Below are 57,671 nucleotides of genomic sequence, written 5' to 3'. Positions count from 1 at the left end.
ACGACTGACACATTCGGTGTTGGAACGCGGATAGAGACGCCATCCAATTTGCCGTTGAGCTCTGGCAACACAAGGCCCACAGCTTTCGCGGCGCCGGTAGATGTCGGGATCATGGACAAAGCTGCCGCACGCGCGCGGTAAAGGTCTTTGTGCATGGTATCAAGCGTTGGCTGATCACCTGTGTAAGAGTGGATCGTGGTCATAAAGCCTTTAACGATACCGATGCTATCGTTGAGAACCTTCGCCACAGGAGACAGACAGTTGGTCGTGCAAGAGGCGTTGGACACGACGATGTCGTCGGCTGTCAGTTGGTCGTCATTCACACCAAACACGATGGTTTTGTCGGCGTCTTTGCCCGGCGCGGAAATCAACACGCGGCTGGAGCCGTTGTCGAGGTGCGCTTGGCAAGCTTCTTTAGATGTAAAGATGCCGGTACATTCCATTACAATGTCGACGTCAGCCCAAGGCAGGTCCGCAGGGTTGCGGATCGCTGTGACTTTGATCGGGCCACGACCCACATCGATTGTGTCTTCTGTGTGGGTCACTGGGAACGGGAAGCGACCGTGTACAGAATCGTACTGCAACAGGTGCGCGTTAGTGGCCACTGGGCCAAGATCGTTGATTGCGATCACTTCGATGTCTGTGCGACCAGATTCGATGATAGCACGCAGAATATTACGACCGATCCGACCAAATCCGTTGATTGCGACTTTTACCGCCATTTCAGCAACTCCTTGACGCTAGAATGTGAGCAGAAAGTCTGCCCGTTATGGGCGCAAAGGAGGCAATTCTCCCTCGCGTCGTTAACGCTAACATCGCCATCTTTGCCAAAAGGTCAACCGTCAAAGGCGAAAATTATCGCCAAAAGGCCACCAGAGCGATGAGGTCCATGAATTTACGGGCCAAGAACAGCGATGCAGCGCTGTGATTGAGTGTGATGTCTAATGCGATCGCCACAGCGATCAGCACGGCAAAGGCGATGGAGAAGCGATCCATACTCGACATTTATTCCTTGAGCTGCGTCGATATTGGCGCAGGGTCGGGGAAAATCATAGAGGGATTGTACAAAAAGAAAACCGCCCAAAGACCGGATAGATCTTTGAGCGGTGAATTTTCATAAAATCTGGGAGCAATCTTAGTGCATCAAGCGGCCCATAGCGCCGGCGACATCCGCCATGCGCGAGGAAAAACCCCACTCATTATCGTACCACGCCAAAACCCGCACTGTGCGACCAACCACTTTTGTTTGGTCTGGTGCAAAGATTGAGCTTTCAGAGGTGTGGTTGAAGTCGATGGATACCTTGGCTTCCGCATCGTAGCTCATCACCATGCCCATGTAGCCGTTTGCCGCATCGCGCACGATTTCATTGATGTCGTCAACCGTGACGTCTTTGCCAGCTTGGAAGGTCAGATCCACGGCGGATACATTCGGCGTTGGCACGCGTATAGACGATCCGTCAAGTTTGCCTGCAAGTTCTGGTAAAACCAAACCCAAGGCCTTGGCTGCGCCTGTAGAGGTCGGGATCATCGCCATAGCGGCGGCGCGTGCGCGGTATAGATCAGAGTGACGACGGTCCAGCGTGGGTTGGTCGCCTGTGTAGGAATGGATCGTGGTCATGATGCCGCTTTCAATGCCCACTGCGTCATTCAACACTTTGGCCAAAGGCGCAAGACAGTTGGTGGTGCAAGACCCGTTGGAAATCATCCGTTCGTCCGCCAGCATATCGCGGTGGTTCACGCCGTAAACAACCGTGCGGTCAACGTTTGTAGCGGGCGCAGAGATAAGCACTTTTTTTGCACCGCGTTCCAAGTGTACAGCAGATTTCAAACCGTCGTTGAATTTACCTGTGCATTCCAAAACGACGTCAACACCTTCCCAATCCAATTCTTGTGGATCGTAGGTCGACATCACTTTGATCGGGCCGCGGCCCAAATCCAATGTGTCGCCTTCCACTTTGATGTTGCCCCCAAAGCGGCCGTGGACTGAATCGTATTTCAGCAAATGCGCGTTGGTTGCAATCGGACCAGTCGCGTTGATCTTAACGACCTCCACATCATTGCGCGCGGCTTCCGCGATATGCGCCAATGTGCAGCGTCCGATACGGCCAAAACCGTTGATCCCTAGGCGAATGGTCATATGCGTCTCTCCTGGTGCTCTCTTGACGCAAAAGCAACTTTTGCATCCTCTCAGATTTATGCGGTCTCGTGAGGCGCAGCGGGGGGCCACCCAAAGCGCGTCTGAGGTTCGTATAGGGGAGATGGGGCTTTGAAAAAAGACGTTTAGCGCCAACATGTTAGCGTAAACATGTCGTGGTTGCGCTAACAGAAGGGCAGGGATGCGGAAATATATGTTGTAAAGCGACGATTCGAAGTCCTTGGCGCGCTTAATCGCTTATGCCAAAAAGCCCGCGCATCGTTGCACGGGCTTTTCAAGTGTTTCACGCTGGGCGGATTTGGCCCAAAAGCGTTTTTGGACTTAACCCAAAAGCATTTTGACCTGCTCAACGATGTTTTCAGCGGTGATGCCAAATTTTTCGTAAAGCTCGTCGATAGGCGCAGAGGCCCCAAAACGGTCCAAGCCCACAAAGGCTTGTTTTTGCTCACGTCCACGTTCACCCAACAGCAGTTTGTCCCAGCCACCAGCACGTGCGCCGGCTTCAACACCCACACGGACAGGGCCAGCAGGCAGAACTTTGCGGCGGTAGGCCAAGTCTTGCTCGGCGAACAGCTCCATACACGGCATGGAAACGACGCGTGTGCCGATACCAGCCTCTTGCAAAATGTCGCGCGCTGCCATGGCGATGGCAACTTCAGACCCTGAGGCGATCAAGATCGCTTGGCGTTTGCCGTCGGAATCCGCCAAAACATAACCACCCTGTGAGACCAAGTTTTTGACTTTGTGATCTTTACGCAAAGTTGGCAAACCTTGGCGGGTCAACGCCAAAACAGTTGGCGTTTTTTGCGATGTCAGGGCGATTTCCCACGCTTCAGCCGTTTCCACAGTATCACAAGGACGGATGGTCAATGTGTTCGGTGTGGCGCGGCAAATGGCTAAGTGCTCAACAGGCTGGTGTGTTGGGCCGTCTTCGCCAAGACCGATGGAATCGTGGGTCATCACGTATGTGACAGGCACTTGCATCAAAGCAGACAAGCGCATCGCAGGGCGGGCGTAGTCGGTGAAGCAGAAGAATGTTCCGCCGTAAGGGCGCACACCACCGTGCAGCGCCATGCCGTTCATCGCAGCCGCCATACCGTGCTCGCGAATGCCGTAGTAGACATAGCGACCTTTGCGGTTTTCTTCGTCAAAGACGCCCATATCCGCTGTCAGGGTGTTGTTGGACCCTGTCAAATCGGCAGAACCGCCAATGGTTTCTGGCAACACAGGATTCACAACGCCAAGCACCATTTCAGATGATTTGCGTGTCGCCACTTTGGGCTGATCTTCAGAAATCTGCTTTTTAAGCGCGCGGATGACTGAACCCAACTTGTTGGGGGCGTCCCCTGCAAATGTGCGGGCGAATTCGGCTTGGCGGCGCTCTGATTGCTCGTCAAGACGGGCTTCCCACGCGGCGCGAGCCTCGCGGCCGCGTGATCCGATGGCTTCCCATTGTGCTTTGATATCGCTCGGAATCTCGAATGGAGCAGCTGTCCAACCGTAGGCTTCTTTTGCGGCTTTCATTTGATCTGCATCCGTCAAAGCGCCGTGGCCTTTGGATGTGTCTTGTTGTGCGTGGCCCAAAGCGATGTGGGTTTTGCAGGCAATCATAGAGGGCTTGCCTGCGTTTTTCGCGGCTGTGATCGCCGCATCAATAGCCTCTGGATCGTGACCATCGATTTCTTGCACGTGCCAACCGGCCGCTTTGAAACGCATCGGCTGATCTGTGCGATCAGACAGATCAACAGTACCATCAATAGTGATGTTGTTGTTGTCCCAGAACACGATCAACTTGCTGAGCTTTTGACGTCCCGCAAGCGCAATCGCCTCATGGGACACACCTTCCATCAAACAGCCGTCGCCTGCGATACAGTATGTGTAGTGATCTTGCAGTTTTTTACCAAAGCGCGCGCGCAGGTGTTCTTCTGCCATGGCAAAGCCAACAGCGTTGGAAATGCCCTGACCCAATGGGCCAGTTGTGGTTTCAACCGCTTCCAACAAGAAGTTTTCAGGGTGACCAGCTGTTTTGGCGTTCATTTGGCGGAAATTCTTCACCTGCTCCAAAGGCATCTCTTCGTAGCCAGTGAGGTAAAGCAATGAATAGACCAGCATAGAACCGTGGCCCGCAGACAAGATAAAGCGATCGCGATCGGCCCAAAGCGGGGCAGAGGCGTCAAATTTCAGGTGCTTTTCGAACAAAACAGTTGCCACATCGGCCATGCCCATTGGCATGCCTGAGTGTCCTGAGTTCGCAGCAGCGACCGCATCGAGTGTCAAGGTGCGGATGGCAGCAGCACGCATCCAGTGATCAGGGTGCGCTGCGCGCAGTTTTGCGATGTCCACGTGTGGATCTCCTAGCTGTCTCAAAGGCAGCCGCAAAATCCAACATGTTAAGCCAGACTTCGCAGCCATTCGCGTTTGGTGATAACGATGTTGTGCAAAAGTGCAAGCCAGAGGGACCAATTTGCTCCCATATGAAGTTATATAGTCACTTTAGGTCAAGCCGTTGGTAATGCCTTTGCCATGGGCTAACCTCTCGAATCGAACGGTCTTATATATCTTGAACTTGTGCTTTATTGGTTTTGGGGTAGTTTTATACCTGTCAGGTATAGGCCTGTTTTGCAGGGTTTGTGACATCCGCCAAGGATGTGTTATAGAGTGAGAGATATTTGTGCGGTTTACGTTAGAAGATGACTGACACAAAACAGGTATAAGCAAGAACAGTAACAGGTATGGCGATGAGCGAAATTTCAGACTTTGAGACACGGATCACGGCAGCGCTTGAGCGTATCGGCCGTGCAGTGGCTGCCGCCGAAGAACAAAATGCCTCAGGTGGCGGAATCGCCTCTGATGAAATGATGGCCGAAATGGGCCGGTTGCAAGAGGCCTTGGATGGTGAACGCGCCACCAACTTGCAGCTTGAAGAACGTGTACGCGCGATCCATGAAAAACAGCAAAGTCATGTCGCATCTTTGGAAGAAGAAGTCGAAACACTACGTCATCAATTGATGAACCATGATGCCGAAACGCAAAAACTGCGGCGTGTCAACACGCAGCTGCGCGCCAACAACACCGCATTGCGCGAGGCGAATGCGACTGCCATTGGGGATCCGACTTTGGTGAACACAGCTTTGATGACTGAACTCGAAGCGATCAAAGTTGGACGTGATGCCGATCTGGTCGAACTTGATGCGATTTTGAATGAATTGCGCCCGTTCACAGATGCTGCTCAAAAAGAAGAGGCTTGATCCATGCCAGAGATTAAAATTTCCATCGGTGGACGTGAGTTCGAAGTGGCTTGCCAGTCAGGTGAAGAGCATTTCTTGAAATCTGCAGCACAGCTTTTGGACAATGAGGCCACGGTTTTGTCTAGCCAAATTGGTCGTTTGCCCGAAGCCCGCATGTTGTTGATGTCTGGTTTGATGTTGGCAGATAAAACCGCAGGCATGGAAGAACAGATGCGGGCGCTTGAGGCCAAACTTGGCGCACAAGAAGCCCTGTTGGAAGAGTTGCGATCCGCACCTGCACCAGCGCCTGAACGCATTGAGGTGCCTGTGGTGCCAGCCGAGGTGAGTGACACCTTCGCCGAATTGGCGGCACGTACCGAGGCTATGGCCTCTGCACTTGAAGATCGCTTGGGTGTGTCAGCTTAGGTGTTTCGTTAACCTATTGAATTGTTGATGAACTATAAAAAAGGGCGGCGAAGAGATGATCTTCGCCGCCCTTTTTTATCTAGACGCAGACAGTTTTACGCGTTTGCTGCGCGCACTTGGTCGGCTTTTTCTTTGTCGAATGCGACGCCGTTTGCTTCGAACAATGTGTCCAATTCACCAGAAAGCGTCATCTCTGTGATGATGTCACAACCGCCAACAAATTCGCCTTTGACGTAGAGCTGTGGAATGGTTGGCCAATCGGAAAAGTCTTTGATGCCTTGGCGAATTTCGGGGTCAGCAAGAACGTTTTCGTCGTGAAAATCCACGCCCATAAAGTTCAAAACGCCAGCCACGCGGGATGAGAACCCACATTGCGGCATCAATTTGTTGCCCTTCATGAACAAAACAACATCGTTGTCATCAATGGTTTTTTGGATCGTGGCTTTTGCGTCGGACATGGAATCGACCTTTCGAATGTTTGAGCCGCATTAGGCGCGGCAGATGTGTATCTTTTATTCAGGCGCGCGTGTGGACAGGGCCAATGCGTGCAATTTACCGCTGTCGATCTCGGCTTTCAGCGCAGCGTTTACAGCACGTTGCTGCTGTACGCGGTTTTTGCCACGAAAGCTTTCATCGACCACTTCGGCGGCAAAGTGCTGCCCGTCGTCACCTTGAACGACGATGCGGGCCTCGGGAAAGGCTGTGCGGATCAGAGTTTCGATTTCAGCGGCAGTGATGGCCATGTAAGGCGCTCCTTAGTGTCGTCTGTGAGGGTCGTCTTGTGGGTGTGGTTCTTGCTTTGATGTAAATGTAAGGCCCGCGCGGCAGCGCTGCAAGACGTTGATGAGATTAAGACGCAGTGCTTTGCGCCAGTGCCGTCAAAAAAGCGTCATATCGGCGCTTTAGTGTGTCTGTATCAGCCCAAACGCGGGCGCTGCGTTTTAAAATCTCAGTGCGTTCGGTTTCCAGAACCTCAGGCAAATCGCTTTTGCTCGCCTCGGTCAGTTGCACCATTCGCTCATGCAGGGGGCGCAGGTTTTCAAAGTCGCGCATCATCGCGAACATGAGTTCTGGATGATCTTGCCAGCTTTCGCCGTTGAACCGCATCTGCGTCACACGTTGACCTGCGCCCGCGCAATCAAATTTGATGCAACCTTCAAACCCGTCCTCTTTCAGCGAGCTATGGATTTTGCAACTATGATCACGATCTAAATTGGGGCAGGGCGTGCCTGACGCCTTATCGATGGCAAAGTCATCACTCTTTTGAAAGGACATACCCAGGCAGCACAACCCAACACAATTGGCGCAATCGGATGTGAGATCTGGCAGGTCCATGTGGGGCATCCTTGGCTTGGGCTAAACTTGATTTGGGTTAAGATCGGGGGGGTATAAAATCAAAGACCCGCGCGAAGTGGCGGGCCTTTGATCTATTTTATATGGGGCGGCCTGCGCTTTATGCAAAAGTCTCGGCAAAGGCACCGTTGAACACGGCGCTCAAGCTGGCCAATGAAGCCTGTGAGCCGCCAAGTTTCACGGTGTCGCCGCCAAACTTACCAACTGTGACAATCTCTACACCCGCTTGGGATGCTGCTGCCATCAGCGCTTCGGCTTGATCAAAGGTACAAGACACAAGGTAGCGCGCTTGGTCTTCGCCAAACAGTTCAGCTGTATCGCCGCTGTCCAATGTCAGGCCAAGGCCCGCTTTATCCGCCAATTCGAACGCCGCCAAAGCAAGTCCGCCGTCAGACAAGTCGGTCGCAGCGTTGATCAGTTTGCGGTTGGCTTTGAGGAACTCACCATTGGTTTGCTCAAGCGCAAGGTCAACATGTGGTGCATCGCCATCCTCGCGGTTGAACACTTCGGCGAGCAGTGCAGATTGACCAAGATGCGAGCCAACAGCGCCAATCACAACCGCGACATCACCGTCTTGGGCAAGGCCTGCGATCAATTCGTCTTCGTTTGCGATCAGTCCAACAGCGCCGATGGTCGGTGTCGGCAAAATGCCCTCGCCATCGGTTTCATTGTACAAAGATACGTTGCCCGACACGATTGGCATGTCGAGGAATTTCACGGCCTCACCGATGCCCTGCAATGCGCCAACAAACTGCCCCATGATTTCGGGCTTTTCTGGGTTGCCGAAGTTCAGGTTGTCAGTTGTCGCCAAGGGTTTCGCGCCGACTGCCGTCAAGTTGCGATAGGCTTCGGCCACGGCTTGTTTGCCGCCCTCAACAGGGTTAGCTTTGACATAGCGCGGCGTCACGTCTGAGGTAAAGGCCAGCATCTTAGGTGTGCCGTGAACGCGGATCACGCCAGAACCCATGCCCGGTGCGCGGACCGTGTCAGCCATAACTTGACTGTCGTATTGTTCATAGACCCAAGATTTCGCAGCATAGTTTGGCGAGGATAGGAGCGCTTTAAGGCCATCAATCGGATCGATGCTTGGCACGTCATCCATAGGTTCCGCTGCAGGGGTTGGTACCCAAGGACGGTCGTATTCTGGCGCAGATGAGGCCAGCGTGGACAGCGGCAAGTCGCCTTTGACTTCGCCGTTGTGCATGATCAAGAACCGGTCTTCTTCGAGCGTTTCACCAACGATGGCAAAGTCGAGATCCCATTTTTCGAACACGGCGCGGGCTTCTGCTTCAAGCTCTGGCTTGAGCACCATCAACATGCGCTCTTGGGATTCCGACAGCATCATTTCATAGGCGGTCATGTTCAATTCGCGCTGTGGCACGTTTTCAAGATCAAGACGCACGCCCAATTTACCTTTGTCGCCCATTTCAACGGCAGAACAAGTGAGGCCAGCGGCCCCCATGTCTTGGATCGAAATCACTGCACCTGTGGCCATAAGTTCAAGCGTGGCTTCCATCAGGCGCTTTTCAGTGAAGGGGTCACCTACTTGAACGGTGGGGCGTTTGTCTTCGATTGTGTCATCAAACTCAGCCGAAGCCATCGTCGCACCACCAACGCCATCACGGCCGGTTTTGGCGCCGAGATAAACCACAGGCATCCCAACACCAGAGGCGGCGGAATAGAAAATTTTGTCTGTGTCTGCGAGGCCCGCTGCAAAAGCGTTCACAAGGCAGTTGCCGTTATAGGCCGAGTGGAACCGCACCTCGCCGCCAACAGTTGGCACGCCAAAACAGTTGCCATAGCCGCCAACGCCCTCAACAACGCCGTGCACAAGTTGTTTGGTCTTGTGATGCTCTTTGACGCCAAAGGACAATGAATTCATTGCCGCAATAGGTCGCGCGCCCATGGTAAAGACATCACGCAAAATGCCACCTACACCGGTGGCCGCGCCTTGGTAGGGTTCGATGTAGGACGGGTGATTGTGGCTTTCCATTTTGAACACAACGCACTGACCATCGCCGATATCAACGATGCCGGCATTTTCACCGGGGCCGCAAATCACTTGTGGGCCATCAACGGGCAGGCCGCGCAGATGTTTCTTGGAGGATTTATATGAGCAATGCTCATTCCACATGGCCGAGAAAATGCCGAGCTCAGTGTAGGTCGGCTCGCGCCCCATGATCTCGAGGATGCGCGCGTATTCTTCGCCATTCAGGCCGTGCGCGGCAATAAGATCATCGGTAATTTTCGGATCGGTCATGGAAATCCCCCAAAAGGTCATCAGAGCGCCCTGCGCTATGCTTGAAGGCACCCGCGGACGCGTATCTCGGTCAGGCGTTCTCTTAGGCTATAGCGGCGCTTTGGGAAAGAGGGCAGTTGACGTCAAACGGCCTCTAACTGTGGTTTTTACCCTTGAAGCTGTGATCTGCGGCCAAAAGACGAGACGATCTAGGGCTGTGCGCGACTCACTCGAAGGCGTCCGCATACCAAAAACCAAAAAAAAGGCCGAGCATTAGCTCGGCCCAAGTCCAACAGGGAGGTGAAGTTGCTAAGAGTTTCCTCTATCAGCAGCTTCGATGGTTGATTTATGTGCGGTTTGTGAATCGTTCAAGGGGGAATGGGGTAAAATTGCGCATGTCCGCTATGCGCTCAGCGCATAGCTTGGGTGGGGCTTGCTTGTAACGGCCTGAAATAATGGAATATAGGATGAAATTGATAGCACTCACTTCGAGCAGGCCTACAGGCCACGCCCTCAGCTTGGGGTGTCGCGAAGGCGGCGGCGGTACTCATTGATTTCACTGGTGATGAAATCGCGGAACACTTCGATGCGCTTCGAGTGACGCAGTTCTTCAGGGTAGGCCAAGAATACGGGCACTTCATTGCTTTCAACCGTATCCAAAACGCGCACAAGATTTGGCGCGCTGTCGAATAGGTAATCTGGCAAAAGACCGATTCCGAGATCGTTGAGAACAGCTTGCAGCACGCCAAAATAGTTGTTCACGTAGAGTTTGGATTTCACTTCATGCAGGCTTAGCTCATGAGACAGGCTTGCCCCAGCCGCAACCTGCGCCGATTTCGGGTTTTGAGAAATCAGGCGGTGGTTGTCAAAATCGTCCAAATCCTTGGGCGTGCCATGTTCGTCGAGATACTTTTGTGTCGCAAACAATCGCATGCGGATGTTCATCAAGCGTTTGCGGATCAAATCTGCCTGTGATGGCTCTTTCATACGAATGGCCACGTCAGCCTCGCGCATCGGCAAATCCAGTACCCGTTCCTCAAGCATCAGGTCGATCGTCAGGTCTGGGTATTTTTTATAGAGTTTCGACAGGCGGGGGGCTAGCCAAAGTGTGCCAAAGCCCGTGGCTGTGGTGACGCGCAGCTCGCCGTAGACTTCTTCTTCGCTGTCTTTGATGCGCGCGGCGGCCGCATCAAGGCGTTTGGCCATGGCACGGGTGGCGTCAAACAACAATTCGCCTTGTTCGGTTAAGATCAAGCCTCGGGCGTGACGGTGAAACAGCGTTGTACTGAGCGATTCTTCGAGCGCACGAATTTGGCGCGACACAGCCGATTGGCTTAGATGCAATGTATCACCCGCGTGAGTCAGTGATCCTGCATCTGCAACCGCGTGAAAAATCCGTAGTTTATCCCAGTCCATACCTATAACCTTTTTAGTCTCATTACCTGTAACATAGTTGTCTGTCCGGACAAAGTGCGGTTTGGGGGCTCTCATTTGCGTTTTTTGATCAGGCTGCAAGAGGAGATTGCCACTTGTTTGGCTTAGCTTCGCTTTTTCACGAATTTTTTACGTTTACGATAAAAATATAGCTGCCTTAAAACCTGCCTGCGCAGGCTTTAGGCATATATGTCGTTTCAATTCACTGGTTTTGTGTAAAAAATCATGAACCGAGACTCATTTTTTGAGAAAAACAATGGAGGCGGATCGTTTGGCACGCTAAAGTGTCTGAACATTTATGAATGGAATAGCCCCAAGTGATTGTGCATCCAAAACCTAAAAATGGTGCTTGTAAAGAAAGTGCCCGCAAAGATCGCCAAGTCGCGCGAGATATCACCTATGCCAGTTCGGCGCAGACGCGGCCTGGGCGTGCACTTATTCGTGTGATGGAAAATGTCACGGGGCGTTTGTCTTTGATCAAGCGGGCCGAGGGCTATAGCAAAGATCTTGAAGACGGACAGACGATTTGGCAGGTCATGGTGCGCCGTTACGGGCTTGAACTTGATGTGCTTGTGGGCGCGCTGGAAAATATCCCGCGCGAGGGGCCTTTGATTGTTGTCTCGAACCATCCTTATGGGATTTTGGATGGGTTGATGATGGGGCATATCCTTTCGGTTACGCGCGGTGATTTTCGAATTTTGGCAAATACGGTCTTCAAACAGGCCGAGGATATTGATCGCGTAATTTTGCCCGTATCGTTCGATGCAAGCAAAGAAGCGGTGCAGCTTAATCTTGAGACTCGCAAAGTGGCGTTAAAATATCTCGCAGATGGCGGCTGTATCGGGATTTTTCCGGGCGGCACTGTGTCGACCTCTGCCACGCCGATGGGCAAGCCTCTGGACCCATCTTGGCGCGCGTTTACAGCCAAGATGGTCGCCAAATCTGGCGCGCAGGTCGTGCCGATTTTCTTTGAGGGCAGCAATTCACGCCTGTTCCAATTGGCCAGCCATCTGCATTCTAGTCTGCGCACAGGCCTTTTGATCCGTGAGTTTAAAAACCGTATCGATGAACCCGTGCGCGTGGTCATTGGCGAACCGATCGCGCCAGAAGAGCTGGAACCCTACCGCAAAGACCCGAAACAGATGATGGATTTTCTGCGTAGGCGGACCTACGCTTTATCTCCTAATCCCATTGACAATCTGACGCTTGGGTTCGAGTTTGAGGCAAAGCATGGGGCGACTCCGCGTACATTGTTCGGCGCTCCGCTGAAACGATTTCGGGTGTCCACAAAAGGTCAAAAGGACCGGTATTAAGCATGGCAGTAGGTATTTTTGACAGCGGGCTTGGCGGGCTGACGGTTTATGACGCGGTTAGTAAGCGTATGCCTGATCTGCCATTGGTTTATTTCGGTGACAGCGCACATGCGCCTTACGGCGTGCGCGATGCAGATGATATTTACAACTTGACCACGGCGGCTGTTGAGCGTCTTTGGGATGCAGGCTGTGATCTGGTAATCTTGGCATGTAATACCGCCTCAGCTGCGGCTTTGCGCCGGATGCAAGAAAGCTGGATTCCCACTGATAAACGCGTCTTGGGCGTCTTTGTGCCCTTGATCGAGGCGCTGACGGAACGTCAATGGGGGGATAATTCTCCGCCCAAAGAGGTCGCGGTGAAATCCGTGGCCTTGTTTGCCACACCTGCCACTGTGTCGTCGCGCGCGTTTCAGCGCGAACTGGCGTTTCGCGCCATTGGCGTCGATGTCGAAGCCCAAGCCTGCGGTGGTGTGGTTGATGCGATTGAAGACGGCGATATGATTTTGGCTGATGCTTTGGTGCGCTCTCATGTGGATGCGTTGAAACGCAAACTGCCCAAACCAGATGCGGCGATCTTGGGCTGTACGCACTACCCAATGATGGAAAAGGAATTCCAAGACGCATTGGGCGCAGATGTAAAAGTGTTTTCGCAAGCCAACTTAGTGGCCGAAAGCTTGGAAAACTATCTGGAGCGCCGTCCTGAAATGATCGGGGCAGGGACAGAGAGCCAGTTTTTGACAACCGGCGACCCCGCCAAAGTCAGCCGCGGAGCCACGCAATTTTTAAAGCGCCAAGTGACGTTTCAAAAGGCCTGACGCATTCGATGTTTGGTCTGTCCCGTGTTCCTGTCAGTGGTTCGTGGACGCGATCTGACAGGATAATTTCGATGATAGCCTTGCGCCTTTCGGTCTCCTGCCATTTTGCCGCAATTGCGCTTTGCCACCTGCATCAGTACATTAACGCTAATTCCCGCTGCGGGCTTTGCCTGTCAGATCAGCCCTGAGATCAAAGAGAGAGTTATGACCTATAAAATCGCCATTTTGGGCGCCTCTGGTTACACTGGTGCCGAACTCGTGCGCTTGATTGCGACACATCCCAAGATGGACATCGTGGCCCTGTCTGGCGATCGCAAAGCGGGGATGGCGATGGCGGATGTGTATCCGCATCTGCGTCATTTGGACCTGCCTGCGTTGTGCAAGATTGATGACATCGATTTCGCTGGCGTTGATCTGGCTTTTTGTGCGCTGCCCCATGCGACCTCTCAGGCGGTGATTTCGAAATTGCCCAAGACGTTGAAAGTGGTGGATCTGTCCGCTGATTTCCGTCTGCGCGATCCCGAAGCCTATGCAAAATGGTACGGCCAACCTCATTCTGCCATCGAGATGCAATCCGAAGCTGTCTACGGCCTGACCGAATTTTACCGAGACGAGATCAAAGCAGCACGCCTTGTGGCGGGCACGGGGTGTAATGCCGCGACGGGCCAATTCATTTTGCGTCCTCTAGTGGCCTCTGGTGTGATCGATTTGGATGACATCATTCTGGACCTTAAAGTTGGTGTGTCTGGGGCAGGGCGTTCGCTCAAAGAACCGTTTTTGTTCGGCGAATTGCACGACAATGCCTTTGGCTATTCTGTCGGTGGCAAACACCGTCACTTGGGCGAATTCGATCAGGAATTTTCCTTGATCGCAGGGCGTCCGGTTGAGATTCAATTCACTCCGCATTTGATCCCTGCCACCCACGGTATTTTGGCCACGGCCTATGTCAAAGGTGACGCGCAAGCCGTCTATGACGCTTTGGTCAAGCAATACACAGATGAGCCATTCATCCAAGTGTTGCCTATGGGCGAAGTGCCAGCACTTAAACATGTGCGGGCGTCAAATTACTGCCATATCGGTGTCGTCGCCGACCGCCGTGCGGGCCGCGTGATCGTTATCGCCGCACTGGATAACCTGACCAAAGGCTCAAGCGGGCAGGCAATCCAAAATGCCAATTTGATGCTGGGACTTGATGAGGTGACAGGGCTGACCTTGGCACCTGTCTATCCTTAGAGCGGCGAAAACGATGAAGGATGTGCAATGAAGAACCTTAAAAAACAACGCCGTATTCAAATCATTGCGGTGGCCGCCGTTGCACTTACTGTGTCCACGGCTTTGATTGGTTTTGCGATGAAAGACGGCATCAATCTGTTTCGATCACCAACTCAAGTGGTCGAAGAACCACCGCGCCCAAATGAAGTCTTTCGCATTGGCGGGCTGGTTCTTGAGGGCAGCTTGATACGCGGCGAAGGCACGGCTGTGACCTTTGAGGTGACTGACACCAACGCCACAGTGCCTGTCAGCTACACAGGCGTTCTGCCGGATTTGTTCGGCGAAAATCAGGGTATGGTGGGCACAGGTACGTTGCAAGATGGCGTCTTTGTCGCCTCGGAGATTTTGGCCAAACATGACGAAACCTATATGCCCAAAGAAGTTGTCGACGCTTTGAAAGAACAGGGCGTTTATCAATCCAGCGCTGAGTGACCCGCACGCACTAGTCCGTCTGCGTTAACCTTTTTACGGCAGCCTTAATCCATCAAATTGGTGGGTTTGGGCATATGAAAACAGTACAGCAAATAGCAAATGACATTATCGCTCGTGAGGGCGGTTATGTGGATGATCCCGATGATTTGGGAGGCGCGACCAACTTTGGCGTCACCATCGGCACGCTGCGCAGACTTGGGATCGATAATGACGGTGACGGGCGGGTGACGTCGTCAGATGTGCGCATGTTGACGCGAGCGCAGGCCCGCGACATTTTCGTTGAACACTACTTTAGCGGGCCACGCATCGACGAACTGCCGCCGGTGCTGCACGCCACTGTGTTTGACATGTATGTCAACGCAGGCACGAACGCGGTGCGTATTTTGCAACGGCTTTTGGTCGATATGGGGCAAAATATTGTCGTTGATGGTCAAATCGGCCCGCAAACGATCGAAGCCTGCTTGATCGCGCAAAGCTTGGCCCCGCATCATCTGGCGGATGCCTTTGGAATTGCGCGGCGCAACTATTACTACGCTTTGGCCGACAGACGCCCCAAGAGCCGTAAATACGCGAAACGGCGCGACGGTGGCAAAGGTGGTTGGATCACACGGGCTGAAGAGTTCATTTCCCCAAGATATCATCTGACTGAGGCAGAACATGCCGCACGGGTGGCGTCATGGGAATAGTTCAGATTCTAGGTCAATTGCTGTTTGGTAATGGGCAGAATGTGATCAAAGAGACGGCTGAGGTGTTCATGGAAAACACCGAAAACGGTTCGATTCGTGACGCAAACCTGCGCGCTGCGGCTATGGATCAATTTGCCAAAGAGTTCGCCGTGGCGCGCACTGGTCGGTTTGACCGGTTTATGGATGGGCTCAATCGCGTGCCGCGTCCCCTGATGGCTTTTGGTTCTATCGGGTTATGTGTGGCTGCAATGGTCAATCCGATTTGGTTCGCCGAGCGGATGCAGGGGGTCGCGCTGATCCCTGAGCCGTTGTGGTGGCTCATGGGGGCGATTGTCAGCTTTTATTTTGGCGCGCGTTATCAGGCAACGGGGCAAAACTTTCAACGCTCCATCGCTGCAACCGTGGCCCAAGCGCCGATTGTGACGGCTAATATTCGCGCGCTAGATGCGCTCAGAGCGCTGGAAGCCGGGGCGAAGGGCGAAACCGTTCCATTGGTGCAAACAGCCTATGCAGCTGGCCCTTTACCTGAGCAAAACCTGCCGGAAGTGCCAGGGTTTGATGCCGAAAATCCGGCCTTGGCGGCTTGGAGGGCGGACAATGATGAGTGATGCGCTGATCAATGCTCTGTCCGATCACGGGCCATGGGCGATTATGGTTTTTTTCCTTTTATATCGGGACTTACAGAAAGACCAAGCCACCCGCGCCGTGCTCGATAAAAACTCGCAAATCTTAATTGAGATGACGACGATGATCCGAGAACGACTGCCAAGAGGGGGGGCGCATTGATGAGGCCGCATCTAAATGAAATCTCGATTTGGCTCTTGGGCTTGGTTGCAGGCACGCCGCTTGCAAAGGCCGTCAAACGCAATCACGACGCCGCAAGTGCTTTGGATGCGGCGGTGAAGGAGATGTTGAAGCAATGAAACAAGCACTCACATTATATGGCGTGATCTTGGGCTTGGCGCTTATGGGTATGTCTTTGATCGGCACCACACAAATGGTTCTGATCGGGTATGGCGCGATCTGCGTGATGGCACTGGTCATTTCGGGCACGTTCTTTTGGCTTTGGCAAGTGCGTGCTACGCCACTGGCCTTGGGTATGTCGTTCAGTTGGGCAGGGCTTGGTTCGACCTTGGGCTGGTGGTGGGCGTCACAAGTGCGCTTGAGCTCTGTCTGGGGCGTGGAAGCTGCGGTTCTGTTCGCCTTTTTGTCTTTGCTGATGACGGGCGCCGTGCTGCATTTTGCGGTCATTCAAGGGTCATTTGGTTACCATGGTTTTAGTTTTTTGGTACCAGTTCTTGGCGCCTTGCTTTTGTCTCTGGGGGTTTTATGGGTGATTTGAAGTCTCATCATCCATAGGATACGTGGGTGAGATAGAGGGAAGAGGGGGCTTTGATCCCCCCTTTTTCGCGTGTTGTTGATCTCACTTATTTGCGACATCGCAGCGCATCCCATTGGCGGCGGGGGACAAGCAAGCTACAACAGCTCTCATTGGAGTGTTACAGCTCTCAGGGAGAGACACTATGCTTGTTGAACTTGGACATTTTGCCTTGGTATTGGCCTTCTTTGTGGCCATTGCCCAGACTGTTTTGCCTCTTATAGGGGCTCAGTTTGGCAGGCGTGCCTTTATGGATTTGGCGGCCCCTGCGGCGCTTGTACATCTGGTTTTGATCGCCTTTTCATTTGGCGCGCTGATGTATGCCTTTGTCACTTCCGACTTTTCTCTAAAAATTGTGGTTGAGAATTCCCACACGCTCAAACCGATGCTGTATAAAATTTCAGGCGTTTGGGGCAATCACGAAGGATCGATGCTGTTGTGGGTATTAATCCTTGCCTTGTTTGGGGCGGCCGCAGCCTTATTCGGTGAAAACCTGCCGACATCGCTCAAGGCGCGGGTGATCGGGGTGCAAGGCTCCATTGGCGTTGCCTTTTTGGCCTTTATCCTGTTCACATCGAACCCGTTTGTGCGTCTGGCAAATCCGCCGATGAACGGCCAAGACCTCAATCCGCTGTTGCAAGATCCCGGCCTCGCGTTCCACCCTCCGTTTTTGTATTTGGGCTACGTGGGCCTTTCCATGACCTTTTCTTTCGCCGTTGCCGCCCTTTTGGAGGGCCGTGTTGACGCCGCTTGGGGCCGTTGGGTGCGCCCTTGGACCTTGGCCGCATGGGTGTTCTTGACCATCGGTATCGGGCTTGGCTCTTGGTGGGCTTATTACGAGTTGGGCTGGGGCGGATTTTGGTTTTGGGATCCTGTTGAAAACGCGTCTTTCATGCCTTGGTTGTTCGCTGCCGCTTTGCTGCATTCGGCTATCGTGGTGGAAAAACGCGAAAGTTTGAAGGCATGGACGATTTTGTTGGCCATCCTTGCGTTTGGATTTTCCCTCATCGGCACTTTCCTTGTGCGCTCTGGGGTGATCACCTCTGTTCATGCTTTTGCCAATGATCCTGAGCGAGGTATTTTTATCCTGCTGATTCTTGGCATCTTTATGGGCGGTGCTTTGATCCTATTTTCCTTGCGTGCCGCCGCGATGGAAGCCCGTGGCGTGTTTGCCTTGGCCTCGCGTGAAACGGCTTTGATCATCAACAATATCCTGCTGGCTGTGGCCGCATTTGTTGTGTTCATCGGCACCATTTGGCCCCTTGTGGCCGAAGCCTTTTGGGACCGTAAACTGTCTGTTGGCGCACCGTTTTTTGATGCGGCGTTTACACCGTTTTTCACCGTGCTTGCCATCGTCTTGCCCATTGGTGCGATGATGCCGTGGAAACGCGCCAAGCTTGGAACCGCCATGCGCAAATTGGTCCCTTCTATGGTCTTGGCATTTGCTGTGGTGACGCTGGTCGCTGTGATACAAACAGGAAAATCCCTTCTGGGCCCAATTGGTCTAGGTCTTGGCGTCTGGCTTGTATCCGGCGCGGTTCAAGACATTGCCTCTAAGTTGGGCAAAAAACGCGACCTGTCGCGCTTGTTACGTTTGCCACGTGCCGATTGGGGGCGTTTGTTGGCTCATGGCGGTTTGGGCGTCACCATCGCCGGAGTTGCGGGGCTTACGGCGTGGACGATTGAGGACATTCGCGTGGTTCAGATCGGCGAAACCTTTGACGTTGCAGGCTTTACGATCACCTTGAACGACGTTGAACGTAAGCAAGGTCCGAATTACATCACCACCATGGCGGATTTGACCCTGTTCAAAGAAGACCGTAAAATTGCCTCACTGCACCCTGAAAAGCGCAATTATCCCGTCGCACAAATGCCCACAACCGAAGCAGGGATCGATTCAGGACTGTGGCGCGATGTCTATGTGGTGATTGGCGATGTGCAATCTAATGGCGGCTGGGCTGTGCGGACTTATGTGAAACCACTGGCCAATTGGATTTGGGGCGGTACTATTATTATGGCGCTTGGGGGCTTCATGTCCTTGACGGATCGGCGGTATCGCGTGGCCGCAGGGGCGCGCAAAACGCGTGTCGAGCCCAAGGGAGTACCTGCCGAATGAGATCGTTTTTCCTGATCCTGTGTCTGCTATTTGCGATGCCGCTTTACGCGGTAGAACCCAGCGAAGTCTTGGACGATCCCGTGTTGGAAAGTCGCGCACGCGAGATTTCCAAAGAGCTGCGCTGTTTGGTGTGCCGCAACGAAAATATCGATGAATCCCATGCGGATCTGGCAAAGGATTTACGACTTTTGGTGCGTGAGCGATTGGTCGAAGGTGACAGTAATGTCCAAGTGATCAACTACATTGTTGAACGTTACGGCGAATATGTTTTGCTCAACCCCACTTTGTCGGGGGCCAACAAACTACTGTGGGTCGCAGGACCTGTCATGTTGTTTCTAGCGCTTGGCGTCGGCTTTGCCTTTGTGCGTCGCCGTCAAACGGAAACAGCCATCGAAGAGCTCTCACAGGATGAGGCTGCGCGCATTGCGGAGATGTTGAAAGACTAAGGCGCGGTATCTGCGCAAACCGTATCTCTGCAGGCGCAAACCTGCGAAAACGACAAGAAATTTGGATTTTACGGAGCGTCTCTCTTTCTTTCGGGGGCGCTATGCCTAAGTTAGATGCGAGCCCCTGCAAAGAGAGATGCACATGCACTATGACACCATCCGTTACACCCTTCGTGACGATATCGCCGTTCTGACGCTCAACCGTCCTGAGGTCAAAAATGCTTTAAACACGCAGATGCGTGCCGAGATCACCCACGCGGTGCGCGCCGCTGGTAAGCAAGCGCGGGTCTTGGTGATCACAGGGGCGCAAGATGCCTTTTGTTCAGGTCAAGATTTGGGCGATGGCATCAACGCAGGCAACGCCGATTTGGAACGCACTCTGCGCGATGAATATGAACCGATGTTGCACGCCATTCACAACAGCACTATCCCGACGATCGCCGCAGTCAATGGCGTGGCCGCAGGGGCTGGCGCCTCATTGGCGCTGGCCGCTGATGTGGTGATCGCCACCGAGAGTGCGATTTTCATTCAAGCTTTTACCCGCATCGGCTTGATGCCTGATGCAGGCGGAACCTATGCTTTGCCACGCCAAATTGGCTTGGCGCGCGCGATGGGAGCGTCTTTGTTTGGTGACCCTATTTCAGCAGATAAAGCAGCACTTTGGGGCATGATTTATGAAAGCGTCGAAGACGACCTGTTTGCGGCTCATTGGCAGGCACGGGCGCAGCATTTGGCTGCAGGCCCGACCGTGGCTTACAGCGGCATCAAAGAGGCACTGCACGCCTCTGCAAGCAATACATTCACCGAGCAATTGACGCTTGAAGCCAAGTTGCAAGGGCGTTGCGGCATGACGCGCGATTTCCGCGAAGGCGTAGTGGCTTTCCTTGAAAAGCGCCCTGCCAAATTCGAAGGGCGATAGCCTCGGTCATAGCGTTAAAAGACCTATCGGCCCTACCTGCGCAGACATGAAACGAAAAAGACCGCCCTTTCGGGGCGGTCTTTGAATTTTTATCGCACTTTTTTATCGCGTTGTGGCTAAGACTTAGCTTAAGCGCGGTCTTCTACGTTTGTGTAAGGGCGTTGCGTCGCACCTGTGTAGAGCTGACGTGGACGGCCAATTTTCAGCGCTGGATCTTCGATCATCTCTTTCCACTGTGAAATCCAACCCACTGTCCGTGATAGGGCAAAGATCGGTGTGAACATAGATGTTGGGAAGCCCATAGCTTCAAGAATGATGCCTGAGTAGAAATCCACATTCGGGAAGAGTTTCTTCTCTGCGAAATATGGATCAGCCAAGGCCTGCGCTTCGAGTTCTTTGGCGACCTGAAGGATCGGGTTGTTTTCAACGCCCAAAAGGTCAAGCACTTCGTCAGCGGACTGCTTCATAACCGTCGCGCGTGGGTCGAAGTTTTTGTAAACGCGGTGACCAAAGCCCATGAGGCGGAACGGATCGTTCTTGTCTTTGGCGCGGGCAATGAATTCAGGAATGCGGTCAACAGTGCCGATTTCTTGCAACATTTCCAAACACGCTTGGTTGGCGCCGCCATGTGCTGGACCCCAAAGACAGGCGATACCCGCCGCGATACAAGCGAATGGGTTGGCACCAGACGAAGACGCAAGGCGCACAGTCGATGTGGACGCGTTTTGTTCGTGATCTGCGTGCAGCGTGAAAATACGGTCCATTGCGCGCGCAAGGATCGGGTTCACTTCGTAGTCTTCGGCAGGAACCGCGAAACACATGCGCAAGAAGTTGGACGCGTAGTCCAGATCGTTGCGTGGGTACACAAATGGCTGACCGACAGAGTATTTGTATGCCATCGCTGCGATTGTCGGCATTTTCGCGATCAGGCGAATTGTTGCAACTTCGCGCTGCCACGGGTCAGAAATGTCAGTGGAATCGTGGTAGAATGCAGACATCGCGCCCACAACACCAACCATAGAGGCCATCGGGTGCGCATCACGACGGAAGCCACGGAAAAAGTTGTGCATTTGCTCGTGCAACATCGTGTGATTGGTCACGCGACCTTCAAAATCTTCGAGCTGAGTTGCATTTGGCAATTCGCCATTCAGCAAAAGGTAGCAAACTTCAAGGTAATGAGAGTTCGCAGCCAATTCACCAATTGGGTAGCCGCGGTGCAACAACACGCCAGCATCGCCGTCAATGTAAGTGATCGCACTGTCACAAGCCGCAGTGGACGTAAAGCCTGGATCGTAAGTGAACACGCCTGCTTGGCTGTAGAGCTTGCGGATGTCGACAACGTCAGGGCCTTCTGTCGGTGTGTGAACCGGAAGCTCATAAGACTTGCCGTCGAGCGTCAAAGTCGCTGTTTTTTGTGTGTCTGCCATGGTCGTTCCTTCGGTTGGCAACGGGCCAAGTCTGGCACCGCTGGAGGTCGGGGAGGGCGCGCAAAGGAATATCCGCGCGCCTTCTGTGGCTAAAGAGGGCCGGTGCCGCTCTTTTGGAATGGGCTTTGCCGCTATTTACGGCGTGCCATGTTACCGGACTGTGAAAGTCGCGGAAAATTTATCAATCGGCCTAAAATACGCTGGCCGTAGACCCAAAATATGCCGTTCATGTGCGGCTGGGCCTTAAGTGTTACTCTTGTACTGCATCTGACAGCCGAGCCAGTGTTTCGTCTCGTCCAAGTACAAACATCATATCGAGAACGCTCGGGGTTTGGGCGCGTCCTGCAAGCGCCGCTCTAAGCGGGCCTGCAACTTTACCAAAGCCGATCTCTTGCGTTTCCATGACGCGGCCAACAGCCGCTTCCAATGCATCGCGGTTCCAGCTAGCACTTTGCAGATGCGGCGTCAATTCGTTCAGTATACCGTTGGATACTGTCCCGAGGTGCTTTTGCGCTTTCTCGTCGACGTCGACAGGGCGCGCGTTCAGGGCGAATCGTGCTTTTTCAATGAGTTGAGGGTAATTCTTAGCGGAGCCTTTGAGGCAATACATTGCGGACAAAAGACGTGATTTTTGTGCATCTGTCAGTTCAGGTTGTGCAGATGCAGCAAGGTAACCTTCGATTTCGCTTACGATTTGAGCATCTTCCATCACCGCCAAATGCTGTCCGCAGATGTTATCAAGCTTTTTGGTGTCAAAGCGCGCAGGCGATTTGTTGATTCCATCCAAATCGAACCAGTCCATCGCTTGGGCGTCAGAGAAAAATTCATCATCGCCATGGGACCACCCTAGCCGCGCTAGGTAATTGCGCATGCCTTGGGCGGGATACCCCAGCGCTTGATATTCTTTCACGCCGGTCGCCCCATGGCGTTTCGACATCTTCTTGCCATCTGCGCCAAAGATCAGCGGAATATGCGCATATACCGGCAGATCCCATCCCATCGCATCATACACCATCATCTGACGTGCAGAGTTGGCGAGGTGATCATCGCCACGAATAACATGGGTCACGCCCATATCATGGTCATCCACCACAACCGCCAACATATAGGTCGGCGAGCCATCCGATCGCAGCACAATCATGTCATCGATCTGGTCGTTTTTGATCGTCACATCGCCTTGCACTTGGTCTTTGATCACAGTGACCCCCGTCCTAGGCGCTTTCATGCGGATCACGAAAGGCGCATCAGGATAGGTGCTTGGGTCTGCATCACGCCAAGGCGATTGAAACAGGGTGCTGGTCTTGTTGGCGCGGGCCTCTTCGCGAAAGGCCTCGATTTCGTCTTGGGTCGCAAAACATTTATAGGCTGTTCCAGCCTCTAACATTTGGTTGGCCACTTCCGCATGACGTGCGGCTTGTTCGAACTGGCTCACTGCCTCGCCGTCGTAATCCAAGCCCAGCCACGCCATACCGTCCAAGATGCCTTGGGTCGCCTCAGGGGTCGAGCGCGCGCGATCTGTGTCTTCGATCCGCAGCAAGAATTTGCCGCCACGGGCGCGTGCGTAGAGCCAGCTAAAGAGCGCCGTGCGCGCGGTGCCGATGTGCATATCACCGGTTGGCGAAGGCGCGATGCGGGTGACGACTGGTTTGGCTGCAACGTTGGAAGCGGAAGAGGCGTTTGACATGCGGAAATTAACCCTTTGGTAACCATGGTGGCGGTAGCGTTCAGACTGTGGTGCTTGCGTGCAGGTCTAGACCATTTCTGCGCCAAGTGGAAATGAGTTTTGCGCATGCGCAGCGTGACGGAGCGACAGTGTGCATGACGCCCATATAGACATGGATCGACATGAGGATAAGGACCCCAAGGTGACAATTTTTTTGAACCCTTTGGAATGGATCCTTGATGTCTTTGACGGGCAGCGCGGACGGCTGTTTCTGTGGCTGCCTGTGTTGCTTGGGGTGGGTGTCGCGCTGTACTTTGCCGCGCCCTATGAACCAAGTCAGATGTGCTATATGGTCTTGGGCGTAACTGCTTTGCTCAGCGGATTGATTTTGATATTGATTCCAGCCTATTACGCGCCACCTTTCACAGGTGCCCTGATGGTGTCCGTTGGCTTCCTATGCGCAGGATTTCGTGCGCATGACGTTGCGGCCCCCGTGCTCAACTATCGTTATTACGGACCCATTGAGGGGCGCGTGATTAAGATCGATCGATCAGCCTCTGAGGCGGTGCGCCTGACCTTGGATCAAGTGATCTTGAAAAACACCAATCCCAGCCGCACGCCTGTCCGTGTGAGGGTGTCCTTGCACGGGGCGCAAGAGTACATCACGCCAGAGCCAGGACTGCGGGTCGCCTTGACGGGGCATTTGTCGCCGCCTCCTAGCGCCGCTGATCCCACAGGGTTTAATTTTCAGCGCATGGCATGGTTCGACAGGCTGGGGGCTGTGGGCTGTGGGCTATACGCGCATCCCTGTTTTGCGTGCTGGGCCGACAGATAAGGGGATGTCTTTGGCCATCCATCGATTGCGACAAACGCTATCCTTGGTGTTGCAAAATCGTATTCCGGGGCAAGCTGGTGCTTTTGCCGCCGCCATTTTGACCGGCGATAGATCCGGCATTTCAGCGCAAACGGCCGAAAATCTGCGCGCTAGCAACCTGTCGCATCTTTTGGCCATTTCTGGTCTGCATATGGGGCTGCTCACAGGGGCCGTGTTCGCAGCTCTGCGCGGCTTTTTGGCTTTGATCCCGTTTGCATTTTTCTATCTGCCAAACAAAAAAATCGCGGCGGTCTGCGCCCTGATCGCGGGGGGGCTGTATTTGGCCTTGTCTGGCTGGAACGTCGCCACCGAGCGGGCTTATATCATGGTGTCTATGATGTTCGTCGCGGTTTTGTTTGACCGCCAAGCGATCTCTTTGCGCGCTGTGGCGATGGCAGCCTTGTTGATCTTGTTGGTCCGGCCAGAGGTTTTGCCTGAACCCGGATTTCAGATGTCCTTTGCCGCGACAACAGCGCTTGTGGCTGTGTTCACCATTGTACGGCGTCTCAATCTGATGGCGCGTTGGCCGCATTGGGTAAGCGGCGCTTTGACGGTTGTGTTATCCTCTGCCGTGGCGGGCGTTGCGACGGCACCGGTGGCGGCAGCGCATTTTAATCGCATCGCCGATTTAGGTCTGATCGCCAATGTTATTTCTGTGCCGGTCATGGGCGCGGTTGTTATGCCTGCAGCCGTCTTGGCCGCCGTTTTAACACCCGTCGGGTTGCAGTGGATTCCGTTGATGATCATGGAGCCTGCGATTCGCTGGCTGCTATATGTGGCAGGGCGTGTTGCGCAGATCGAGGGGGCGGTGACATGGATTATATCACCGCCGCCGCAAACCTTACCTTTGATTGCTTTGGGCGGCCTGTTTGTGGTGCTGTGGCGCGGGCGTATGCAATTGTTTGGCTTGTTGCCTGTGCTGTTGGGATTCGTTCTTTGGGCCAATGCCGAGCGACCCAATGTTTTGGTGTCCTCTGATGGGGGGCTTGTGGGGCGCATGACGGCAGAGGGGCGCGCGTTGAATAAATCTTCCGGCGGCAGTTTTGCGGCTTTGTCATGGCTTGAAAACGATGGGGACCTACCAGATCAACAGGCTGCCGCCGCGCGCCCAATGCCGCCGCTTGATCTGACTGGCATCCGCATCGCCCATGTAACAGGGCGCGGATGGCAGCGCCGCGCAGCTGAGGCCTGTGTCTCTCATGATATCGTAATATTGAATCAAATATGGGAAAATGAATGGTTAGAGGATTGTTTTATGTTCGATTTGTCCTATCTAAATGAAAGCGGTTCATTGGCCTTTGTTGCAATAGATGAGGGTGTGAGGGTCTCCACGGCCTTGGGGGCGGCTGGTGTTCGACTGTGGAGCGCGCGAGAATTTGGTCGCGATCCTTGGGCGAATGCACGCGAGATAGCGGAGGCGCGAAAACGACCCGTTGCTGGTGTGACGTTCAAGCCTATGGGGCATGAAGTGATTTGGCATAAAATTGAACGTTAGCTTGTCCGTGTTTGACGACAAAGCGGTCACAAAAAAGCCACCTCAGCTGCGGGCAGAGATGGCTTTGAAAATACAAATCAAGGGCGCGTCAATAGCTGCGGATCAATCCGACAAGCTTGCCTTGGACCTCGATTTTATCCGAGGTGAACATGCGCGTTTCAAACGCAGGGTTGGCTGCTTCCAAGGCGATCATGTCGCCTTTGCGCATGTAGCGTTTCAATGTGGTCTCATACCCTTCGACCATCGCCACAACGATATCACCGTTTGAAGCTTCTGAAGTTTCACGGATCACAACGATATCACCATCATTAATGCCAGCGTCGATCATGGATTCGCCTTTGACCTCAAGCGCGTAGTGATTGCCGCGCCCTGACAACATCGACCCAGGGACGGCAACATTCAATGCACCGTCTTCGACAGCTTCAATCGGTACACCCGCGGCGATTTTACCCATAATCGGCAGGTTAAAAGCAGAAACAGCCACTTCCATAGCTTGCGCGGGGGGCGGGCTGTTGGGGCGGTCGCCTTCGATCACGCGGGGTTGAAACCCTGCCGCAGTCGGCGCGGTGGGTTGACCACCAAGGCTTTCGGGCAGTTTCACGATTTCAATGGCGCGGGCACGATGTGCGAGACGACGGATAAATCCGCGTTCTTCCAAGGCTGTGATCAGGCGATGGATGCCCGATTTTGAGCGCAGATCCAGCGCTTCTTTCATCTCATCAAAGGACGGTGGCACGCCGTCTTTGTGCATCCGGTCATTGATGAATTCTAACAATTGCAGCTGTTTTTTTGTCAGCATGTTTGTGCTCCCGCCGTGGCTGTCTATCCTGTCGACCCCTTCCGGTTCTGGGTCTGCTGCGGTCTGTGATGACACAGACGTGGGCAGGGATGAGACATAAAGGATCGGCAGAGGGGCGGGGGATGATGGCTTTTTCGACAAAACGCGCGGTGCATTGAGTGCATCGGTTTTGAAGCCAACAGGCCCGCCTGTGTCGATCCGTCTCCAGATAGGCTGGGTATCGTGTTCTGATAATGTTCTACCGTCGTTCCCGAAATGTGTCAACGATACTCTCCTGATGGGCGGATCACGGAATGCGGGGCTGAGTTTGCCCTGCGTTTTGATTTGTGATTTCAGAAGAGTGTTTTTTGGTTAAATCGACGTTAACGTTAATCGAATTAACCGTATTTTATAACGAAATGATGTCGACAATATCACCGGCTCGCATGGCGGGCGCGAAGGGGGCGCGCACGATCAAAGCGTCAGAATCAGACAAGATGCGCAGCAGTGCGCTGTCTTGGCTGTGCATGGGGATGACGCCTTGATCAGATGTGATGGCACGCATGTAATGGGCGCGAGGGCCGTTGGCGGGCAGATCTTCGGCCAAAGGCTGCCGCACAGTTGCAAGCGGCGCTTCACCAAGGCCAAGCATTTTATACAAGGCGGGCAGCATGAACAGCTGGGCAGTGACCAAAGAGGACACAGGGTTGCCCGGCAGGCCCAGCATCATAGACCCATCGATTTTGCCCGCCATAAGCGGTTTGCCCGGGCGCATAGCGACTTTGTAGAAGGCGCGTTCCAGCCCCATATCCATAGCGACTTTGCCAACGATGTCATGATCGCCCACAGATGCGCCGCCAATGGTGACGATCAGGTCGGCGCCTTTGGCAAGGCCGAGCACATGGCGCAAGGAAGCCTCATTGTCGCGGGCAATCGGCAGCATCCGCGCGATGCCGCCAGCGGTCTCTATCATAGCCGCCAAGCCAAAAGTGTTGGAGGTGATGATCTGCGCGTCTTTTGGTGTCTCACCCGGCATGACCAATTCGTCGCCAGTGGCGATCAGGGCCACAATGGGTTTACGGGTCACGGTGATTTCGGCGATGTTCATCGAGGCGAGCAGGGCCAAATCGCGCGGCGTCAGCCTGCGCGGGGCTTTGACGGTATCGCCCACTTTGAAGTCAGCGCCGATGTCGCGGATATTGGTGGTGCTGGACACATCTGTCTGCGTAATCACATCGCCCGTCCGTGTGACGTTTTCTTGGATGATCACGCGGCTGGCACCCGTTGGCACAGGCGCGCCGGTGAAAATACGCAGCGCCTGACCCGCTTTAATCTGACCTGCATAGGCATGGCCTGCGGCGGCTTCGCCAATCACGGTGAACTGCGCGCCGATGTGACTTTCATCATCGCGTACGGCGTATCCATCCATAATCGAGGCAGAAAACGGCGGTTGATTGCGGGTGGCCACGGCATCTGATGCCAGAACTCGGCCAAGGCCTTGGCGCAGCGGAATGGTTTCAGTGTCTAAAGGACCGCAAAGCGAAAAGACGTGATCTAGGGCGTCCGCGACAGAAATCATGATGGGGTCTCGTCCAAAGTATAGACGCCGGATTTGCCGCCTTCTTTACGCAGCAAACGTACAGATACGATTTCCATGCCTTTTTCCGCGGCTTTCAGCATATCGTAGACAGTCAAAGCGGCGGTGGAGGCAGCGGTGAGCGCTTCCATTTCCACACCAGTTTGACCGGATGTTTTCACAGTTGCGGTGATGCGCACACCGGGCAGGGTCTCGTCAGGCACAAGATCCAGCGTGACTTTTGTGATCGGTAAGGGGTGACACAAAGGGATCAGGTCAGAGGTTTTCTTGGCCCCCATGATGCCCGCAAGCCGCGCAACCCCTAGAACGTCGCCTTTTTTCGCGGTGCCTTGGGTGATATGCGCCAGCGTTTCAGGGCGCATTTTGATCGCAGCCTCGGCTGTGGCCAAGCGATCTGTCACGGCTTTGTTCGAGACATCCACCATATGGGCGTGGCCAGCGTCGTCGAAGTGGGTCAGGTCTGCCATGGTGTGATCCTTATCTGAAGGTTATGCGGGAAGGGGATTGGCCAGCAAAGCGCGGGTGGCAGCCGTGACATCGTCTTGGCGCATCAGGCTTTCGCCTATCAAGAAAGTGCGAGCGCCATGGGGGGCCATAGCGGCCAGATCATCGGCGTTACTCAGCCCGCTTTCGCAGACAAGCAATTTACCACTCGGCACCATTTTCGATAGACGTACAGTGGTGTCCAAAGAGGTCTCGAATGTTTTCAAATTACGATTGTTGACGCCCAAAAGCGGGGATTTTAGCGCAAGTGCCCGTGTCAGTTCGTCCTCATCATGCACTTCGACCAGAACATCCATGCCTAGGGCTATGGCTGCGTCTTCCAGTTCAAGCGCCTGCGCGTCAGACACAGAGGCCATGATCACCAAAATAGCATCAGCGCCCCAAGCGCGCGCCTCAGCCACTTGGTAGGTGTCATACATGAAGTCTTTGCGCAGCACTGGGAGTGAGACTGCCGCACGGGCTTGGATCAAAAATTCAGGCGCGCCTTGGAAAGATGGCCTGTCGGTGAGCACAGACAGGCAGGTCGCGCCGCCGTCCTCATAGGCTTTGGCCAAAACGGGCGGGTTGAAATCCGCGCGGATCAGACCTTTGGAGGGGGAAGCCTTTTTGACTTCCGCAATGAGCCCGTAACCGGTTGTGGCGGCGCGCTGTAATGCAGAGGCAAAGCCACGCGTTGGCGCCTGACCTTTGGCCGCCGCTTCAAGTTCAGCAAGAGGCGTCTTGAGTTTCGCTGCGGCGACTTCTTCGAGTTTGTAAGCTTTGATTTTGTCGAGAACATTTGCCATGGGGAAAGCCTACTTGGTTGTGAGATATGTTGGATAAGTGTGTAGCGGTGAGCGCAGTGAGCTTCAAGAGGACGCTTCAAGAGAGGCTTCCGAAGGGAAAGGCCTAATCCGCCCTGTCCCAGCAGCCCGCGTGACCGCAGAGCCGCTTGGCGCGCAAAAGGCTTGTCACGCGGCCAGTTTCAAGCAATTCTCACGTCAAATGGCACCATTTGGGGAATGTCGGTTTAGGGAAGTCGTGATGTTGAAAAAAATGAGCTTGATTGGACTGATTTTCGTTTTTGCGACTGGTGTCGCGGCTGATGAGGATTGTGTTTCGTGCAATACGACACCTTATCCAACAGCGATTGATATTCCTAAAGATGAGTTTGGTCGCTACATGGGCATGGCAGGCGTGAGATGTAATAAAGATGATTTTAAAGTAAATTTCTGCGGTGCTTTTGATAATACCCAAGAAATTTCGGACGTTCGGGAATGGATTGGACGCTGTAAACATCAGGATCCATACGGGCGCAGCACTATACTTGAACTACTGGATACAATGACGTGTCACAGTGATATGTTGTGGTCGATTGCCAATAATATCGATAATCCCAATCCTAATCTTTCCCATTATGAAATTCCTGCTCTGAGCTTCTTGCTCTATGATAGCTCTGACGTAGGCTCGATTATGGATTTCAATAAGAGTCTCGTTCGTCATTATTACTACATGGGCGAGGATTCAGGCCTAACGGAGCTTAGGGAGTTCAGCCGAATTTTAAATGAGAGAGATGCAAATAACCTAACGTTTCTCGACAATGTCCTCGTGCGTTGGAATGATAACTATACTGATAGCGTTGGATTTCGAAAACCAAGAGATCAGATGATCAAAGCGCTCTGTAATGTTGGCGCAACATTTTCTTCGGCTGAATACAACACAAGATTTGAGTGTGAAATCAACCCTAGGATCATGGGTAGTCAATAAATCAGAACGGCTCATTTCCCCTGTACTATTTATATTAAGCAAGCACGCGTAACCATCAACCTCTCAAGCCCATGAAAATGCCATGTGTTGGCATAACGGGGGGCAGAGGTCAGTCGCAGATCAGGACAGCGATCAAACAAGACTTGCAGGGCGATGCGCATTTCAAGCCGCGCAAGGGGCGCGCCGACACAGAAATGGATGCCGCCACCAAAAGCGGTGTTTTGTTTCACTTTACGGGTGGGGTCAAAGACATGGGGACCATCCCAAGCATCATCGTCACGATTGGCGGCCCCTAGCAAAAGACCGATTTTGTCACCTTTTTTAAAGTCTTGTCCCAAAAATGTTGTGTCCTCATTCACCCAACGCTGGAACAGATGGAGGGGGGGATCATAGCGCAGGATCTCTTCTACAGTGCCATCAATCGCAGGCTCACTCAGCATGTCGTGTGGGGTCTGCTGCTCTAGCAAGGTTTTCACAGCGATGCCGATAGAGTGAACCGTGGCCTCATGTCCTGCATTCAACAGCAAGATACAGGTGGCGATCAATTCATCTGTAGATAGCTTGTCGCCATCTTGCTCGGCCGCAATAAGATGCGTGATCAGATCATCAGCGGGGCTGAGGCGGCGCTTGTCGATATAGCTGCGCATAAAGTCTGAAAACGCCGAGGCCGCATCCGACGCAGCGATTTGTGTCAGGATGGTACAGTTCGGCGTATAAACCGCGACCATAGCGTTAGACCATGCCAGCAATTGATCGCCCATATCCTCGGGCACGCCCAAAAGTTTGGAAATAATGCGAATGGGCAGGGGGGTGGCATAGGCCTGCAGCAGATCGAAACCTTCACCCTTGTGCTTATCGGGGAAGGCGTCGATCAAGTCATGACAGGTCTGGGTGATCTCAGGCGCAAGCTCTTTGATCCGTCGAGAGGTAAAGGCCCGTAACACCAGCCCCCGCAAACGCTTGTGACGATCACCTTCCAGTTCCAGCATAGAGTGATCATCCACATCATAGAAAGCGCGTAGATGCTCAGGATGCACTGGGCGAAACCCCTCTGGGGCCTCACGCCCAAACCGTCGATCCCGCAACCCCATGGTCACCCCGTCGTAAGAGGCAATCACAGGTAGGTCTAAATCCTGCCAATAGGCGATAGGGCCTAAGTCGCGCAGTGTGTCATAAAACTTATAAGGGTCTTGTACGAATGTTTGGCATTGCGGGTCTTGAAGAATGGTTTTCATCGCAAAGTCTCTATCAGTTTGGGGCGGTTATGATGTGCAAATCATAAATTGGTCTTTGAAAGACATTGCGAAGGTGCTGCTTGGTGCTTTGCTTTGCAAGCAGGAGTTTCTAATGTGCGTCCCTATGAACACCTTTGCACCACATTCGCCGCAGATAGATGATCTGCCCTCCCGCGCTTTAAGACGGCGTTTGATCGAGGTCTGTAGTCTCGTGCTGGTGGTCGCCATGATTGGCGCAGGCGTTTATGCTTTGGCCTTTCGCGCAGCACTGGATCAGGCCGCCGCGCGTGCGCGCGCGGATTTGGCTCTGTCCACCGACCGGCTGCGCAGTGGTTTGGGGCGTTACCGTGAGCTGTCAGTGTTTATCGCCGAACATCCCACCGTTTTGTCTTTGGTGCTGCAAAGCGATGCTGCGGATGACATTTTATATCAAAAACAGACGTCTACTGCGCTTTTGCTGCAAAGCATGGCAGACAAAACTGGATCGCAAGCCTTAATGTTGGTGTCCAAATCCGGTGTCGTGCTTGCGGCCTCTCAAGGGGGGAAGCTGCCCCATGGGGCGCGTGCCGCCTTTGAGCGCGCGATGAACGGCGCGCTGGGCGTGGCGCATTTTGTCGATACCGATGGCGCGCGTCGCTTTGTCTATGCTGCCCCTGTGTTCAAACCGGGGGGCGCGGCGCTGGGCGCTGTTTTGGTCAGTGTCGACATGGAATCGATTGAATGGGGTTGGCCGGCTGATCCTTTTGCGGTCTATTTCACTGACAGGGCGGATGTGATTTTTGTGTCCAATCGCACGGAATTGATTTTGGCAGGGGGCAGTGCGGGCGCTTTTCCCGTGATGCGCAAACGGGTGATTTCTGGTCATGATATTTGGTCTATGCAGGCTGGGCCGTATATCCCCGCCAGTGTTTTGCACATCCGCCAGCCTTTGCCCGTGATCGATATGACCGGCGAACTATTGTATGATCTGGCCCCTGTGCGCGCGATAGCGGGATTGCAAGCGGGGTTGGTGGCGGCGATTGCTTTGGCCTTTGGCGCGTTTTTGGTGCTGGCCACCGAACGCAGACGCACCCTGTCCGAGGCCAATGCCCGCCTTGAGGCCCGTGTCGCCACGCGCACCGCTGATCTGGAAATCGCCAACCGAGATTTGATGCGCGAAGTGTCAGAGCGTGAAGAAGCCGAGGCGCGCCTGAAACGGGCCCAAGCCGATTTGGTGCAAGCCGGAAAGCTGTCGGCGCTGGGCGAAATGTCGGCAGGAATTTCGCATGAGTTGAACCAGCCGCTTATGGCCATCCGCAGCTTTTCTGAAAACGCGCAACTGTTTTTGGAACGTGGCAATGCGGATAAAGCGGGCGAAAACCTTGGGCGTATCGCCGAATTGTCGCGGCGCATGGGGCGGATTATCAAAAACCTGCGGGCGTTCGCGCGCCAAGAAAATGAAGCTATTTCCGATGTCGATCTCAGTGCCGTCGTTGACGCCGCTTTGGAAATGACCACAGGTAAAATTACTGGCGCGGGTGTCACCGTCGATTGGGTGCCTGAGCCGCGTGCATGGGTGCGCGGGGGGGATGTGCGTTTGCAGCAGGTGGTGATGAACCTTGTTTCAAACGCTGTGGATGCCATGGCAGATAGCGATGTCAGGCGCATCACCATTGCCATTACTCCCTCAGGCCAGATCGGCGATCCTGTGCGCCTGTGCATCAGTGACACGGGGCCGGGGATTTCGGAGCCTGAAAAAATGTTCGAGCCGTTTTATACGACCAAACATGTCGGTGCCGCTCAAGGCATGGGGCTTGGCCTATCGATTTCCTATGGTTTGATCCAAAGTTTTGGCGGCAATATTCGGGGTGCCAATGCGGCGACGGGCGGCGCGTCTTTTGTGATCGAATTGCCCGCGGCAAAACCCCCTAACGCTGCTGAGGAGGCCTTATTATGAAACGCACCAATGCTGTAGACCGTGTGTTATTGGTCGATGATGATCTGTCTGTACGCCAAGCCTTGGGGCAAACCCTTGAGCTGGCCGATCTCGTGCCCACCTTGGCGGGGACTTACATTGAGGCCAAAGATCATATCGTCCGCGATTTCGAAGGCGTCGTGGTCACCGATATTCGCATGCCCGGCAAAGACGGGTTTGCACTGTTGGAATATGCGCAAAGCATCGATCCTGAACTGCCGGTGATTTTGCTGACGGGCGAGGGGGACATACCGATGGCGGTGAAAGGTATTTCTGGCGGGGCGTTTGATTTCTTGGAAAAACCCTGTTCGCCCAAAGAACTATTGGCCGTGGTGGAAAAAGCCCTGCGCACGCGGGCTTTGGTGTTGGAAAATCGCCGCCTGAAACGCCAAGTGGAATCTGGGGATGCGGCGGCGCGATTGCTGCGCGGCACGTCTGATTTGTCCAAGCGCCTGCGTGATGAAGCCCGCGCCGTGGCGCGTTCTGCTGCTGATGTGTTGATCACAGGCGAACCGGGCGTGGGCACGGCCAAAATGGCCGAGGTTGTGCATCTGTTGTCTGCGGGATCGCTGGCACCGTTTTTGAAATTCTCTGGCGCTTCCATGACACCAACTGCGGTGACGGCAGCCTTTGAAGACGCCGAAGGCGGGTCTGTGTTTATCGACGAAGTGGCCGCTTTGCCATCGAACACGCAATTTGCCTTGTTGGACCTGTTGGAAACCCATGATCGCCCGCGCTTGATTGCGGGGTCTTATGCCGATCTGTCTGATCTGGCCAAAGCAGGGGCGTTTTCTGCCGATTTATTTTACCGTCTAGAGGCCGCTGTCATCCGCATTCCGCCGCTGCGTGAACGTCCCGAAGACATTCCTGTACTGTTTCGCCACTACGTTGATATCGCCTGCGAGCAAACCAATCTGCCTGTGCCAGATATTACCCCTGACATCATCGCCAATTTGATGGCCCAAGACTGGCCCGGCAATGCACGCAGTCTGATGAATGCGGCGATGCGTTTTGCTATGGGGCTGTCGGACGGCGATCCTCAAGAGGGTGAGTTGGGCTTGACCGAGCAAATGGCGCAAGTGGAGCGTTCCTTGCTGATTTCAGCCCTTCAACGTCATAAGGGCAATGCGTCCGAAGCTGCAAAGGGTCTCAAACTGCCGCGCAAAACATTCTACGATAAGTTGACGCGACATGAAATTAAGGCGGAAGTGTATCGTTAAGCGGTCAACAGATATGGCAAGAACCGCCGCCTGACAGTTCCGGTCCCAAATTGTGTCGCCAAAAGGGATGTATTGCAACTGTGTGAAAATCCGCACAGTTGCCGCTAACAGATGTGTGGCGATCCGCACAGGCGACGCTTGATGCATGGCAGCTATGCGTGTTGTTCGAACGTTAATGTTCTGATTTTTATGAGTTTATAGGGATTTTTTATAAATGTGAGACTTCCCCTTGCTGCGCTCATCACAGACCTGTCATCTATTCATCGAGCCGGCAGCGCCCTGATTCAAGGGGGCAATCCTACGCAGGCCAATGATTTTGACTTTATGTCTGGGAGGACATCCATGAAATTTCTCGCAACAGCAGCAACTGCACTCGCATTGAGCGTCACAGCCACATCCGCAATGGCGGCTTGTGATGCAGGCGAAATGGTTATCAAATTCAGCCACGTCACCAACACTGACAAACACCCAAAGGGCATCGCTGCCAATTTGTTCATGGATCGTGTGAACGCTGAAATGAACGGCAAAGCCTGTGTTGAAGTTTACCCGAACTCAACATTGTACAACGATGATCAAGTGTTAGAGGCGATGCTGCAAGGCGATGTGCAAATGGCGGCGCCGTCTTTGTCCAAATTCGAGACATTTACCAAAGAATACCGCATCTTTGACTTGCCGTTCATGTTCAAAAACATGGATGCGGTGGACGAGTTCCAAAACTCGGAAACAGGTCAAGCAATGAAACAAACCATGGTGCGTCGTGGTCTTTTGGGTCTTGAATTCTGGCACAATGGTTTGAAACAAATCTCAGCCAATAAGCCTTTGATCGTTCCAGCAGATGCAGCGGGTCTCAAGTTCCGCGTTCAGCCGTCTGATGTGTTGGTTGCGCAAATGGAAGCGCTCGATGCCTCTCCACAACCGATGGCATTCTCAGAAGTGTACGGCGCGCTGCAAACTGGCGTTGTGGATGGTCAACAAAACACTTGGTCCAACATCTACGGTCAAAAATTCTTTGAAGTGCAAGACGGGACCACAGAAACCAATCACGGTTTGCTGGACTACATGGTTGTGACCTCTGTCGACTGGTGGGAAAGCCTCGACGCTGACGTTCGTGATCAATTGAGCACGATCATGTCAGAAGTCACAGCCGAGCGTAACGCAGCCATTGGCGATGTTGATGCCGAAAACCGTCAAGCGGTTTTGGATGCCGGTGGTGTCATTCGTGAATTGACAGATGAACAACGTCAAGAATGGGTCGACGTGATGAAACCCGTTTGGGCGCAGTTCGAAGCTGATGTCGGCGCAGACAATATCGCAGCTGCACAAGCAATCAACGCAAAGCACTAAGACCTAGTTGTAACGAGTGCATGGTCCTGACTTTGCGGTTGGGGCCATTTTTACTTACCTTATTTTCAGGCACCGTTTCGGCCTTTGCCGGTGTCATAGACAATGCCCGTGCGTGATCATTTGGGTCAGGCGCAGGGTAAAGGCCCATCAATTTTCAAAGATGTGGGGGACACAGATGTCACATCAAACTGGCGATAAGCCGCAAAGCGCCATCGGGCGTTTTATCGACGCGCTTGAAGAAAATGTCATCGCGGGCATCTTGGGCGTGATGACATTGATTACGTTTGTTAACGTGGTGTTGCGATATGTGTTTAACCAGTCTTTGATTTGGGGGCTTGAGGTTGTTTTGATCTTATTCGCTTGGCTCGTGCTGCTCGGTATTTCCTATGGGTTCAAAAAGAACACCCATCTTGGGGTCGATGCTGTCACCAATATGTTGCCTGAGCGCGGCCAGCGGATCATGGCTATTCTGGCGGCGCTTGCCTGTGTGATTTATGCGGCTTTGTTGATGAAGGGGGCATGGGATTACTGGGCGCCTTTCGCAGCATTGCAACCTACAGAAGGCCGTTGGTTCCCCACTGGGTTCACCGAAAACACCCGTGACCGCGCGTTTTATATCACCGATCAAGTGCCCATGCTGGAAATGTTTCGTTGGCTGGAAGACGCAATCAACTACGGTGATACATATGACAAACTGCCACGCGTCATCCCCTATTTCATCATTCCCTTTGGCTGCGGCCTGATTTTGTTGCGCGTTGTGCAAGCCACCATTCGCATCATCAAAGGCGAGCAACTGAGTCTGATCGTGTCTCATGAGGCAGAAGAAGATGTTGAACGCGCGGCGGCGGATTTGAACGCTGCCGGTGTGAATTCAGACGGTTTGAACAAGGAATAATAAACATGGAAGTCGTCTTTCTCTTTTCAATGGTCTTGGGCTTGCTGCTGATCGGTGCGCCGATTGCTGTATCGCTTGGCCTGTCGTCCATGGTCTTTTTGCTGATGTTCTCAGACACCTCTTTGGGGTCCGTGGCGCAGTCTTTGTACCAAGCTATGGCGGGGCACTATACCTTGCTGGCGATCCCGTTTTTCATCTTGGCCTCTAGTTTCATGTCCACCGGCGGGGTGGCGACACGTATCGTGCGCTTTTCCATCGCCTGTGTGGGCCATATGCATGGCGGTTTGGCCATTGCGGGTGTCTTTGCTTGCATGATCTTTGCGGCTCTGTCTGGATCATCGCCAGCAACAGTTGTGGCCATCGGCACAATCGTGATCGCGGCGATGCAAAAAGTCGGATATACCAAAGACTTCGCCGCAGGCGTGATCTGTAACGCTGGCACGCTTGGCATCTTGATCCCGCCCTCTATTGTAATGGTGGTCTACGCCTCTGCCACGGATGTCTCTGTCGGCCGTATGTTCCTTGCGGGTGTGATCCCCGGTCTTTTGGCTGGCTCCATGTTGATGATCGCCATCTATGTCATTGCACGGATCAAAAAACTGCCCAAAGGCGAATGGAATGGCTGGGGGGAAATCATCGCCTCGTTCAAAGATGCGTTCTGGGGCTTGATGCTGATCGTCATCATTATGGTCGGAATTTACGGCATCCCCGGCATCACTGGTGCGATCTTTACCCCGACTGAAGCTGCGGCTGTGGCATCCGTCTATGCCTTCTTGGTGGCCTCATTCGTCTACCGCGATATGGGACCGCTCAAAGGTTCAGACGAGCCTGTGTCCTTGCTGAAAAAGCCACAAGCCATCGTGACGGCCTTCTTTCACAAAGACACACGCGACACTTTGTTTGATGCGGCCAAGCTGACCATCATGCTGATGTTCATTATCGCCAATGCTTTGATCTTGAAACATGTTTTAACCGACGAGCAAATCCCGCAGAAAATCGCAGAAGCGATGCTCTCGGCTGGTTTCGGCAAAATCATGTTCCTTGTCATGGTCAATGTGATCTTGCTCATCGGTGGTCAATTTATGGAGCCATCAGGCCTTATCGTCATCGTCGCCCCCTTGGTGTTCCCGATTGCGATTGAGCTTGGCGTGGACCCGATCCACCTTGGTATCATCATGGTGGTGAACATGGAAATTGGCATGATCACACCGCCTGTGGGTCTGAACCTCTTCGTGACATCTGGTGTTGCTGGCATGCCGATGATGTCTGTTGTGCGCGCCGCGTTGCCGTTCCTTGCGATCTTGTTCGTGTTCTTGATCTTGGTCACATATATTCCCATCATCTCGACCTTCTTGCCGACGACTTTGATGGGGCCAGAGATCATAACCAACTGACGCGGACAGTGCGGCTGACGCGGTCAGTGTGACTGATACGATCAGCGCGACCTGAACTCCAAAGACACCCCTGTCGTTTACACGGTGGGGGTGTCTTTTTGTACGGTAAAGTGGGCGGGACTGATTTGCGGGACTGGCTTCATATGGTGCCTTGGCGTAAAGAAAATTGGCGTAAAGCAAAACAGACCCGCGCAGGCAAAGGAAAGCCCATGATCAAATCCGACATCATTCACCCACAGCTTCTGTCCTCGCTCGCCAAGACAGGGCATAAGGCGCGTATTTTAATTGCTGACGCCAATTATTCTTGCGTGACCAACGCGAACCCAGCCGCAGACATCATCTATCTCAACTTCGCGCCGAACATGATCCCCAGCACCACCGTGCTTGAGGGGGTGAGCAAACTTATCAATATCGAGCAAGCCACGATGATGGCTTGGCCTGATGCCTTCGACAACACCATCCACCAAAGCTATCTTGATATCCTGCCTGCCGAGACGCAGATGGACTATGTGGAGCGCGCGGATTTCTACGGAGCCGTCAAATCCCCTGACACATTGCTGGTCATCGCCACAGGGGAAACGCGCCGCTTTGCCAATCTGTTACTGACTGTTGGCCCTGTGATTGTGTGATCATCATAAGGCGCGCCAAAAAACGGGGCGCGCCGTTTCGACTGGGGCGCTGCGAACGTGAGCCTAATTGCTTGACGTTATCCGCGCCAAACCGACCATCTTTGCCAAAGCCGCACCACTGTCCAAGCTTTCTTTGGCGATTTCAACGCCTGCTGACAGATCACTCGCCTTGTCGGCAATGACCAAAGCCGCCGCAGAGTTCAACAGTACGGCATCGCGGTAGGCGCCGTGTTCTTCTGCCGCCAAAACCGCACGCAGGCGCGCGCCGTTAGACTCAGGACTGCCGCCTTCGATGTCTTTGTATGCATAGACAGGCAGGCCAGCGTCTTCGGGATGCACGGTGACTTGCGTCACTTTACCAGCATCAAGTTTTGCCACGTAAGTCTCGCCCGTGATGGTGATCTCATCCGTGCCATCTGAGCCATGCACAAGCCATGCTTTCTCGGACCCAAGCGCGCCAAGCACTTCGGCCATGGGCTGGATCAAGTCACGGGAAAATACCCCTGTAAGTTGCCTTTTGACGCCAGCTGGATTGGTCAAAGGTCCAAGGATGTTGAAAACTGTTCTGGTGCCAAGCTCAAGACGCACAGGCATCACATGCTTCATCGCAGGGTGATGCATCGGCGCCATCATGAACGACATGCCAATCTCGGCAAGCGAGTGTTCCACAATATCTTTCCCGACCATCACATTGATTCCATTGACGCCAAGGCTGTCGGCGGCACCAGAATTAGAGGTCAGTTTCTTATTGCCATGTTTGGCAATCGGCACACCCGCACCTGCGGTGCAAAAGGCGGAAGCTGTTGAAATTTGCAGCGTGGCTTTGCCCGTGCCGCCCGTGCCAACGATGTCCATCGCGCCACTCGGCGCTGTGACCTTAACGCAATGCGCGCGCATGGTGGCTGCGGCTGCGGTGATTTCGTCCACGGTTTCGCCGCGCGTGCGCAGCGCCATCAAAAAGCCCGCGATCTGCGCTGTGGTGGCCTCGCCCTTGAATAAGATTTCAAAGGCGGTTTCGGCTTCTGCGCGGGTCAAGGCACGATCCGCGGCTGCAGCGATATAGGTTTTCATGTCGCTCATTATGCGACCTCTTTGGTATTGGCGAATTGATTTAAGAACGTGCGCAACATCTCGTGACCGTATTCAGATCGGATGCTTTCAGGATGGAATTGCACGCCTTCGATCGGCAGGGTTTTGTGACGCAAACCCATGATGGTGCCGTCTTCCAATGCGGCGGTGATTTCCAAACAGTCGGGCAGGGTGGCGCGGTCTACGATCAGTGAATGATAGCGCGTCGCCAAGAGTGGCGAGGGCAGACCAGCAAACACGCCTTTGCCCTCATGCTGAATGTTGCCCATCTTGCCGTGGACGATCTCATGGCAGCGCACAACAGAACCGCCAAACACCTGACCAATGGATTGATGCCCTAGGCAAACACCAAAGAGCGGAATCTGGGCCTGTGCAGCGGCTGTGATCAAATCCATACAGATGCCTGCCTCATTCGGCGTCTTAGGGCCAGGGGAGATCAAAATACCACTGGGCTTTAAGGCCAGCGCTTCATCCACTGTCAATTCATCATTGCGCACCACTTTCGAGGTTACGCCCAGCTCGCCGATATAGTGGACGAGATTATAGGTGAAACTGTCGTAGTTATCGATCAAAAGCAGCATATGAGGTCTTTCTAAAACGGTTTTTTCCGTGGGTGCGGTGGGTGCGGCGGCGGATAATAGCTAAATCTGTGACCAATCGGCGTCCATATGGCCACGCATGCGTCAAAAGGGGATGAACCCCATTGATGCACGCGCTATACATGTCCACGAAGGTAGGCAAAGGGTCAAGAGTGTGCTCTTGATTTTTGCGATGTTTGGGCGGATTTGGCGCTTTGAACTGGCCAAGACAGATAGCAACATGCCAGTAAAAATTGGCAAAAGCGATATTGAGTAAAGGGCTTCGACGTATGGGACGCGGAATTTTGGCAGGTTTGGTGTGGGGCTCTGTTGTGGGCTTTGGAATCGTCACTGTTGCCAACCAAGTGGTGGATAAAGTCTATGTTTCACCCGTATCCTTATCTCAAGCGCCAGCAAATGAAGACAATTCGCCACAAAATATGGCGCAAGAAAACCAAGCCGTAGAAGAAGTGGCTGAGGATATGGGGTCTGAACAGGTGGCTGATGCGGCCGATGTCATCACCATGCCTGAAACATCACAGACGCCAAAAGATCTTGACGGGCAAACCCCAGATAGCAGCCCAAATAACAACCAAGACCCGAATGTGGTGATCGCGTCGCCCACGCCGATGGACCCAGCAGAGACATCTGATACCGCACTTGATGAGATGGCGACATCCGAGACGGTCACACCAGATCTTAACATCGCTCAGCCAGATAAGGTCGCGTCGCTTGCGCCTTCTGATACGAAGCCTGAAACCGCAGACGATACCGCGCCGCTGCCGTCTTTTGAAACGCCTGAGGGGTTGGAGGCGCCAGTGATTGAAACCAACGCCACACCCGCTGTTCAAGGCGATAGCCCCGTGTTGAGCAGCCCGCAGGGGCTTGAGTTGATCCAACCCAATTCGGGCACAGCCCCCGTTCAGGTCGATACGACTTTGCCGGGACAAAAACCCAAACCTTTGGGCGCGCCCGTCACTGCGCGCACAGCAGCGGATGAGGTCAGCGGTGACGCCAGCCAAGCCGCACAAAATATCGCTGACGCCTTGAGTGCGCAACAGCCTGTCGCGCCAAAAGCAGTGCCCAAAATCGCGCCGCAGGGCCAGCAGGCGCTTGGTCAGAAAGTCGGCAGTTTCACGGATCGCAACGATGCTATGAAATCTACACGCTTGCCCTCTGTCACGGGCAGCGCGATGGCTGACGCTGCCCCTGTGATTGCGGCTGAAGACCTGCCTGCGATCATCGCTTTTTCTGCCGATTACACCAAATCAACCACAGCGCCTGAAATGTCGGTGATTTTGGTCGATATTGGCGAGTTGGACCCGACGTCTCCCCAGCTTGCGAACCTGCCATTCCCTGTGACCTTTGCGGTGGATGCGCTGGCCCCCGGCGCAGCTGAGCGCGCGCAGATGTACCGCACGGCTGGACTTGAGGTCTTGTCTTTGATCGGTTTGCCCGAAGGGGCCACGGCCCAAGACGTGGCCGTGACCATCAATCAAGCCCGCGATTTGGTGCCTGTCTCTATCGGGTTCTTGGATGTGCCCTCTGCGTCTTTCCAAGCCACGCGTGACATTGCTGCCCAAGTGGTCGCCTCTGCGGCCTCAACGGGCCATGGCGTTGTGTCTTTTTCGCGCGGTTTGAACGCCTTGATGCAAGAAGCCACGCGAGCCAAAGAACCGGCCGCTTTGGTGTTCCGCGACTTTGACGGGCGCGATCAAAACTTGGCTGCCATCAAGCGGTTCTTGGACCAAGCCGCGTTTCGTGCGGGCATCGACGAAGATATTGTATTGGTAGGTCGCGCCAAAGAAGACACCATGAAAGCCTTGGTGGAATGGTCTTTGGGCAATCGCGCGGCCACGGTTGAATTGGTGCCTGTGTCTTATCTTTTGACCGGTGGTGGCACTGAGGCAAAGTGATTTGCGTCGTGTATTTCGCATGCGCAAAGCTGCATGCTTGACAGTCGGGCAAGATTTCGCGTGAACTCATAGTGCCACGAGGTGCGTTTTCACATTTGAAAGCGCAGGCGCAAGGAGGATCCGATGAGCCATTTAGAGACAGACTTAGCCGCCGCCCCTGTGCCTGAGGTTGCGCATCTGTCGCTTGGAGATCTGATGTTTGCGCTTAAAGCGGGCATGACTGATTTTCGCAAAGCGCCGCAATTTGGGTTGTTCTTTTCTGCGGTCTACGTCTTGGGCGGGATCGTTTTGATCTGGCTGGGGGCTGGCACCGTGGAATGGACCTTTGCAATGACCTTGGGCTTTCCGCTGGTGGCCCCTTTTGCCGCTGTGGGATTGTACGACGTGTCGCGTCGAATTGAACACGGCGGAGCGATGGATTGGTATAAAATCTTAAGCGTTGTGAAATCCGAAAAAGACCGGCAAGTGCCATGGATGGGCGCGACCATTTTGATCTATTTTCTGTTTTGGTCCTTTCTGGCCCATATGATTTTCGCGCTCTTCATGGGATTGTCGGTGATGCGCAATCTATCCACCAGTTACGAGGTGTTTTTGACCCCCAATGGCCTGACGATGATCGGGGTGGAACTTGGCGTGGGCGCTGTATTGGCCTTTATCCTGTTTTCGCTCACCGTCACCAGCCTGCCACATCTGCTGGATAAAGAAGTGGACTTTGTCACCGCTATGTTACTGTCTTTGCAGGTGGTCAAAGAAAACTTCTGGGTGATGATGGTCTGGGCCATGCTTGTGGCTGGCCTCACATTTATTGCCATGTTGCCACTGTTTCTAGGTCTGCTGGTGGTCATGCCTGTTTTGGGGCATGCGACATGGCATTTGTACAAGCGGGCCTTGGTGTAGTGCGTGACAGGGTGAACGGGTGTGACGGATGAGCGCCAAGACCTATGAGTTTCGCCAAGCGACGATGGATGATGTCGATTTGATCACCCATTGGCAGGCCCAGCCACATGTCCGCAGATGGTGGGATGCCGCAGAGCCTTACACTCAAGACGATATCAACGACCCGCGTGTGTCACGCTGGATCGTGTCTTTTGAGGCGCGTCCCTTTGCTTTCATGCAAGATTACACTGTACATGGCTGGGACGCGCATCATTTTGCCAATCTCGCCACAGGCGCGCGCGGCATTGATCAGTTTATCGGCGATCCCGAGATGGTGGGGGTTGGGCACGGATCGGGATTTATCACTGAGCGGATGCGAGACTTGTTTGACGCCGGCGCGCCTATGATTGCCACGGACCCGCATCCCGACAATTCCCGCGCGATTGCCGTCTACGCGAAGCTGGGGTTTCAGCCGTTAGGCCCACCACAAGAGACACGTTGGGGTTTGATTTTACCTATGGTGGCAGAGCCGTAAAACAGGTTGTGTTTTGCTTAGGGGATCATCCGCCGCGCAAAAACAGCGAGATCGTCACAGATGTAGTCGGGCTGTCGCAGATTCGGCACCTCGAAAACACTGTTGTGCGGACGGGCGATGAAAGCCCCTTGATAGCCCGCCGCCTGCGCGCCGATGGTGTCCCAGACGTGACAGGCGACCATGCACATGTCGGATGCAGGGGTATTCAAGGCCTTGGGCACGATGTCATAGACGGACCGATGCGGTTTAAACTTTTCGACCTCTGAAACATTGAAGTGGTGATCAAACAACCCCGCGATACCCGCGTTTTCCAGCGGCGTTGGTGATGGCGCCGCGGCGGAGTTGGTCAGGGTCACAAGGGTATATCCCGCATCGCGCAACGCCGTCAGCGCAGGGGCTGCATCTTTGTGAGCGGGCATTTGACCGAACAATTGCTTCAGTTCCGCGATGTCAGCATCCGTGACGTCGATCCCTTTATTGGTGCCAACCATACGCAACATACTGCCCGCAAGCGTGCCAAAAGGCGTGTAGATATCAGACAAAGTCAGCGTTTGGGAATATAAAATCAGCTCAGGAAACCATTCGCGCAGCACAGCCCCATCACCAAACAGACGCTCAAACAGCGGTTCCAAAGTGGTGATATCCAGCAAGGTTTCATTGACGTCAAATACCAAAACGGATGGGCGGCTTAGGTCTGTCATCTGCTGTTCCTTCTTTGATCGTAAACTCTCACGTTACATCAGCTCGTCACGGGCTTTGCGCGTTTGCGTCCTGTGAGCATTAAGGCGAGCCCCGCCAAGACAATTACAGCCCCACCGAACAATTCCATCGCATCGGGGCGCTCTTGAAACACCAAGGCCGCCAAGATCATCGCGAACAACAGGCGTGAATAGCGAAACGGCGTCACCATCGACACTTCGCCCGTGCGCATCGCAAAGGTCAATGCCGTATAGGCCGCGACGCCTACCACCACAGCGGCGATCAGCATCAAGGCTTCAAAACCTGAGGGCACAACCATTTGTCCGCGCCATGCCAGCAATATCACGCCAGAGATGATCAGCATCGCAAAGCCGTAGACTCCAAGCTGCGCATATGACAACCCCTTGGGGGCTGCGCGTGTCGCCAAGTCTCGCCCTGCAAAACCGATCATGCCAAGCACGGCCAGAATGGACAGGGGCGTGAACCCGTCCAGACCGGGGCGCAACACCAAAAGCACGCCGACAAATCCCAAAGTGATCAAAGCCCATCGCAAGCCGTTGATCTTTTCGCGAAAGATCACTGCGCTGGCGGCCGCGACCAACAGCGGCGTCGCTTGCAAGATGGCCGATGTGGTTGATAGCGCCGTGAGCGCCAGTGACAGCGTGAAAAACAACCGTCCCAACACTTCGAACAAAGACCGGATCAACAGGGCAGGGTGCTTGAGGTCCGCATTGAAAATGCGCTCTCCGCGCTGCCATGTCAGCCCCGCAAAAATCAATGTGCCGCCAGAGCCGAACAGGATCAAAATTTCAGACACCGGCAGATGCGATGACACCTGTTTCAGCAGCGTGTCTTCCACAGCGAATAACGCCATGGCCAGCACCATAAAAAATGCGCCTGCAACATTGCCGGCAGTGCCGCTTTTATCAACTGAATGGGGCATATATTGCGTCCTTAAATTTCTGCGCAGACACTGTCTTGGATTGCTTTTAGATACAAGCTAGGCGTGTCAAAAATACTCACGGATCAGATGCAATAAAAACGGCCCGTGACACATGGTGTCAGGGCCGTTTTGAAAGTCAAAGCAGATCCAAGCCTTATTTGGCGGCAGGGTCTTTCGCTGGGGCTGTTTTTGCAACGCCAGGAGCTTTGTTTTGGGAATTGGTTGTCAAAGGATCGTCAGCACGCTGAACGGACCCTTCGAAATGCGCACCGCTTTCAATGGCGATGGTTTTGTGAATGATATCACCTTCGACTTTAGCTGACGACGTCAGGCGCACTTTCAAACCGCGTACGCGGCCGATGATGCGGCCATTGATGACAACGTCATCCGCCATAACTTCGCCGCGCACCGTGGCTGTTTCGCCGATGGTCAGCAAATGCGCACGAATGTCGCCCTCAACAGTGCCTTCGATTTGAATATCGCCGGTTGTTTTGAGATTGCCGACAATCGTCAAGTCGCTGGACAGCACAGAGGCTGGCGGCTTGGCTTTTGGCGCAGTCGGAGTGAACTCAGCAGACTTTTTGGGAGCAGCTGATTTTGGCGCCGTAGCGGTATCTGTTGGTGTCACGTCATCGGTTCCTTTAGACGGGCCCGGCTCATTTATTCTGCTTTTAGAAAACATCGTTGGCAGCCTTAATATAGGTCATCGGGTTAACGGCCTTTCCACCTACGCGAACTTCGTAGTGGAGATGAGTACCAGTGGAGCGGCCAGAATTCCCCATAGCACCGATTTGCTGACCACGCGAGACCCTTTGTCCAACTTTGACCATAAGTTGGGATTGGTGTGCGTAACGTGTCTCAATTCCGAACTCGTGTTGGATTTTGACCAGACGGCCATATCCGTTAGACCAGCCCGCAAATGTGACAACGCCGTCAGCAGTAGAGTAAATTGGTGTGCCGTAGGCTGCAGCGAAGTCTGTGCCTTCGTGCATGCGGCCCCAGCGCGGGCCAAAGCCCGATGTGTAGCGGAAAGAATTTTTGATCGGCAAGGCAAACGGCGCTTTTTGCGCTGCGATGCGATACAGGTTCAAACGATCCATTTTTTCGATAATACCATTGGCGCGCAGACTGTCAGGGTCTTTGACGCCGCCTTTGGTGGAAAACTTAATGGGGGTCAGCGGGCCACCGGTGCCAGACAGACCAGAGCGCACTGTGTTCAATAAGCTTTTGGTGGATAGGCCTGCTGCGGTGAACATTTTGTCCAAAGGCTCAACTGACAGAACAACGGCATCTTCAAGTTGAGAGAAAATCCGGTCGTTTTTTTCTTCCATCAACCGCAGATCGTCTTGCAGCGTGTCCGCCATCTGTTCGGCTTGATTGGCCAGCAAAACCATCGTGTCGCGCTCAATGGCTGTGTTGTTCAATGCGGCAGACAATACATCGACAGTGTTGCGAATTTCTTCGGGGTTGATGTTTTGGGTGGCAGCATCTGTCCCATCAAGTCGCGCTTGCAGCTGAAGGGCATCTTCGCGCGCTGCATCGCGGTCTTTCATGGTGCGGCGCAACGTGGCTTGGACAACTGTGATGCCTTTGCCAAGTTCGCGCACACGCTCTTCAGAGGAAAGCAGCTCGGATTGCATGGCAGAAATTTGGGCCAAGGCTGTGTTAAAGCGCTCTTGGGCTGCGGTGGCTTCGGCGGCGCGCATATCGCGCTCTGCGGCCAATTCATTAACGCGGCTTTCAAACAGCGCCAAATCGCGTGATGCCTGATCTCGCAAGTTGCCCGACCCGATGCTGTCCATCAATACAATCGCAGAGGCGATGATCAGCCATCCCGCCAAGACTGTCGTGCCAGCAAAGCCACAAACCTGCGTGAGCGGTGTTAAGCGTACGTAACGCGTCTCGCTCTCAGAGCGTAAGAATACCCTTTGCTCAGGAAAACTACGCTCAAGCATAGAGTTGAGCTTGTGTGTCAGCATATTGGTCAAAAAACCGTCCTCACATCCCATTTCATCCGCTTTCTATGCGAACGGTCACGAGCCAGTCCACAGCGGTTGGCACTGTGTTACAAAAGGATTCCTCTATCGGCAATCCTTTTGCCCGTTTTGATGAAGGTCTGTTGCGAAATGTCTGTTTATTGGCGGTTTTTTGCCTAATTCGCAGGCCAGTTTTGGCCATGCATTTTGTAAACTTGTGATGAAAACGAGTTTAAGTTGCGCCCCGAACAGATTGCGCCGCAACATATGGTATTCCATACCTTGCGACGCTCAAACGTTGATTGTGTGAATTAGCTGATCAAAGGCCAATAAAAGTCTGGCGGAATACCTGCTTCGGCGCGCTTTTCATCGTTAAAAGGCGGTTTCAACGCGCCATGAAAATATTTGCGCACCAATGTGTGAAACAAGGGTTTGGGGTCTACATTGTCGCGGCCACATAGAAAATGGAACCATTTTGAGCCGTAAGACACATGACCCACTTCCTCGGCATAGATCACATCGAGCGCCGCCACGGTGTCTTTGTCTTTGGCCTGTTGGAACAATTTAATCATGCCCGGTGTCACATCTAAACCGCGGGCCTCTAAAACCATTGGCACCACGGCCAATCGTCCCATCAAATCATCAGCGGTTTCCTCTGCGGCCTGCCACATACCAGCATGCGCGGGCAAGGCGCCATAGAAACTGTCAAAGGCTTCAAGTCGATCACATAACAAATTGAAGTGTTTTGATTCCTCATCTGCCGCGCGCACCCAGTCGTCATAGAACCCAATCGGAAATGGCACATGTGAAAACCGCGCGATCAAGTCCCAATGCAAATCGACGGCGTTCAATTCGATATGGGCAATCGCGTGCAGCATTGCGATGCGTCCCTCTGGCGTGCCAGGTTTGCGTTTGGGCACATCTCTGGGGGATAGCAATTCAGGCCTATCGGGGCGCGCAGGAACGTCAGGGGGGCTGATGGTTCCGATTTCAATGGGTGTGGCGCCATCCTCGCGGCTGGCGCGCCACAAAGCGGCATAGCGATGGGACAATGCAGTTTTTGCGCGCCCGTCGGCCGTGCGCAGCACTGCATCTGCCATCTGCGTCAGTGTCATATCAGGGGTCGTATTCTCATTCATGACTGCGCGGCCTCAAGAACCTCTGCGGCGTGCCCTTTGACTTTGACTTTGGGCCAAACGTGCATAATTTTTCCTGCTTCATCAATAAGATAAGTTGATCTCACAATACCCATAAACGTCTTGCCATACATGGATTTTTCCTGCCAAACCCCATAATCTTCGCACATCGTGCCATCGGCGTCAGACAATAGGGGGATGCCCAGATCGTGCTTGGCGCAAAAGTTATCGTGTTTTTTGACGCTGTCTTTCGAGATGCCAATCACCACAGTGTTTGCCGCATCGAATTCTGCCTTTAAGGCGGTGAAATCCAGCGCCTCGGTGGTACATCCGGGCGTGTTGTCTTTTGGATAGAAATACAAAACCGCCTTGCGCCCCATCAAATCAGCGCGTGACAAATTGGTGCCTCCGTCACGGGGCAATGAAAAATCAGGGGCGAGGGTTCCAATATCAAGCATATTTTCAGTCCTTAAGCGTAAAAGCGTTGCGATGCGTCTGCCAATTTACGCCCTTGTCGCTGAAAAGGACCGCTTTGACCATTGCATCTGATTGGGGTTCAGTTTTAAGCCGGAATACGCCAAGATCAACCAAAGGTCTGCCATGTGATTTGAGCAGATCCCATTTTTGAGAGTCCCAAACACGCCATGAGCGACACGCCTGACCTTGATCCGTCCCAAAAGGACAGCGCGCAAACCTCTGTCGCGACACAGGATGAGGCGGGCGATACATCTGTAAAAACCTTGGACGCTCAGGATGCGCCAGACACAGAGAGTACGGACACGGTGTCGAGTACGGACACGACGTCAGAAGAAAACACTAAATGCAGCAAAATATGGGGCGTGCGGCCTCATAAAAAACGCCACCATGTGCACCATTTCGGGCTGTGGTTCTGTTCGATGCTGTTGTTTTTGGGGCTTTTGGCGGGCTTGGGCGTTTTGGCGTTGACGGGGCAGGACGTTGTTTTACCCGCCACGCTGACCAAGCATATAGAAACCCGAATGAATAATGATTTGGGCGACACAAAAATCTCGGTCGGGCAAGTTGTTGTCACTGTTGATAAACATTTCATCCCTCAAATTCGCGCTCGTAACGTGGGGATCATTGATCCCACGGGGTCCGAAATCGCACGGTTGAGCGAACTTCACGCGCAGTTTTCAATGGGGCAAATAAAAAGCGGTCAAATGACGCCGCGCGCCTTGCGTCTGACCAGCGCGCAAATCGTTGTGCGGCGCGGCGTGGATGGCAGTTTTGCCCTAGATTTTGGCGGGGCAAGCGGCACTGTTGGCTCTGCCGAAGAGGTTCTCAAAGCCATCGACGCAGCGTTTACATCCGAGCCTTTGGTTGATGTGCAAACGGTGGATGTCAGCGGATTGACAGTCATCTTGGAAGACGCGCGATCAAACCGTATTTGGCAGGCGACGGATGCGGTTCTGACCCTAACGAATTCCGACGATAATATAGATATATCAATGGCTTTTGATGTGTTCAACGGCACAGAAGACTTGGCGCGTCTGCAAATGAGCTTTGCCACACGCAAGGGATCATTGGCCACGGTCATCGGGTTGAATATCGACAATATACCCGCTTTGGACTTGGCGCAGCAAAGCCCTGCGTTGTCCTTTTTATCAGTGCTGGATGCGCCGATTTCGGCGGCGATGCGTGCGCAGGTCACTCCTGATGGATTGCTGTCGAGCTATTCAGGCACATTGGAAATCGGCTCTGGTCAACTGGTAGCAGGGGGCGGGGCTAAACCGTTGAGTTTTGCGGGCGCACGTGGATATTTTGATTACGATCCCGCGACGGAACGCCTGTCGTTCGCCGAATTGTCAATGCGCTCCGAAGCCTTTGCAATCGCAGGCAATGGCCATATGCTTTTGCGCGATTTCGACGGCAATTTTCCTTCAAAGTTTTTAGGTCAATTCTATATTGATCAATTGACCGCCGATCCGCGTGGCGTGTTCGAGCAGCCATTGACGTTTGACGCGGGGCAGGTGGATCTGCAACTGACGCTTGAGCCATTCTCGGTGACTTTGGGGCAACTGGCGCTGAAACACGGTGATCTGTGGTTGCGTGCAAAAGGCGCTGCCCATGCAACGCCTGACGGGTGGAGCTTGGCCTTGGATGCCGAAACAGACCCTTTACAAGCCTCAGAGTTGATGTCGTTTTGGCCTGACGCGGTCGTGCCCAAAACCCGCGAATGGATTGTCGAAAATATCGGCTCCGCGACGTATAAAGACATCGCGATGTCATTTCGTTTGGCGCCCGGTGCCAGCGCGCCGCAAACCTATTTGGGTTGGTCGTTTGAAGAGGCAGATGTTCGGTTTATGAAGGCTTTGCCGTCTGTCACAGCGGGCGCTGGTTACGGGACGATATCTGGCAATGCGTTGACGATCGTCGTGCAAGAAGGGGCTATTGCTGCGCCATCGGGCGGCGATATTGATGTGGCTGGTACGGTTTTGCGTATCCCGCAGTTGGATGTCAAACCTGCCGTCTTGACGGCCCAGCTGAAAACCTCATCGCAGATTGAAGCGGCTGTGGCGGTCATGGCGCTCAAACCTTTTGACGTGCTCAAAGATGCTGATTTTGGTGCGGATGTGGCCCAAGGGCAGGCGGCTTTAACGGGGCAACTCACGGTGCCTTTGATTAAAAATATCCTGATGGAAGATGTGGATTTCAACATCACTGGCGATATCACCGAGGCCTCGTCTACGCAGTTGATGGCGGGCAAAGAGCTGCGCGCCTCCCGTATGGCTTTGGCGTTGACGCCCGCTGGATTAAGTCTGTCTGGACCGGTCGAGGTGTCTGATGCGCGGGCCGTCGCCGTGTGGCGCAAAGGTTTTGGTCCCGAAAATCGTGGTAAATCTGACATTTCAGGCTCTGTGACAATCAATCAGGCGCTGCTTGATGCTTTTGATATCAATCTGCCAGCCAACACCATATCGGGCAGTGCCCAAGGCGATTTGACCGTTGCGTTGCGCGCGGGCCAAGAACCGAGCTTTGGCATTACCTCAGGGATGGAGGGGCTTGGCCTCTCGGTGCCGGCCATCGGGTTTTCAAAACCGCAATCCCGCAGCGGCGCATTCAAAGTCACGGGCACCTCTGGCGATCTGCCCAAGGTGACGTCATTGTCCATCGAAGCGCCGGGGCTGACGGCGACGGGCGGCTCTGTGACGCTTGACGCGAACGGCGGCTTGGATCGCTTGCGGTTCGACACATTGAAAGTGGGGGCATGGCTGGACAGTTCGGCGACCTTGATCGGGCGCGGCAAAGGGCGTGCCGTTGCTGTAAGGCTGGGTGGTGGCTTGTTGGATCTGTCAAAATCGCCCTTTGGCACGGGCGGCAGTGCGGGCAGTGCGTCGCGTTCTGGTCCCATCGATATGGTTTTGGATCGCTTGAAGGTGACAGATAATTTGTCTTTGAACGGCGTCACGGCGCAGCTGACACAAGATAACGGGCTATCTGGGCAGTTTGCAGGGCGGTTGAACGGTCAAGCGCCGATCACAGGCACCATAAGCCCCGGTCAATTTGGTCCGACGATTTCTGTGAAGGCAGAGGATGCGGGTAAAACCGTGATGGCTGCCGGTCTGTTGGAAGAGGCTGCAGGCGGAACTTTGGCGCTGACGCTGACATCAAAGCGCGCAGAAAGCAGCTATGACGGAAGTCTGCGGATCACGGATATACGGGTCCTGTCTGCACCTGAATTGGCGCAACTGTTGTCGCTGGTCTCTGTCGTTGGACTGCTGGATCAAATGAATGGGCCGGGCATTGCCTTTAGTGACATCCGCAGTGATTTCATCATTCAACCCAATTATATCACCATCGGCACATCAAGCGCGGAAGGCCCATCTTTGGGGATCACCGGCGAAGGCATTTATGACTTGAGCGCCAAGCAGATCGATCTCCAAGGGGTGATTTCGCCGATCTATTTCTTGAACGGGATCGGCCAAGTGTTCGCGCGCAAAGGCGAGGGGCTTTTCGGCTTTAACTTCACCCTCAAGGGCGCGATTGACAATCCCAGCGTAGGGGTTAATCCGCTGTCCATTCTGACACCGGGGGCTTTGCGCAGTATTTTTCGGAAACAAACGCCGACGGCACCCGCCAATTAACGCAGGACGACTGACGCAGAATGACTGACGCAGAATGACAAAGGTATCTTGATGAAGCTCTCTGATTTTGATTTCGAACTGCCGCAAAGCTTGATTGCCACGCGTCCAGCTAAACCGCGCTCTTCTGCGCGCCTTTTGGTGGCGACCCCCACGCAGATTCATGATGCGCATGTTTATGATCTGGTCGATTGGTTCCAAGCCGGTGACCGCTTGGTGTTGAACGATACCAAGGTATTGCCTGCGCGTCTGACAGGTCAGCGTGGGCGCGATACGGCCCAGGGGTATCAAGAAGCTCGTGTCGAAGTGACCTTGTTGGAGCCGCAAGCCACAGCCGGCCAATGGCGCGCGCTTGTGAAGCCGTTGAAAAAGGTGAAAGAGGGTGAGGTCGTGCGGTTCTCCGAAGACCTAAGCGCCACTTTGAACAGCAAAGAAGATGGCGCAGCCTATCTCACGTTCAACCTGACGGGCGATGATTTTGACGCGGCCTTGAACGCGGCAGGGGCCATGCCATTGCCCCCCTATATCGAGGCCCTGCGCAAAGCCGATGCGCAGGACAAAGAAGATTATCAGACAGTCTGGGCCAAAACGCTTGGCGCGGTTGCGGCCCCCACGGCCTCGCTGCATTTTGACGCGCCCTTGTTGGAGGCGCTCAAAGCCAAAGGGGTCGACATCACATATGTGACCCTGCACGTGGGCGCGGGCACGTTTTTGCCAGTGAAAGTCGACAACGTAGACGATCACAAAATGCACGCGGAATGGGGCGAGGTGTCCCCCAAAGCTGTGAGAGAAATCGTCGCCACCAAAGCCGCTGGGGGCCGCGTGATCCCCGTGGGCACCACAGCGTTGCGATTGATTGAAAGTGCTGCGCGCGACACAGGCCAAATCGCGCCTTTCGTGTCTGACACAGATATTTTTATCCGCCCTGGGTTCACATTTCATGTGGCTGATGCGTTGATGACCAATTTTCATCTGCCCAAATCGACTTTGATGATGCTGGTCTCTGCTGTGATGGGGTATGATCGTATCCGCGAAGTTTACGCCCATGCGATTGAGCATGAGTATCGGTTTTTTTCATATGGGGACGCGTCCTTGTTGTTGCCGCATGCTAGCATGTGACGCGTGACCGTATTCAGTGATATGTGGCCCCAACTTGTGATTTGAGCACAGTTGGGCAAAACTGACCTCGCGCATTTTCACATCTTTGGAGTATTCTTTCATGATCGATTGGATCATCTTCTTACCAGCGTGTTTCGCCCTTAATCTTGCGTTTGGTCCGAACAACCTTTTGGCCTTGATGCATGGGGCGCGGGGCGGGGTGGGCTTTTCACAATGTGCTGCATTGGGGCGACTGATCATATTCGTACCGATGATTGCAGTGAGCGCGCTGGGGTTGGGGTTTGTGCTGACAACATCTGCATTGGTGTTCACCATCGTTAAGGTGATTGGCGCGGCTTACTTGATTTGGCTGGGGGTCTCTTTGTGGCGCAGTTCTACCTCGATTGAATTGGGCGTTACCGATGGTCGTCAATTGACCCTGCGCCGCGCGTTTAGATCTGAGGCAGTTGTCGCCTTGAGCAACCCGAAAGCCATACTGATATTTGCCGCGTTCTTTCCGCAATTTGTTGTCGTTGACGCATATTGGCAAAGCTATGCGATGCTTGGCGCGGCTTTCATTGGGATGGAAGCCATCGCGATTTGCATTTATGCGCTGATCGGTCGGTTCGCGTCGAAATTTGCTGCGGGAAAACTACCGTTAATGCAACGCGCATCAGGGCTGACAATGGGGCTGTTTGGCCTTTTGCTGCTTGTTAGCCCCTCTCCCTCACGGCCATGAATGATGCTATCAATATTCGACCTGCGCAAGACGCAGATGTAGAGGCCGTACGGGCCTGTGCCCATGAGGCCTACGCGCAATATGTGGCGGTGGTCGGGCGCAAACCCGCGCCTATGACGGCGGATTATGCGGGTCATATTGCTGCGGGTCATGTTCATGTCGCCACGGATGCGCAGTCAGGCGTGCTTGGGTTTGTCGTGTTCTATCCCGTTGGGGCAGATATGATGTTGGAAAATGTGGCTGTGCGCAGCGCCGCCAAAGGGCAGGGCATTGGCAAGTGTTTGATAGGGCTTTGCGAGCGCATGGCAAAACAGTCCAGCTTGACTGCGGTGCGCCTGTATACAAATGAAAAAATGACCGAAAATCTGTCGCTCTACCCCCACCTTGGATACCGCGAAATCGACCGTCGCAGTGAAAAGGGGTTCAGTCGGGTGTTTTTTGTCAAAGAGCTTTGAGACTTGGCTCAAGCTTGCTTTGGTTGAATTTCAATGGAAACAAATGCGACGTTTTTGCATGTCGTAAATAATCTTCTTTCTTAGTTCATTCGCCTTTGATAGCAGTGGCGTTCAACCGTCCAAACGTCAAAATGGGCACCCTTAAATTTTAGTGTTCAAGGTGACTTTATGCGTCAGGTTCTCGCGTCTTCCTCAGCTTTATTGCTCGGCATGCTGCTTTTGATGATCGGCAACGGTCTTCAAGGATCGGTTCTTGGCGTGCGTGGCGGTTTGGAAGGGTTTTCCACTTTTTCATTGTCTGTCGTGATGTCCGGCTATTTTCTTGGGTTTTTAGGCGGGTCGCAGATCACTCCGCACCTGATCCGTCGCGTCGGACACGTTCGGGTCTTCGCCGCGTTGGGATCGTTTATTTCGGCCGCCTTGATCATTTTTCCGACGCTGACAGACCCAATCGTGTGGACCATTTTGCGCATCGTCTTGGGATTTTGTTTCTCAGGTGTTTACGTCACCGCCGAAAGCTGGCTCAACAATTCCACCACCAATGACATGCGCGGCAAAACTCTGTCGGCCTATATGATCGTGCAAACGATTGGCATGGTGATCGCCCAAGGCATTTTATCCGTTGGCGACCCCTCTGGCTATATTCTGTTCATCATACCGTCTGTGTTGGTTTCGATTTCTTTCGCGCCCATTTTGCTGTCAGTGTCGCCCACGCCGCCGTTTGAGACTTCAAAACCGATGACCCTGCGTCGGTTGTTCGACGTGTCGCCCTTGGGCTGTGTCGGCATGTTTTTGATGGGAGGCGTCTTTGGTGCGCAGCTTGGCATGGGCTCTGTCTATGCCACCCAAGCTGGGTTTACCTTGCCCGAAGTGTCGACATTCCTCGCATCGATTTTCATCGGTGCGCTTGTTTGTCAGTTGCCGATTGGCTGGATTTCGGACCGTTTGGACCGTCGCTTGGTGATTTTGGGCGCCGCCGGCGTGGGTGGTGTCGCCTGTCTGGCGGGCAGTCTTATGGGCGCGCAACTTTACATCGCTATTGGTGTGGCGCTTCTTGCTGGCGGCATGGCCTCGCCGCTCTATTCTTTGTTGATTGCGCATACGAATGATTATCTCGACCCTGATGACATGGCGGGATCTTCTGGTGGATTGATTTTCATCAACGGTGTTGGGGCCGTGGGCGGTCCTATGATTGCCGGTTGGCTTATGTCGACTGTTGGCCCGTCTGGATACTGGCTTTTGCAGGCGATTTTGATGTTGTCTATCGCTGGTTATGCTGCGTGGCGCATGACACGTCGTGCTGCGATCCCTGTGGAAGATACCGCCGCCTATGTCGCGGTTATGCCCTCGACCACACCCGTGGCCTCTGAGGTTGCACAGGAATGGGCGATCGAGCAGGCAGAGGATGATGCGGAAGAGGCCGAGAGCCAAGCTGCGGCACTTTGAATGCAGATGTCGACTGTCTCAAATGCGCAACATTTTAAAGTATGGCGTTTATGTTAGCGCGATCTTCTTGCCTCGCTTTGATGATATTGTAACGGTTTTATGTAACAGCCAAGCCATTACGGAGAGACCACATGGCCCATATCCCGTCGCTGCAATTGAACATCACGCCTGATGATGTCTTGTCTTTTTGGCTTGATGAACTCACGCCCAAAGATTGGTATGTGGCGAATGACGCCTTGGATGCGAAAATCCGCGAGCGGTTTTTGCCAGCTTGGGAAAACGCACAAGAGGGCGCTTATTCTTTGTGGTTGACCCATGCCTCTGGCGCCTTGGCCTACATCATTCTCAACGATCAAATGCCACGCAATATGTTTCGGGGGGATGGCAAAAGTTTTGCTTCTGATCGTATCGCCTTGGCCGCAGCCAAGGCCGCGATTTCCAAGGGGTGGGATCTGAAAATCGATGCACCTGCGCGTCAATTTTTCTATATGCCTTTGATGCATTCTGAATGTCTGACCGATCAAGAACGCAACGTTTGTCTGTTCAAAGAGCGCATGAATGCCTCTGACGATAACATGCGTCACGCACAAGCGCATCGTAACATTATTCGCGAATTTGGCCGCTTTCCTTACCGTAATGAAGCACTGGTTCGGGCGACAAACTCAGCCGAAGAAGCGTTCTTGGCTAAAGGTGGATACCGTTTTGCGTTGGAAACCCTCACGTCTGTTGCTGCTTAATCTTCTGAAAACAAGCACTTTTCTCGCTATCTATGCGTTTCCCGTCTGAGCTATGCGTCAGGCGGGATGCGGCCTTTCGTGCACATGGACACAAGGGCCGTTGCCCGAATTTTTAAAGTAGTTTAGTGTCAAACTAAATATGGTTTCGGGAGGATCCCCATGTCTGACAAATCTTTTGACCTGGTCGTAATCGGCGCTGGCCCTGGTGGCTATGTTGCTGCAATTCGGGCGGCTCAGCTCGGTCTATCCGTCGCTTGTATCGAGCGCGAAAATCTTGGTGGCATCTGTTTGAACTGGGGCTGTATCCCGACCAAAGCCTTGCTGCGCTCTGCGGAAATTTTCCACCACATGGAACGCGCAAAAGACTTTGGTCTTTCGG

At 53.7% G+C, this 57,671-nt stretch carries 57 protein-coding genes (1 of these 57 cut by a window edge); 33 read left to right on the top strand and 24 right to left on the bottom strand.

Annotated features, from left to right (window positions below; all coding sequences use genetic code 11):
• From gap (KO497_RS07715) to tkt, 4 genes are all read right to left on the bottom strand, one after another.
• Positions 1–722, bottom strand: partial view of a type I glyceraldehyde-3-phosphate dehydrogenase gene (gap, locus tag KO497_RS07715; RefSeq protein ID WP_215943387.1) — the 5' portion only. It extends 280 nt beyond the left edge of the window; the window shows 722 of its 1,002 coding nt (coding positions 1–722); the start codon lies at positions 720–722; the stop codon falls past the left edge of the window.
• A 133-nt stretch (positions 723–855) separates the two neighbouring features.
• A complete protein-coding gene (locus KO497_RS07710) occupies positions 856–996 on the bottom strand; it encodes a hypothetical protein (protein WP_215943386.1) in 141 nt (46 codons plus the stop codon).
• 139 nt (positions 997–1,135) lie between these two features.
• Positions 1,136–2,137 carry a type I glyceraldehyde-3-phosphate dehydrogenase gene (gap, locus tag KO497_RS07705; RefSeq protein WP_215943385.1) on the bottom strand — a complete coding sequence of 334 codons (1,002 nt, stop codon included), beginning with the start codon at positions 2,135–2,137 and terminating at the stop codon, positions 1,136–1,138.
• A gap of 339 nt (positions 2,138–2,476) precedes the next feature.
• A complete protein-coding gene (gene tkt / locus KO497_RS07700; RefSeq protein WP_215943384.1) occupies positions 2,477–4,498 on the bottom strand; it encodes a transketolase in 2,022 nt (673 codons plus the stop codon).
• Positions 4,499–4,893: 395 nt separating this feature from the next.
• Between tkt and KO497_RS07695 the strand changes: the two genes are divergently transcribed.
• Entirely contained in the window at positions 4,894–5,403 is a 510-nt protein-coding gene (locus KO497_RS07695; RefSeq protein ID WP_215943383.1) for a hypothetical protein, read from the top strand.
• Positions 5,404–5,406: 3 nt separating this feature from the next.
• A complete protein-coding gene (locus tag KO497_RS07690) occupies positions 5,407–5,808 on the top strand; it encodes a cell division protein ZapA (protein ID WP_215943382.1) in 402 nt (133 codons plus the stop codon).
• Positions 5,809–5,903: 95 nt separating this feature from the next.
• Here KO497_RS07690 and grxD read toward each other — a convergent pair whose 3' ends face one another.
• The 5 genes from grxD to KO497_RS07665 form a co-directional block, all read right to left on the bottom strand.
• A complete protein-coding gene (grxD, locus tag KO497_RS07685) occupies positions 5,904–6,266 on the bottom strand; it encodes a Grx4 family monothiol glutaredoxin (protein WP_215943381.1) in 363 nt (120 codons plus the stop codon).
• A 54-nt stretch (positions 6,267–6,320) separates the two neighbouring features.
• A complete protein-coding gene (locus KO497_RS07680; protein ID WP_215943380.1) occupies positions 6,321–6,551 on the bottom strand; it encodes a BolA/IbaG family iron-sulfur metabolism protein in 231 nt (76 codons plus the stop codon).
• Between the two features lie 106 nt (positions 6,552–6,657).
• Positions 6,658–7,143 carry a hypothetical protein gene (locus tag KO497_RS07675; protein ID WP_215943379.1) on the bottom strand — a complete coding sequence of 162 codons (486 nt, stop codon included), beginning with the start codon at positions 7,141–7,143 and terminating at the stop codon, positions 6,658–6,660.
• Positions 7,144–7,261: 118 nt separating this feature from the next.
• The gene (purL, locus tag KO497_RS07670) at positions 7,262–9,421 is read right to left on the bottom strand and encodes a phosphoribosylformylglycinamidine synthase subunit PurL (RefSeq protein WP_215943378.1); all 2,160 of its coding nucleotides are present in this window, start codon (positions 9,419–9,421) and stop codon (positions 7,262–7,264) included.
• A 492-nt stretch (positions 9,422–9,913) separates the two neighbouring features.
• The gene (locus tag KO497_RS07665) at positions 9,914–10,816 is read right to left on the bottom strand and encodes a LysR family transcriptional regulator (protein ID WP_215943377.1); all 903 of its coding nucleotides are present in this window, start codon (positions 10,814–10,816) and stop codon (positions 9,914–9,916) included.
• Positions 10,817–11,154: 338 nt separating this feature from the next.
• On the opposite strand from KO497_RS07665, the gene KO497_RS07660 reads away from it, so the two are divergent.
• From KO497_RS07660 to KO497_RS07605, 12 genes are all read left to right on the top strand, one after another.
• Complete coding sequence (locus tag KO497_RS07660; RefSeq protein WP_436799286.1) at positions 11,155–12,147, top strand: lysophospholipid acyltransferase family protein; 993 nt, start codon at positions 11,155–11,157, stop codon at positions 12,145–12,147.
• A 2-nt stretch (positions 12,148–12,149) separates the two neighbouring features.
• The gene (gene murI, locus KO497_RS07655) at positions 12,150–12,962 is read left to right on the top strand and encodes a glutamate racemase (RefSeq protein ID WP_215943376.1); all 813 of its coding nucleotides are present in this window, start codon (positions 12,150–12,152) and stop codon (positions 12,960–12,962) included.
• Positions 12,963–13,166: 204 nt separating this feature from the next.
• Positions 13,167–14,195, top strand: a complete 1,029-nt coding sequence (argC, locus tag KO497_RS07650; RefSeq protein WP_215943375.1) for an N-acetyl-gamma-glutamyl-phosphate reductase — start codon at positions 13,167–13,169, stop codon at positions 14,193–14,195.
• Between the two features lie 27 nt (positions 14,196–14,222).
• Positions 14,223–14,666 (top strand): cytochrome c maturation protein CcmE, encoded by a 444-nt coding sequence (gene ccmE, locus KO497_RS07645; protein WP_215943374.1) that lies wholly within the window; start codon positions 14,223–14,225, stop codon positions 14,664–14,666.
• 74 nt (positions 14,667–14,740) lie between these two features.
• Entirely contained in the window at positions 14,741–15,352 is a 612-nt protein-coding gene (locus KO497_RS07640) for a holin-associated N-acetylmuramidase (RefSeq protein WP_215943373.1), read from the top strand.
• Positions 15,343–15,960 (top strand): holin family protein, encoded by a 618-nt coding sequence (locus KO497_RS07635; RefSeq protein WP_215943372.1) that lies wholly within the window; start codon positions 15,343–15,345, stop codon positions 15,958–15,960. Before KO497_RS07640 ends, KO497_RS07635 begins: the two co-directional genes overlap by 10 nt.
• Positions 15,950–16,138: a hypothetical protein gene (locus KO497_RS07630; protein WP_215943371.1), complete on the top strand. Its 189-nt coding sequence runs from the start codon at positions 15,950–15,952 to the stop codon at positions 16,136–16,138. Before KO497_RS07635 ends, KO497_RS07630 begins: the two co-directional genes overlap by 11 nt.
• Entirely contained in the window at positions 16,138–16,275 is a 138-nt protein-coding gene (locus KO497_RS07625; RefSeq protein WP_215943370.1) for a hypothetical protein, read from the top strand. The genes KO497_RS07630 and KO497_RS07625 overlap by 1 nt, the downstream gene beginning before the upstream one ends.
• Positions 16,272–16,694 carry a hypothetical protein gene (locus tag KO497_RS07620; RefSeq protein WP_215943369.1) on the top strand — a complete coding sequence of 141 codons (423 nt, stop codon included), beginning with the start codon at positions 16,272–16,274 and terminating at the stop codon, positions 16,692–16,694. Before KO497_RS07625 ends, KO497_RS07620 begins: the two co-directional genes overlap by 4 nt.
• A gap of 181 nt (positions 16,695–16,875) precedes the next feature.
• Positions 16,876–18,846, top strand: coding sequence for a heme lyase CcmF/NrfE family subunit (locus tag KO497_RS07615; RefSeq protein ID WP_215943368.1), 1,971 nt, complete (start codon positions 16,876–16,878; stop codon positions 18,844–18,846).
• Positions 18,843–19,292: a cytochrome c-type biogenesis protein gene (locus KO497_RS07610; protein WP_215943367.1), complete on the top strand. Its 450-nt coding sequence runs from the start codon at positions 18,843–18,845 to the stop codon at positions 19,290–19,292. Before KO497_RS07615 ends, KO497_RS07610 begins: the two co-directional genes overlap by 4 nt.
• A 142-nt stretch (positions 19,293–19,434) precedes the next feature.
• Positions 19,435–20,211, top strand: coding sequence for an enoyl-CoA hydratase-related protein (locus tag KO497_RS07605; RefSeq protein ID WP_215943366.1), 777 nt, complete (start codon positions 19,435–19,437; stop codon positions 20,209–20,211).
• 128 nt (positions 20,212–20,339) lie between these two features.
• Here KO497_RS07605 and gltA read toward each other — a convergent pair whose 3' ends face one another.
• Both gltA and gltX read right to left on the bottom strand, forming a co-directional pair.
• Positions 20,340–21,638 (bottom strand): citrate synthase, encoded by a 1,299-nt coding sequence (gltA, locus tag KO497_RS07600; protein WP_215943365.1) that lies wholly within the window; start codon positions 21,636–21,638, stop codon positions 20,340–20,342.
• Positions 21,639–21,888: 250 nt separating this feature from the next.
• A complete protein-coding gene (gene gltX, locus KO497_RS07595; RefSeq protein ID WP_215943364.1) occupies positions 21,889–23,322 on the bottom strand; it encodes a glutamate--tRNA ligase in 1,434 nt (477 codons plus the stop codon).
• Positions 23,323–23,503: 181 nt separating this feature from the next.
• Here gltX and KO497_RS19115 point away from each other — a divergent pair, with 181 nt between their 5' ends.
• Both KO497_RS19115 and KO497_RS07590 read left to right on the top strand, forming a co-directional pair.
• Entirely contained in the window at positions 23,504–24,136 is a 633-nt protein-coding gene (locus KO497_RS19115; protein WP_354668101.1) for a DUF4131 domain-containing protein, read from the top strand.
• On the top strand, positions 24,090–25,670 hold the full coding sequence (locus KO497_RS07590) for a ComEC/Rec2 family competence protein (RefSeq protein ID WP_354668100.1): 1,581 nt from the start codon (positions 24,090–24,092) through the stop codon (positions 25,668–25,670). Before KO497_RS19115 ends, KO497_RS07590 begins: the two co-directional genes overlap by 47 nt.
• A gap of 88 nt (positions 25,671–25,758) precedes the next feature.
• On the opposite strand, the gene lexA is transcribed toward KO497_RS07590, so the two are convergent.
• The 4 genes from lexA to trpC form a co-directional block, all read right to left on the bottom strand.
• Positions 25,759–26,469, bottom strand: a complete 711-nt coding sequence (gene lexA / locus KO497_RS07585; protein ID WP_215943584.1) for a transcriptional repressor LexA — start codon at positions 26,467–26,469, stop codon at positions 25,759–25,761.
• A gap of 388 nt (positions 26,470–26,857) precedes the next feature.
• Positions 26,858–28,027: a molybdopterin molybdotransferase MoeA gene (locus KO497_RS07580; RefSeq protein WP_215943363.1), complete on the bottom strand. Its 1,170-nt coding sequence runs from the start codon at positions 28,025–28,027 to the stop codon at positions 26,858–26,860.
• Entirely contained in the window at positions 28,024–28,512 is a 489-nt protein-coding gene (gene moaC / locus KO497_RS07575; RefSeq protein WP_215943362.1) for a cyclic pyranopterin monophosphate synthase MoaC, read from the bottom strand. The genes KO497_RS07580 and moaC overlap by 4 nt, the downstream gene beginning before the upstream one ends.
• 21 nt (positions 28,513–28,533) lie before the next feature.
• Positions 28,534–29,334, bottom strand: coding sequence for an indole-3-glycerol phosphate synthase TrpC (gene trpC, locus KO497_RS07570; protein WP_215943361.1), 801 nt, complete (start codon positions 29,332–29,334; stop codon positions 28,534–28,536).
• A gap of 130 nt (positions 29,335–29,464) precedes the next feature.
• Between trpC and KO497_RS07565 the strand changes: the two genes are divergently transcribed.
• The gene (locus tag KO497_RS07565; RefSeq protein ID WP_215943360.1) at positions 29,465–30,295 is read left to right on the top strand and encodes a hypothetical protein; all 831 of its coding nucleotides are present in this window, start codon (positions 29,465–29,467) and stop codon (positions 30,293–30,295) included.
• Between the two features lie 29 nt (positions 30,296–30,324).
• On the opposite strand, the gene KO497_RS07560 is transcribed toward KO497_RS07565, so the two are convergent.
• Positions 30,325–31,530, bottom strand: coding sequence for a cytochrome P450 (locus KO497_RS07560; RefSeq protein WP_215943359.1), 1,206 nt, complete (start codon positions 31,528–31,530; stop codon positions 30,325–30,327).
• 124 nt (positions 31,531–31,654) lie between these two features.
• On the opposite strand from KO497_RS07560, the gene KO497_RS07555 reads away from it, so the two are divergent.
• The 6 genes from KO497_RS07555 (at position 31,655) to KO497_RS07530 (ending at position 38,966) form a co-directional block, all read left to right on the top strand.
• The gene (locus KO497_RS07555; protein ID WP_215943358.1) at positions 31,655–33,466 is read left to right on the top strand and encodes a sensor histidine kinase; all 1,812 of its coding nucleotides are present in this window, start codon (positions 31,655–31,657) and stop codon (positions 33,464–33,466) included.
• Positions 33,463–34,704 carry a sigma-54-dependent transcriptional regulator gene (locus tag KO497_RS07550; RefSeq protein ID WP_215943357.1) on the top strand — a complete coding sequence of 414 codons (1,242 nt, stop codon included), beginning with the start codon at positions 33,463–33,465 and terminating at the stop codon, positions 34,702–34,704. Before KO497_RS07555 ends, KO497_RS07550 begins: the two co-directional genes overlap by 4 nt.
• Before the next feature lie 342 nt (positions 34,705–35,046).
• Entirely contained in the window at positions 35,047–36,048 is a 1,002-nt protein-coding gene (locus tag KO497_RS07545; protein ID WP_215943356.1) for a DctP family TRAP transporter solute-binding subunit, read from the top strand.
• A 175-nt stretch (positions 36,049–36,223) separates the two neighbouring features.
• Positions 36,224–36,943, top strand: coding sequence for a TRAP transporter small permease (locus tag KO497_RS07540; protein ID WP_215943355.1), 720 nt, complete (start codon positions 36,224–36,226; stop codon positions 36,941–36,943).
• Positions 36,944–36,948: 5 nt separating this feature from the next.
• Positions 36,949–38,337, top strand: coding sequence for a TRAP transporter large permease (locus KO497_RS07535; protein WP_215943354.1), 1,389 nt, complete (start codon positions 36,949–36,951; stop codon positions 38,335–38,337).
• A 209-nt stretch (positions 38,338–38,546) separates the two neighbouring features.
• The gene (locus KO497_RS07530; RefSeq protein ID WP_215943353.1) at positions 38,547–38,966 is read left to right on the top strand and encodes an RbsD/FucU domain-containing protein; all 420 of its coding nucleotides are present in this window, start codon (positions 38,547–38,549) and stop codon (positions 38,964–38,966) included.
• 63 nt (positions 38,967–39,029) lie between these two features.
• On the opposite strand, the gene trpD is transcribed toward KO497_RS07530, so the two are convergent.
• Positions 39,030–40,046 carry an anthranilate phosphoribosyltransferase gene (gene trpD / locus KO497_RS07525; RefSeq protein WP_215943352.1) on the bottom strand — a complete coding sequence of 339 codons (1,017 nt, stop codon included), beginning with the start codon at positions 40,044–40,046 and terminating at the stop codon, positions 39,030–39,032.
• Positions 40,046–40,636: an anthranilate synthase component II gene (locus tag KO497_RS07520; RefSeq protein ID WP_215943351.1), complete on the bottom strand. Its 591-nt coding sequence runs from the start codon at positions 40,634–40,636 to the stop codon at positions 40,046–40,048. The genes trpD and KO497_RS07520 overlap by 1 nt, the downstream gene beginning before the upstream one ends.
• A gap of 287 nt (positions 40,637–40,923) precedes the next feature.
• On the opposite strand from KO497_RS07520, the gene KO497_RS07515 reads away from it, so the two are divergent.
• The 3 genes from KO497_RS07515 (at position 40,924) to KO497_RS07505 (ending at position 43,960) form a co-directional block, all read left to right on the top strand.
• Positions 40,924–42,549, top strand: a complete 1,626-nt coding sequence (locus tag KO497_RS07515; protein WP_215943350.1) for a divergent polysaccharide deacetylase family protein — start codon at positions 40,924–40,926, stop codon at positions 42,547–42,549.
• A gap of 123 nt (positions 42,550–42,672) precedes the next feature.
• Positions 42,673–43,446, top strand: coding sequence for a DUF2189 domain-containing protein (locus KO497_RS07510; protein ID WP_215943349.1), 774 nt, complete (start codon positions 42,673–42,675; stop codon positions 43,444–43,446).
• Between the two features lie 28 nt (positions 43,447–43,474).
• Positions 43,475–43,960: a GNAT family N-acetyltransferase gene (locus KO497_RS07505; protein WP_215943348.1), complete on the top strand. Its 486-nt coding sequence runs from the start codon at positions 43,475–43,477 to the stop codon at positions 43,958–43,960.
• A gap of 17 nt (positions 43,961–43,977) precedes the next feature.
• Here the strand turns inward: KO497_RS07505 and KO497_RS07500 are convergent, their stop codons facing one another.
• The 6 genes from KO497_RS07500 to bcp form a co-directional block, all read right to left on the bottom strand.
• On the bottom strand, positions 43,978–44,661 hold the full coding sequence (locus KO497_RS07500; RefSeq protein WP_215943347.1) for a haloacid dehalogenase type II: 684 nt from the start codon (positions 44,659–44,661) through the stop codon (positions 43,978–43,980).
• 38 nt (positions 44,662–44,699) lie between these two features.
• The gene (locus KO497_RS07495) at positions 44,700–45,602 is read right to left on the bottom strand and encodes a DMT family transporter (RefSeq protein WP_215943346.1); all 903 of its coding nucleotides are present in this window, start codon (positions 45,600–45,602) and stop codon (positions 44,700–44,702) included.
• A 154-nt stretch (positions 45,603–45,756) separates the two neighbouring features.
• Positions 45,757–46,284, bottom strand: coding sequence for a bactofilin family protein (locus KO497_RS07490; RefSeq protein WP_215943345.1), 528 nt, complete (start codon positions 46,282–46,284; stop codon positions 45,757–45,759).
• On the bottom strand, positions 46,274–47,590 hold the full coding sequence (locus KO497_RS07485) for a DUF5930 domain-containing protein (RefSeq protein WP_436799283.1): 1,317 nt from the start codon (positions 47,588–47,590) through the stop codon (positions 46,274–46,276). The genes KO497_RS07490 and KO497_RS07485 overlap by 11 nt, the downstream gene beginning before the upstream one ends.
• A gap of 299 nt (positions 47,591–47,889) precedes the next feature.
• Positions 47,890–48,717: a ferritin-like domain-containing protein gene (locus tag KO497_RS07480; protein WP_252729563.1), complete on the bottom strand. Its 828-nt coding sequence runs from the start codon at positions 48,715–48,717 to the stop codon at positions 47,890–47,892.
• Complete coding sequence (gene bcp / locus KO497_RS07475; RefSeq protein ID WP_215943344.1) at positions 48,714–49,172, bottom strand: thioredoxin-dependent thiol peroxidase; 459 nt, start codon at positions 49,170–49,172, stop codon at positions 48,714–48,716. The genes KO497_RS07480 and bcp overlap by 4 nt, the downstream gene beginning before the upstream one ends.
• Positions 49,173–49,358: 186 nt before the next feature.
• Between bcp and KO497_RS07470 the strand changes: the two genes are divergently transcribed.
• The 7 genes from KO497_RS07470 to KO497_RS07440 all read left to right on the top strand — a co-directional run.
• Positions 49,359–52,820, top strand: coding sequence for a DUF3971 domain-containing protein (locus tag KO497_RS07470; RefSeq protein ID WP_215943343.1), 3,462 nt, complete (start codon positions 49,359–49,361; stop codon positions 52,818–52,820).
• Between the two features lie 51 nt (positions 52,821–52,871).
• Complete coding sequence (queA, locus tag KO497_RS07465; protein ID WP_215943342.1) at positions 52,872–53,936, top strand: tRNA preQ1(34) S-adenosylmethionine ribosyltransferase-isomerase QueA; 1,065 nt, start codon at positions 52,872–52,874, stop codon at positions 53,934–53,936.
• 100 nt (positions 53,937–54,036) lie between these two features.
• Positions 54,037–54,654: a LysE family translocator gene (locus KO497_RS07460; protein WP_215943341.1), complete on the top strand. Its 618-nt coding sequence runs from the start codon at positions 54,037–54,039 to the stop codon at positions 54,652–54,654.
• A complete protein-coding gene (locus tag KO497_RS07455; RefSeq protein WP_215943340.1) occupies positions 54,651–55,109 on the top strand; it encodes a GNAT family N-acetyltransferase in 459 nt (152 codons plus the stop codon). The genes KO497_RS07460 and KO497_RS07455 overlap by 4 nt, the downstream gene beginning before the upstream one ends.
• 168 nt (positions 55,110–55,277) lie before the next feature.
• Positions 55,278–56,555 carry an MFS transporter gene (locus KO497_RS07450; protein WP_215943339.1) on the top strand — a complete coding sequence of 426 codons (1,278 nt, stop codon included), beginning with the start codon at positions 55,278–55,280 and terminating at the stop codon, positions 56,553–56,555.
• 131 nt (positions 56,556–56,686) lie between these two features.
• A complete protein-coding gene (locus tag KO497_RS07445; RefSeq protein WP_215943338.1) occupies positions 56,687–57,292 on the top strand; it encodes a DUF924 family protein in 606 nt (201 codons plus the stop codon).
• Between the two features lie 159 nt (positions 57,293–57,451).
• On the top strand, positions 57,452–57,671 hold a 220-nt coding region (locus KO497_RS07440), incomplete at its 3' end, for an FAD-dependent oxidoreductase (protein ID WP_215943337.1).

The sequence above is a fragment of the Pacificibacter marinus genome, from assembly GCF_018860665.1.
Taxonomy (GTDB): Bacteria; Pseudomonadota; Alphaproteobacteria; order Rhodobacterales; family Rhodobacteraceae; genus Celeribacter; species Celeribacter marinus_A.
The sequence above is the reverse complement of the archived record's forward strand: the minus strand, read 5'-3'. Positions and strand labels throughout refer to the sequence as shown.

Coding starts and splice junctions, on each gene's coding strand:
- KO497_RS07710 (WP_215943386.1), bottom strand. CDS start 996: ATGGATCGCTTCTCCATCGCCTTTGCCGTGCTGATCGCTGTGGCGATC.
- gap (WP_215943385.1), bottom strand. CDS start 2,137: ATGACCATTCGCCTAGGGATCAACGGTTTTGGCCGTATCGGACGCTGC.
- KO497_RS07695 (WP_215943383.1), top strand. CDS start 4,894: ATGAGCGAAATTTCAGACTTTGAGACACGGATCACGGCAGCGCTTGAG.
- KO497_RS07690 (WP_215943382.1), top strand. CDS start 5,407: ATGCCAGAGATTAAAATTTCCATCGGTGGACGTGAGTTCGAAGTGGCT.
- grxD (WP_215943381.1), bottom strand. CDS start 6,266: ATGTCCGACGCAAAAGCCACGATCCAAAAAACCATTGATGACAACGAT.
- KO497_RS07680 (WP_215943380.1), bottom strand. CDS start 6,551: ATGGCCATCACTGCCGCTGAAATCGAAACTCTGATCCGCACAGCCTTT.
- KO497_RS07675 (WP_215943379.1), bottom strand. CDS start 7,143: ATGGACCTGCCAGATCTCACATCCGATTGCGCCAATTGTGTTGGGTTG.
- purL (WP_215943378.1), bottom strand. CDS start 9,421: ATGACCGATCCGAAAATTACCGATGATCTTATTGCCGCGCACGGCCTG.
- KO497_RS07665 (WP_215943377.1), bottom strand. CDS start 10,816: ATGGACTGGGATAAACTACGGATTTTTCACGCGGTTGCAGATGCAGGA.
- murI (WP_215943376.1), top strand. CDS start 12,150: ATGGCAGTAGGTATTTTTGACAGCGGGCTTGGCGGGCTGACGGTTTAT.
- argC (WP_215943375.1), top strand. CDS start 13,167: ATGACCTATAAAATCGCCATTTTGGGCGCCTCTGGTTACACTGGTGCC.
- ccmE (WP_215943374.1), top strand. CDS start 14,223: ATGAAGAACCTTAAAAAACAACGCCGTATTCAAATCATTGCGGTGGCC.
- KO497_RS07640 (WP_215943373.1), top strand. CDS start 14,741: ATGAAAACAGTACAGCAAATAGCAAATGACATTATCGCTCGTGAGGGC.
- KO497_RS07635 (WP_215943372.1), top strand. CDS start 15,343: ATGGGAATAGTTCAGATTCTAGGTCAATTGCTGTTTGGTAATGGGCAG.
- KO497_RS07630 (WP_215943371.1), top strand. CDS start 15,950: ATGATGAGTGATGCGCTGATCAATGCTCTGTCCGATCACGGGCCATGG.
- KO497_RS07625 (WP_215943370.1), top strand. CDS start 16,138: ATGAGGCCGCATCTAAATGAAATCTCGATTTGGCTCTTGGGCTTGGTT.
- KO497_RS07620 (WP_215943369.1), top strand. CDS start 16,272: ATGAAACAAGCACTCACATTATATGGCGTGATCTTGGGCTTGGCGCTT.
- KO497_RS07615 (WP_215943368.1), top strand. CDS start 16,876: ATGCTTGTTGAACTTGGACATTTTGCCTTGGTATTGGCCTTCTTTGTG.
- KO497_RS07610 (WP_215943367.1), top strand. CDS start 18,843: ATGAGATCGTTTTTCCTGATCCTGTGTCTGCTATTTGCGATGCCGCTT.
- KO497_RS07605 (WP_215943366.1), top strand. CDS start 19,435: ATGCACTATGACACCATCCGTTACACCCTTCGTGACGATATCGCCGTT.
- gltA (WP_215943365.1), bottom strand. CDS start 21,638: ATGGCAGACACACAAAAAACAGCGACTTTGACGCTCGACGGCAAGTCT.
- gltX (WP_215943364.1), bottom strand. CDS start 23,322: ATGTCAAACGCCTCTTCCGCTTCCAACGTTGCAGCCAAACCAGTCGTC.
- lexA (WP_215943584.1), bottom strand. CDS start 26,469: ATGCTGACAAAAAAACAGCTGCAATTGTTAGAATTCATCAATGACCGG.
- KO497_RS07580 (WP_215943363.1), bottom strand. CDS start 28,027: ATGATTTCTGTCGCGGACGCCCTAGATCACGTCTTTTCGCTTTGCGGT.
- moaC (WP_215943362.1), bottom strand. CDS start 28,512: ATGGCAGACCTGACCCACTTCGACGACGCTGGCCACGCCCATATGGTG.
- trpC (WP_215943361.1), bottom strand. CDS start 29,334: ATGGCAAATGTTCTCGACAAAATCAAAGCTTACAAACTCGAAGAAGTC.
- KO497_RS07560 (WP_215943359.1), bottom strand. CDS start 31,530: ATGAAAACCATTCTTCAAGACCCGCAATGCCAAACATTCGTACAAGAC.
- KO497_RS07555 (WP_215943358.1), top strand. CDS start 31,655: ATGAACACCTTTGCACCACATTCGCCGCAGATAGATGATCTGCCCTCC.
- KO497_RS07550 (WP_215943357.1), top strand. CDS start 33,463: ATGAAACGCACCAATGCTGTAGACCGTGTGTTATTGGTCGATGATGAT.
- KO497_RS07545 (WP_215943356.1), top strand. CDS start 35,047: ATGAAATTTCTCGCAACAGCAGCAACTGCACTCGCATTGAGCGTCACA.
- KO497_RS07540 (WP_215943355.1), top strand. CDS start 36,224: ATGTCACATCAAACTGGCGATAAGCCGCAAAGCGCCATCGGGCGTTTT.
- KO497_RS07535 (WP_215943354.1), top strand. CDS start 36,949: ATGGAAGTCGTCTTTCTCTTTTCAATGGTCTTGGGCTTGCTGCTGATC.
- KO497_RS07530 (WP_215943353.1), top strand. CDS start 38,547: ATGATCAAATCCGACATCATTCACCCACAGCTTCTGTCCTCGCTCGCC.
- trpD (WP_215943352.1), bottom strand. CDS start 40,046: ATGAGCGACATGAAAACCTATATCGCTGCAGCCGCGGATCGTGCCTTG.
- KO497_RS07520 (WP_215943351.1), bottom strand. CDS start 40,636: ATGCTGCTTTTGATCGATAACTACGACAGTTTCACCTATAATCTCGTC.
- KO497_RS07515 (WP_215943350.1), top strand. CDS start 40,924: ATGGGACGCGGAATTTTGGCAGGTTTGGTGTGGGGCTCTGTTGTGGGC.
- KO497_RS07510 (WP_215943349.1), top strand. CDS start 42,673: ATGAGCCATTTAGAGACAGACTTAGCCGCCGCCCCTGTGCCTGAGGTT.
- KO497_RS07505 (WP_215943348.1), top strand. CDS start 43,475: ATGAGCGCCAAGACCTATGAGTTTCGCCAAGCGACGATGGATGATGTC.
- KO497_RS07500 (WP_215943347.1), bottom strand. CDS start 44,661: ATGACAGACCTAAGCCGCCCATCCGTTTTGGTATTTGACGTCAATGAA.
- KO497_RS07495 (WP_215943346.1), bottom strand. CDS start 45,602: ATGCCCCATTCAGTTGATAAAAGCGGCACTGCCGGCAATGTTGCAGGC.
- KO497_RS07490 (WP_215943345.1), bottom strand. CDS start 46,284: ATGTTTTCTAAAAGCAGAATAAATGAGCCGGGCCCGTCTAAAGGAACC.
- KO497_RS07480 (WP_252729563.1), bottom strand. CDS start 48,717: ATGAATGAGAATACGACCCCTGATATGACACTGACGCAGATGGCAGAT.
- bcp (WP_215943344.1), bottom strand. CDS start 49,172: ATGCTTGATATTGGAACCCTCGCCCCTGATTTTTCATTGCCCCGTGAC.
- KO497_RS07470 (WP_215943343.1), top strand. CDS start 49,359: ATGAGCGACACGCCTGACCTTGATCCGTCCCAAAAGGACAGCGCGCAA.
- queA (WP_215943342.1), top strand. CDS start 52,872: ATGAAGCTCTCTGATTTTGATTTCGAACTGCCGCAAAGCTTGATTGCC.
- KO497_RS07460 (WP_215943341.1), top strand. CDS start 54,037: ATGATCGATTGGATCATCTTCTTACCAGCGTGTTTCGCCCTTAATCTT.
- KO497_RS07455 (WP_215943340.1), top strand. CDS start 54,651: ATGAATGATGCTATCAATATTCGACCTGCGCAAGACGCAGATGTAGAG.
- KO497_RS07450 (WP_215943339.1), top strand. CDS start 55,278: ATGCGTCAGGTTCTCGCGTCTTCCTCAGCTTTATTGCTCGGCATGCTG.
- KO497_RS07445 (WP_215943338.1), top strand. CDS start 56,687: ATGGCCCATATCCCGTCGCTGCAATTGAACATCACGCCTGATGATGTC.